At 60.0% G+C, this 57,461-nt stretch carries 52 protein-coding genes and 2 pseudogenes (1 of these 54 cut by a window edge); 34 read left to right on the top strand and 20 right to left on the bottom strand.

Going from position 1 to position 57,461, the window contains the following annotated elements; translation table 11 throughout:
• A protein-coding gene (locus HMPREF3142_RS09255) for a DUF3461 family protein (protein ID WP_002889292.1) crosses the window boundary here: on the top strand, positions 1-317 show its 3' portion. Its footprint begins 70 nt before the window's first position; the window shows 317 of its 387 coding nt (coding positions 71-387); its start codon lies beyond the left edge, outside the window; the stop codon is at positions 315-317.
• Between the two features lie 116 nt (positions 318-433).
• On the opposite strand, the gene cdaR is transcribed toward HMPREF3142_RS09255, so the two are convergent.
• The 3 genes from cdaR to dgt form a co-directional block, all read right to left on the bottom strand.
• On the bottom strand, positions 434-1,591 hold the full coding sequence (gene cdaR, locus HMPREF3142_RS09250) for a DNA-binding transcriptional regulator CdaR (RefSeq protein WP_002889289.1): 1,158 nt from the start codon (positions 1,589-1,591) through the stop codon (positions 434-436).
• A gap of 168 nt (positions 1,592-1,759) precedes the next feature.
• Positions 1,760-3,193, bottom strand: a complete 1,434-nt coding sequence (gene degP / locus HMPREF3142_RS09245; RefSeq protein ID WP_008807359.1) for a serine endoprotease DegP — start codon at positions 3,191-3,193, stop codon at positions 1,760-1,762.
• Between the two features lie 134 nt (positions 3,194-3,327).
• On the bottom strand, positions 3,328-4,842 hold the full coding sequence (gene dgt, locus HMPREF3142_RS09240) for a dGTPase (RefSeq protein ID WP_008807360.1): 1,515 nt from the start codon (positions 4,840-4,842) through the stop codon (positions 3,328-3,330).
• 83 nt (positions 4,843-4,925) lie between these two features.
• Here dgt and mtnN point away from each other — a divergent pair, with 83 nt between their 5' ends.
• Genes mtnN through HMPREF3142_RS09225 form a run of 3 tightly spaced genes read left to right on the top strand, consistent with a single transcriptional unit; the run spans position 4,926 to position 7,077 of the window.
• The gene (gene mtnN / locus HMPREF3142_RS09235; RefSeq protein WP_008807361.1) at positions 4,926-5,624 is read left to right on the top strand and encodes a 5'-methylthioadenosine/S-adenosylhomocysteine nucleosidase; all 699 of its coding nucleotides are present in this window, start codon (positions 4,926-4,928) and stop codon (positions 5,622-5,624) included.
• A complete protein-coding gene (gene btuF, locus HMPREF3142_RS09230; RefSeq protein WP_012542811.1) occupies positions 5,617-6,417 on the top strand; it encodes a vitamin B12 ABC transporter substrate-binding protein BtuF in 801 nt (266 codons plus the stop codon). The genes mtnN and btuF overlap by 8 nt, the downstream gene beginning before the upstream one ends.
• A gap of 36 nt (positions 6,418-6,453) precedes the next feature.
• Positions 6,454-7,077, top strand: a complete 624-nt coding sequence (locus tag HMPREF3142_RS09225; RefSeq protein WP_002889277.1) for a TRIC cation channel family protein — start codon at positions 6,454-6,456, stop codon at positions 7,075-7,077.
• 85 nt (positions 7,078-7,162) lie between these two features.
• Here the strand turns inward: HMPREF3142_RS09225 and erpA are convergent, their stop codons facing one another.
• Positions 7,163-7,507, bottom strand: a complete 345-nt coding sequence (erpA, locus tag HMPREF3142_RS09220) for an iron-sulfur cluster insertion protein ErpA (protein WP_008807363.1) — start codon at positions 7,505-7,507, stop codon at positions 7,163-7,165.
• A gap of 81 nt (positions 7,508-7,588) precedes the next feature.
• Positions 7,589-9,007, bottom strand: coding sequence for a H(+)/Cl(-) exchange transporter ClcA (clcA, locus tag HMPREF3142_RS09215; protein ID WP_008807364.1), 1,419 nt, complete (start codon positions 9,005-9,007; stop codon positions 7,589-7,591).
• A 180-nt stretch (positions 9,008-9,187) separates the two neighbouring features.
• Here clcA and hemL point away from each other — a divergent pair, with 180 nt between their 5' ends.
• Complete coding sequence (gene hemL / locus HMPREF3142_RS09210) at positions 9,188-10,468, top strand: glutamate-1-semialdehyde 2,1-aminomutase (RefSeq protein ID WP_012542813.1); 1,281 nt, start codon at positions 9,188-9,190, stop codon at positions 10,466-10,468.
• Positions 10,469-10,691: 223 nt separating this feature from the next.
• On the opposite strand, the gene fhuB is transcribed toward hemL, so the two are convergent.
• The 5 genes from fhuB to mrcB all read right to left on the bottom strand — a co-directional run bounded on the left by fhuB (position 10,692) and on the right by mrcB (position 19,407).
• A complete protein-coding gene (gene fhuB, locus HMPREF3142_RS09205; RefSeq protein ID WP_032756236.1) occupies positions 10,692-12,674 on the bottom strand; it encodes a Fe(3+)-hydroxamate ABC transporter permease FhuB in 1,983 nt (660 codons plus the stop codon).
• The gene (fhuD, locus tag HMPREF3142_RS09200; RefSeq protein WP_070612013.1) at positions 12,671-13,564 is read right to left on the bottom strand and encodes a Fe(3+)-hydroxamate ABC transporter substrate-binding protein FhuD; all 894 of its coding nucleotides are present in this window, start codon (positions 13,562-13,564) and stop codon (positions 12,671-12,673) included. The genes fhuB and fhuD overlap by 4 nt, the downstream gene beginning before the upstream one ends.
• Positions 13,564-14,361, bottom strand: coding sequence for a Fe3+-hydroxamate ABC transporter ATP-binding protein FhuC (gene fhuC / locus HMPREF3142_RS09195; RefSeq protein ID WP_012542815.1), 798 nt, complete (start codon positions 14,359-14,361; stop codon positions 13,564-13,566). The genes fhuD and fhuC overlap by 1 nt, the downstream gene beginning before the upstream one ends.
• Positions 14,362-14,406: 45 nt before the next feature.
• Positions 14,407-16,614, bottom strand: a complete 2,208-nt coding sequence (gene fhuA / locus HMPREF3142_RS09190) for a ferrichrome porin FhuA (protein ID WP_022065534.1) — start codon at positions 16,612-16,614, stop codon at positions 14,407-14,409.
• A gap of 234 nt (positions 16,615-16,848) precedes the next feature.
• Positions 16,849-19,407, bottom strand: coding sequence for a bifunctional glycosyl transferase/transpeptidase (gene mrcB, locus HMPREF3142_RS09185; RefSeq protein ID WP_016160318.1), 2,559 nt, complete (start codon positions 19,405-19,407; stop codon positions 16,849-16,851).
• Between the two features lie 587 nt (positions 19,408-19,994).
• On the opposite strand from mrcB, the gene gspS reads away from it, so the two are divergent.
• Positions 19,995-20,369: a type II secretion system pilot lipoprotein GspS gene (gene gspS / locus HMPREF3142_RS09180; protein ID WP_012968915.1), complete on the top strand. Its 375-nt coding sequence runs from the start codon at positions 19,995-19,997 to the stop codon at positions 20,367-20,369.
• Between the two features lie 39 nt (positions 20,370-20,408).
• On the opposite strand, the gene gspB is transcribed toward gspS, so the two are convergent.
• Positions 20,409-20,966 (bottom strand): type II secretion system assembly factor GspB, encoded by a 558-nt coding sequence (gene gspB, locus HMPREF3142_RS09175; protein WP_012968916.1) that lies wholly within the window; start codon positions 20,964-20,966, stop codon positions 20,409-20,411.
• Between the two features lie 256 nt (positions 20,967-21,222).
• Entirely contained in the window at positions 21,223-24,531 is a 3,309-nt protein-coding gene (gene pulA, locus HMPREF3142_RS09170) for a pullulanase-type alpha-1,6-glucosidase (protein WP_016160315.1), read from the bottom strand.
• A gap of 184 nt (positions 24,532-24,715) precedes the next feature.
• Between pulA and HMPREF3142_RS29370 the strand changes: the two genes are divergently transcribed.
• The 14 genes from HMPREF3142_RS29370 to HMPREF3142_RS09105 are packed head-to-tail and all read left to right on the top strand — an operon-like array spanning position 24,716 to position 36,459.
• Positions 24,716-24,853, top strand: a complete 138-nt coding sequence (locus tag HMPREF3142_RS29370) for a hypothetical protein (RefSeq protein WP_162542770.1) — start codon at positions 24,716-24,718, stop codon at positions 24,851-24,853.
• On the top strand, positions 24,838-25,680 hold the full coding sequence (gspC, locus tag HMPREF3142_RS09165; protein WP_070612011.1) for a type II secretion system protein GspC: 843 nt from the start codon (positions 24,838-24,840) through the stop codon (positions 25,678-25,680). The genes HMPREF3142_RS29370 and gspC overlap by 16 nt, the downstream gene beginning before the upstream one ends.
• Positions 25,681-25,689: 9 nt before the next feature.
• The gene (gene pulD / locus HMPREF3142_RS09160; RefSeq protein ID WP_162493344.1) at positions 25,690-27,663 is read left to right on the top strand and encodes a GspD family T2SS secretin variant PulD; all 1,974 of its coding nucleotides are present in this window, start codon (positions 25,690-25,692) and stop codon (positions 27,661-27,663) included.
• Entirely contained in the window at positions 27,660-29,153 is a 1,494-nt protein-coding gene (gene gspE, locus HMPREF3142_RS09155; RefSeq protein WP_070612009.1) for a type II secretion system ATPase GspE, read from the top strand. Before pulD ends, gspE begins: the two co-directional genes overlap by 4 nt.
• A 1-nt stretch (position 29,154) precedes the next feature.
• A complete protein-coding gene (gene gspF, locus HMPREF3142_RS09150; RefSeq protein WP_012968919.1) occupies positions 29,155-30,369 on the top strand; it encodes a type II secretion system inner membrane protein GspF in 1,215 nt (404 codons plus the stop codon).
• A gap of 20 nt (positions 30,370-30,389) precedes the next feature.
• Complete coding sequence (gspG, locus tag HMPREF3142_RS09145) at positions 30,390-30,812, top strand: type II secretion system major pseudopilin GspG (RefSeq protein ID WP_002889054.1); 423 nt, start codon at positions 30,390-30,392, stop codon at positions 30,810-30,812.
• Entirely contained in the window at positions 30,812-31,327 is a 516-nt protein-coding gene (gene gspH, locus HMPREF3142_RS09140) for a type II secretion system minor pseudopilin GspH (RefSeq protein ID WP_008807378.1), read from the top strand. The genes gspG and gspH overlap by 1 nt, the downstream gene beginning before the upstream one ends.
• Complete coding sequence (gspI, locus tag HMPREF3142_RS09135; RefSeq protein ID WP_004894160.1) at positions 31,324-31,689, top strand: type II secretion system minor pseudopilin GspI; 366 nt, start codon at positions 31,324-31,326, stop codon at positions 31,687-31,689. Before gspH ends, gspI begins: the two co-directional genes overlap by 4 nt.
• A complete protein-coding gene (gspJ, locus tag HMPREF3142_RS09130; RefSeq protein WP_032731630.1) occupies positions 31,686-32,282 on the top strand; it encodes a type II secretion system minor pseudopilin GspJ in 597 nt (198 codons plus the stop codon). Before gspI ends, gspJ begins: the two co-directional genes overlap by 4 nt.
• Positions 32,279-33,259 (top strand): type II secretion system minor pseudopilin GspK, encoded by a 981-nt coding sequence (gspK, locus tag HMPREF3142_RS09125; RefSeq protein WP_077264701.1) that lies wholly within the window; start codon positions 32,279-32,281, stop codon positions 33,257-33,259. The genes gspJ and gspK overlap by 4 nt, the downstream gene beginning before the upstream one ends.
• The gene (gspL, locus tag HMPREF3142_RS09120; protein ID WP_039102856.1) at positions 33,252-34,448 is read left to right on the top strand and encodes a type II secretion system protein GspL; all 1,197 of its coding nucleotides are present in this window, start codon (positions 33,252-33,254) and stop codon (positions 34,446-34,448) included. The genes gspK and gspL overlap by 8 nt, the downstream gene beginning before the upstream one ends.
• On the top strand, positions 34,441-34,926 hold the full coding sequence (locus HMPREF3142_RS09115) for a type II secretion system protein M (protein ID WP_012968921.1): 486 nt from the start codon (positions 34,441-34,443) through the stop codon (positions 34,924-34,926). Before gspL ends, HMPREF3142_RS09115 begins: the two co-directional genes overlap by 8 nt.
• Positions 34,916-35,662 (top strand): type II secretion system protein N, encoded by a 747-nt coding sequence (locus tag HMPREF3142_RS09110; protein WP_070612007.1) that lies wholly within the window; start codon positions 34,916-34,918, stop codon positions 35,660-35,662. Before HMPREF3142_RS09115 ends, HMPREF3142_RS09110 begins: the two co-directional genes overlap by 11 nt.
• Positions 35,659-36,459: a prepilin peptidase gene (locus HMPREF3142_RS09105; protein WP_023322076.1), complete on the top strand. Its 801-nt coding sequence runs from the start codon at positions 35,659-35,661 to the stop codon at positions 36,457-36,459. The genes HMPREF3142_RS09110 and HMPREF3142_RS09105 overlap by 4 nt, the downstream gene beginning before the upstream one ends.
• A 46-nt stretch (positions 36,460-36,505) precedes the next feature.
• Here HMPREF3142_RS09105 and hrpB read toward each other — a convergent pair whose 3' ends face one another.
• Positions 36,506-38,935, bottom strand: coding sequence for an ATP-dependent helicase HrpB (hrpB, locus tag HMPREF3142_RS09100; RefSeq protein ID WP_032732528.1), 2,430 nt, complete (start codon positions 38,933-38,935; stop codon positions 36,506-36,508).
• 72 nt (positions 38,936-39,007) lie between these two features.
• Here hrpB and thpR point away from each other — a divergent pair.
• From thpR to panD, 9 genes and pseudogenes are all read left to right on the top strand, one after another.
• A pseudogene (gene thpR / locus HMPREF3142_RS09095) lies at positions 39,008-39,512 on the top strand (RNA 2',3'-cyclic phosphodiesterase).
• A complete protein-coding gene (gene sfsA / locus HMPREF3142_RS09090; RefSeq protein ID WP_008807388.1) occupies positions 39,512-40,228 on the top strand; it encodes a DNA/RNA nuclease SfsA in 717 nt (238 codons plus the stop codon). The pseudogene thpR and the gene sfsA overlap by 1 nt, the downstream one beginning before the upstream one ends.
• Before the next feature lie 162 nt (positions 40,229-40,390).
• Positions 40,391-40,846, top strand: coding sequence for an RNA polymerase-binding protein DksA (dksA, locus tag HMPREF3142_RS09085; protein WP_007749299.1), 456 nt, complete (start codon positions 40,391-40,393; stop codon positions 40,844-40,846).
• Positions 40,847-40,905: 59 nt separating this feature from the next.
• Positions 40,906-41,787 (top strand): tRNA glutamyl-Q(34) synthetase GluQRS, encoded by an 882-nt coding sequence (gene gluQRS / locus HMPREF3142_RS09080; protein ID WP_023322074.1) that lies wholly within the window; start codon positions 40,906-40,908, stop codon positions 41,785-41,787.
• Positions 41,788-41,849: 62 nt separating this feature from the next.
• Complete coding sequence (gene pcnB / locus HMPREF3142_RS09075; RefSeq protein ID WP_071582539.1) at positions 41,850-43,244, top strand: polynucleotide adenylyltransferase PcnB; 1,395 nt, start codon at positions 41,850-41,852, stop codon at positions 43,242-43,244.
• Positions 43,241-43,720: a 2-amino-4-hydroxy-6-hydroxymethyldihydropteridine diphosphokinase gene (folK, locus tag HMPREF3142_RS09070; protein ID WP_012542831.1), complete on the top strand. Its 480-nt coding sequence runs from the start codon at positions 43,241-43,243 to the stop codon at positions 43,718-43,720. Before pcnB ends, folK begins: the two co-directional genes overlap by 4 nt.
• A gap of 119 nt (positions 43,721-43,839) precedes the next feature.
• The gene (panB, locus tag HMPREF3142_RS09065; RefSeq protein WP_012542832.1) at positions 43,840-44,631 is read left to right on the top strand and encodes a 3-methyl-2-oxobutanoate hydroxymethyltransferase; all 792 of its coding nucleotides are present in this window, start codon (positions 43,840-43,842) and stop codon (positions 44,629-44,631) included.
• 11 nt (positions 44,632-44,642) lie between these two features.
• Positions 44,643-45,497: a pantoate--beta-alanine ligase gene (gene panC, locus HMPREF3142_RS09060; RefSeq protein ID WP_008807394.1), complete on the top strand. Its 855-nt coding sequence runs from the start codon at positions 44,643-44,645 to the stop codon at positions 45,495-45,497.
• A 93-nt stretch (positions 45,498-45,590) separates the two neighbouring features.
• The gene (gene panD, locus HMPREF3142_RS09055; RefSeq protein WP_008807395.1) at positions 45,591-45,971 is read left to right on the top strand and encodes an aspartate 1-decarboxylase; all 381 of its coding nucleotides are present in this window, start codon (positions 45,591-45,593) and stop codon (positions 45,969-45,971) included.
• 35 nt (positions 45,972-46,006) lie between these two features.
• On the opposite strand, the gene HMPREF3142_RS09050 is transcribed toward panD, so the two are convergent.
• The 4 genes from HMPREF3142_RS09050 to HMPREF3142_RS09035 form a co-directional block, all read right to left on the bottom strand.
• Positions 46,007-47,260 carry a polysaccharide deacetylase family protein gene (locus HMPREF3142_RS09050; protein ID WP_008807396.1) on the bottom strand — a complete coding sequence of 418 codons (1,254 nt, stop codon included), beginning with the start codon at positions 47,258-47,260 and terminating at the stop codon, positions 46,007-46,009.
• Between the two features lie 58 nt (positions 47,261-47,318).
• The gene (locus HMPREF3142_RS09045) at positions 47,319-47,759 is read right to left on the bottom strand and encodes a PTS sugar transporter subunit IIA (RefSeq protein ID WP_008807397.1); all 441 of its coding nucleotides are present in this window, start codon (positions 47,757-47,759) and stop codon (positions 47,319-47,321) included.
• A 122-nt stretch (positions 47,760-47,881) separates the two neighbouring features.
• Positions 47,882-48,652 (bottom strand): ABC transporter permease, encoded by a 771-nt coding sequence (locus HMPREF3142_RS09040; RefSeq protein WP_008807398.1) that lies wholly within the window; start codon positions 48,650-48,652, stop codon positions 47,882-47,884.
• Positions 48,649-49,575, bottom strand: a complete 927-nt coding sequence (locus HMPREF3142_RS09035; protein WP_008807399.1) for an ABC transporter ATP-binding protein — start codon at positions 49,573-49,575, stop codon at positions 48,649-48,651. The genes HMPREF3142_RS09040 and HMPREF3142_RS09035 overlap by 4 nt, the downstream gene beginning before the upstream one ends.
• Before the next feature lie 184 nt (positions 49,576-49,759).
• Here HMPREF3142_RS09035 and can point away from each other — a divergent pair, with 184 nt between their 5' ends.
• Entirely contained in the window at positions 49,760-50,422 is a 663-nt protein-coding gene (can, locus tag HMPREF3142_RS09030) for a carbonate dehydratase (protein ID WP_004204385.1), read from the top strand.
• Positions 50,423-50,480: 58 nt separating this feature from the next.
• Here can and hpt read toward each other — a convergent pair whose 3' ends face one another.
• The gene (hpt, locus tag HMPREF3142_RS09025) at positions 50,481-51,017 is read right to left on the bottom strand and encodes a hypoxanthine phosphoribosyltransferase (protein ID WP_004204384.1); all 537 of its coding nucleotides are present in this window, start codon (positions 51,015-51,017) and stop codon (positions 50,481-50,483) included.
• Between the two features lie 4 nt (positions 51,018-51,021).
• A complete protein-coding gene (locus tag HMPREF3142_RS29365) occupies positions 51,022-51,141 on the bottom strand; it encodes a hypothetical protein (RefSeq protein ID WP_012542835.1) in 120 nt (39 codons plus the stop codon).
• Between the two features lie 79 nt (positions 51,142-51,220).
• Here HMPREF3142_RS29365 and HMPREF3142_RS09020 point away from each other — a divergent pair, with 79 nt between their 5' ends.
• Positions 51,221-53,611: a glucose/quinate/shikimate family membrane-bound PQQ-dependent dehydrogenase gene (locus tag HMPREF3142_RS09020; protein WP_032732524.1), complete on the top strand. Its 2,391-nt coding sequence runs from the start codon at positions 51,221-51,223 to the stop codon at positions 53,609-53,611.
• Between the two features lie 82 nt (positions 53,612-53,693).
• Here the strand turns inward: HMPREF3142_RS09020 and cueO are convergent, their stop codons facing one another.
• Positions 53,694-55,295: a multicopper oxidase CueO gene (cueO, locus tag HMPREF3142_RS09015; RefSeq protein WP_070612005.1), complete on the bottom strand. Its 1,602-nt coding sequence runs from the start codon at positions 55,293-55,295 to the stop codon at positions 53,694-53,696.
• A gap of 146 nt (positions 55,296-55,441) precedes the next feature.
• Here cueO and HMPREF3142_RS09010 point away from each other — a divergent pair, with 146 nt between their 5' ends.
• From HMPREF3142_RS09010 to HMPREF3142_RS29850, 3 genes and pseudogenes are all read left to right on the top strand, one after another.
• On the top strand, positions 55,442-55,789 hold the full coding sequence (locus HMPREF3142_RS09010; RefSeq protein ID WP_002888808.1) for a YacC family pilotin-like protein: 348 nt from the start codon (positions 55,442-55,444) through the stop codon (positions 55,787-55,789).
• A 253-nt stretch (positions 55,790-56,042) separates the two neighbouring features.
• A complete protein-coding gene (locus tag HMPREF3142_RS09005; RefSeq protein WP_008807403.1) occupies positions 56,043-56,453 on the top strand; it encodes a hypothetical protein in 411 nt (136 codons plus the stop codon).
• Between the two features lie 422 nt (positions 56,454-56,875).
• Positions 56,876-57,461, top strand: a pseudogene (locus tag HMPREF3142_RS29850) (peptidylprolyl isomerase); the annotation flags it as partial.

Below are 57,461 nucleotides of genomic sequence, written 5' to 3'. Positions count from 1 at the left end.
AAGCTAACAATGACATCCTGAAAATCTATTTTCAGAAAGACAAAGGCGAATTCTTCGCCAAGAGCGTGAAGTTTAAATACCCGCGTCAGCGCAAAACCGTTGTCGCCGACGGCGTCGGCCAGGGCTACAAAGAAGTCCAGGAGATCAGCCCCAATCTGCGCTACGTCATCGACGAACTGGATCAGATCTGCCAGCGCGATCGCACTGAAATCGATCTCAAGCGTAAAATCCTCGACGATTTACGCCATCTGGAAAGCGTGGTTACCAATAAGATCAGCGAAATCGAAGCCGATCTGGAAAAACTTACCCGTAAGTGACAGCGTTCCCGGCGGCGCACCGCCTGACCGGGCAACCAATATAATCTGCCGCTTACGCCATGCATCCTCCAGGCCGGGTAAGGCGAACCGCCTCCCGGCATTTTTATCTCGACGCCCTATCGTTGCTCATCCAGCTGCAGGGCTATATAGAGCAGCAGCCGATCGTCAAAGCTGCCGAGATCCAGACCGGTCAGCTCCGAGATACGGTTCAACCGATACTCCAGGGTATTGCGATGAATAAACAGCGCCTTTGATGTCGCCAGCGGCTGCACGTTATGGCGAAACCACGCCTGCAGCGTACGCCGCAGCAAACCGTTGTTATCCATAGCCTTCAGACGCGCCAGCGGACGGGCCAGTTCATTGGCCTGCCAGCCGCCGCGCAGGCTGTCTAGCAGCACCGGCAGCATCAGATCCTGATAGAAATAGCTGCGGCTCTCCGGCATTCGTTGCTTACCCACCATCATGGTCGTCCGTGCGGTACGGTAAGAGCGGGCGATACTCCCGGGGCCGGTGAAGAAGTTGCCCAGCGCCACGCGAAAGCGGAGCTGACCATTCTCTTTCATCCTGGCGATAAGCTGCTCGACGCGGCGGACGTGATCGTCGGCGTCCCAGCGGCCAAAGCTGTTCAGCGCTGGTTTCAGCACCACCATTTCCGTGAGTGACACAATGGCCACCAGATTATTGCGATCAGGGGTGGTCAGCGCGTTCTGCAACTGCTGCAGTTCCGCCATCGCGCTATCCACGCCGAGCTGGCCGCTGTCCACCTCAATCATCGCCACCACCCGCGGCTGATTGAGATCGATACCTAACCGCTGAGCCCATTCGTTCAGCGCCGGGGTATGCTCTTCCGCCTGAATCAGGTTCATCACCAGCTCTTCGCGCAGGCGGCTGTCCTGCGCAAGGAGATGCATCAGCCGCGACTGCTCCAGCATCATCTCTGCCGTCATGCACACCAGCTCGCCATATTTCCGCAGCGACTCCGGCTCGCCGGTCAGGCCGATCACCCCGACGATTTCACCTTCGAGGCGTAGCGGCAGGTTGATCCCCTGACGCACTCCGTGCAGATGGCGAGCGACCGCATCGTCGATATCCACCACCCGCCCCTGAGAAAGCACCAGCAGCGCGCCTTCGTGCAATTCACCAATTCTTTCCCGATCGCCGCTGCCGATAATCCGCCCGCGGGCATCCATCACGTTGATGTTGGTATCGATGATGCGCATCGTGCGCGCCACAATATCCTGCGCCATTTTGGTATCAAGATGCCAGCCAGCCATGTAATCCTCCCCTATGCAGGGCACCAGCATAAAAGAGTCTCCGTCCTGCTGCATTGTGCATATGCCCGAAGGCGGGGCGAGATATGTGGAGTTGTGGAAGTGGTCACAGAACGAAAAAAAAGCCCCTGCCCTCGGCGAGGGAAGGGGCTGTGGCGCTTGCGCTGACGATTACTGCAACAGCAGGTAGATAGAGGCGTCGCCGCGCTGAATGTTCAGCGCCAGCACGGACGGTTTGGCGTCGAAGATTTTCCGCAGATCGGCGATGTTTTTCACCGGCTGCTGATTCGCCCCGACAATGATATCGCCTTTCTTGAGGCCAATCTGCGCCGCCGGGGTGCCGGCTTTCACATTGTTGACCACCACGCCCTTATCCTGACCCTTGTTACTCATTTCCGCCCCTTCAATCCCGTTGAAGATGGTGCTGGAATCCACCTGGGTCTGGTTGCTCTGCTGCAGTTCGACGGTAACGGTGACCGGTTTGCCGTCGCGGAGCAGGCCAAGCTCAACTTTGCTGCCGATAGGCATGGTGCCGACCTGAGCACGTAGCGCGGCGAAGCTGCTGATCGCCTTGCCATTGAGGGTGGTGATCACGTCGCCGGCTTTAATGCCCGCTTTGGCGGCTGCCGAACCTGGCATCACCTGGCTGACGAAGGCGCCGCGCTGGGCGTCGACTTTCATCGCTTTCGCCAGTTCAGAGTTCAGTTCGGTGCCCATGATGCCCAGCTCACCGCGTTTCACCTGGCCATATTTCACCATCTGCTCGGTCAGGTTTTTCACCATGTTGCTCGGGATAGCAAAACCGATACCGATGTTGCCGCCGTCCGGCGCCAGGATGGCGGTGTTAATGCCGATCAGCTCACCGTTGAGGTTCACCAGCGCGCCGCCGGAGTTCCCGCGGTTAATCGCCGCATCGGTCTGGATAAAGTTTTCGTAGTTTTCCACGTTCAGGCCGCTACGGCCCAGCGCGGAGACAATCCCGGAGGTCACGGTTTCGCCCAGACCAAACGGGTTACCGATAGCCACGGTGTAGTCGCCGACGCGCAGCGCATCAGAATCAGCCAGCTTAATCGCCGTCAGGTTTTTCGGATCCTGAATCTGAATCAGCGCGATATCGGAGCGCGGATCTTTGCCCACGACTTTGGCATCAAACTTACGGCCATCGCTCAGTTGAACCTTAATCGTGGTGGCGTTGTCCACAACGTGGTTGTTGGTCACCACATACCCTTTGGCCGCATCAATGATGACGCCGGAGCCCAGCGCCATGAATTTCTGCTGCTGGCCGCCGTCAGGCTGACCGCCCTGTCCACCGCCCTGGCAAAACGGTGAACTCTGGAAAGGAGAACCATCCTGGCAGAACGGCGAATTATCGCCAAAGAACTGCTGGAAGTTACGCGGCATCCGTGGGGTATTAACAGTGGTGCTACCTTCAACGTTAATGCTCACCACCGATGGCATCACCTTCTCCAGCATCGGGGCCAGGCTTGGCATCTGCTGTGCATTAGTGGCCGAAGATGCCGTTTCTGCCGCGCTCGCAGAGAGCGGGGACAACGCCAGACCTAAACTCAGAGCCAGTGCACTCATTGCTAACGTGGTTTTTTTCATCAGTTTCAATCTCAATATCAGATAACGAAAGTTGCTGTGTACGTGACTATCAGAGTCATTTTATAGCGCTAAGTTCCGGAATTAAGTTTCTGGAAAAAGTAAAAATTTATTGTCCATCTTTACAAAACTCCAGCCTATTCCACCGCCATCAGTCGCCGATATTCATCCCACGCATACAAATCCGTCATTCCGCTGATATAATCCTGGATCAGACGGCAGCGATAATAGTATTCCATCAGCGCAAATTCGGGCGCCGTGCGCACCAGCTTATTTACTGCTTCAACATAGGCCAACCGGTGACGGGTTGAAAGTTTCTGATACAGCCGGGAGGCAATGGGTAACCGCCGTACCCGCTCCTGCGCCACTAATTCGCTGAAATCCTCCAGAGATAATTTCAGCAGCGGCTGATAGATATCCAGCAGGCCGCTAATCACCCGGTAGCCCTGCAATTCCAGCTGCTCGACATCCGGATGGCTAAAGACCTGTTTCATCGCTACATTTTTATAGAGTTCCAGCAGCTGACTGCAATCGCTATCGTCCTCAAGCAGCGCATGATTAAAGTCGCCAGTGAAGATGGCCGGCAGGTTATCAATAAATCGGCGCGCCGCGTAGGGCACCAGCTTATTCAGCGTGTTTACCCGCAAATACATAAAAAACTGATCTTCCGCGCTCTGTCGCAGGTAATTAGCTCGCGATTTTTCCCAGGCATTTTCCACTACCTGAGAGAATAACGATCCTTTTTCATGGTTGCCCCAGGCGTCGTAAAGATGCTGATAAAGCTGCTCGGCGCTGAAAATACGTTTTTCAACCGCGTCCTCGAGATCCGCGACGCAATATGAGATGTCATCCGCGGCCTCCATAATCCAGGTTAATGGGAATCGATTGTAAGGTGCCAGATCCAGTTCTTTACGCAGGCGCGCGACATACTCTTCTTCGGCTAAATAATAGCCAGGCTTCTTCATTAAATAACTGTGACTGGCTGGCGTCGCCTCGAACCACCACGCCGGTCGGGTATATTTCAGGATGCAGCCCACCTGCGCCCAGGTCAGATTCATCCGCATCAGCGTGTGGACCAGACGAATCCCCTGCGCGTTGCCCTCAAAGCTGCAGAGATCCTGGCGCACTTTACGCCGCAGCGCATTCAGCGCCGTTTCCCCTTCGTGCAGGCGTAACGCCTGCACCTCGCAGCGATCGTCGGTCAACGGCTGGCCGAGCGCATCGCCGGGGGCCAGGCGCTGGCGAAACCAGTCGTTAATCGCCGCCTCGCCAAAGTGGCCAAACGGCGGGTTGCCAATGTCGTGCATCAGGCAGGCCATCTCAACCACGCTCTCGAATGGCCCGGTCAGCTCTTCCAGGCCATACTCTTCCAGCAGCTTCTGCTCTTTCAGCCGGCTCAGCACTTCTTTGGCGATATAGCGCCCCACCTGCTGCACCTCCAGCGAGTGGGTCAGGCGAGTACGGACCGCCGCGTTGCGCTCCAGCGGGAAGACCTGGGTTTTTTGCTGTAGGCGGCGGATGGCCGGCGAGTTGACGATCCGCCCCCGATCGCTTTCGAAGATCCGCAGGATGTCGCGCTCCGTCTCCACCCGCGGCGGCGAACGGAAGCGTCGACGCCAGTTTATCTTGTTGCGAAAATCAATCTTTGCCATAGCCTCTCCCGCGCGAGCAATACGCTTCCCCTTAAGCGCATGATAGACTATGCAACTAAACCTGACACATCGCGAGTAAATCTATGAAAATTGGCATTATTGGCGCTATGGAAGAGGAAGTTACCCTCCTGCGCGACAAAATCGAAAACCGCCAGACTATCACTATTGGCGGGAGCGAAATCTATACCGGCCAACTTCACGGCGTTGACGTCGCTCTGCTGAAGTCTGGTATCGGGAAAGTGGCGGCGGCGACGGGCGCGACCCTGCTGCTGGAGCGCTGCCAGCCTGACGTGATCATTAATACCGGTTCTGCCGGCGGCCTCGCGCCGACGCTGAAGGTCGGCGATATCGTCGTCTCCGATGAAGCGCGCTACCACGATGCCGACGTCACCGCCTTCGGTTATGAGTATGGCCAGCTGCCTGGCTGCCCGGCGGGCTTTAAAGCGGACGATAAGCTGGTGGCCGCCGCCGAAGACTGCATTAAAGCGTTAGATCTCAATGCCGTTCGCGGCCTGATCGTCAGCGGCGATGCCTTCATTAACGGCTCCGTCGCGCTGGCGAAGATCCGCCATAATTTCCCGCAGGCAATCGCCGTGGAAATGGAAGCGACCGCCATCGCTCACGTCTGCCATAACTTCAAGGTTCCCTTCGTGGTGGTTCGCGCCATCTCCGACGTGGCCGATCAGCAGTCCCACCTCAGTTTTGAGGAGTTCCTTGCGGTCGCCGCCAGACAGTCCACCCTGATGGTGGAGAATCTGGTACAGAACCTGGCACGTGGCTAAGTCGCTATCCTTCGCGCTTGCCGCGCTGCTGTTACTCGCCCCGGCGTGGCTACTGGCCGCGCCGCGGGTGGTCACCCTCTCCCCCGCCAATACCGAACTGGCCTTTGCCGCCGGGATCACGCCGGTCGGCGTCAGCAGCTATTCCGATTATCCTCCGCAGGCCAAAACCATAGAACAGGTTGCCAGCTGGCAGGGGATGAACCTGGAACGCATCGTGGCGCTAAAGCCAGACGTGGTGCTGGCCTGGCGTGGGGGCAATGCCGAACGCCAGGTTAACCAGCTGCAGTCGCTGGGTATTCACGTTCTCTGGGTGCAGACCTCGACGATAGAAGAGATCATCGCTACCTTGCGTCAGCTGGCGCAGTGGAGCCCGCAGCCGGAAAAAGCGCAGCAGGCGGCGCAGGCGATGCAGCAGGAATACGATACGCTGAAAGCGCGCTATGCCAATGCGCCGAAGAAACGCGTCTTCCTGCAGTTCGGATCCGCGCCGCTATTCACCAGTGGTCCCGGTTCGATTCAGGATCAGGTGCTGGGGCTGTGCGGCGGCGAGAATATCTTTGCCACCAGCCGTGTTCCCTGGCCGCAGGTGAGCCGCGAACAGGTGCTGGCCCGCCAGCCGCAGGCGATCGTGGTGACCGGCGACGCCAGCCGCATTGCCGAAGCGCAGCGCTTTTGGCAACATCAGCTCACCATTTCGTTGATTGCGTTACACAGCGACTGGTTTGAACGCGCAAGCCCACGTATTATCCTCGCCGCCAAACAACTTTGTGCGGCGCTTGACCAGGTAAAATAATCATCCGGCACACCGGATGTTCAGTGGGAATCAACGATGCTTGTCTATTGGCTGGATATTATTGGCACGGCTGTCTTCGCGATCTCCGGCGTTCTGCTGGCGGGAAAATTACGCATGGACCCATTCGGCGTGCTGGTGTTAGGCGTGGTGACGGCGGTGGGCGGCGGAACCATCCGCGACATGGCGCTGGCGAATGGCCCGGTATTCTGGGTCAAAGATCCCACCGATCTGGTGGTGGCGATGGTCACCAGCATGCTGACCATCCTGCTGGTCCGCCAGCCGCGTCGGCTGCCGAAATGGATACTGCCCGTTCTTGATGCCGTCGGTCTGGCGGTGTTTGTCGGCATCGGCGTCAATAAAGCCTTTCTCGCCGGCAGTGGTCCGCTGGTGGCGGTCTGCATGGGGGTGGTCACCGGCGTCGGCGGCGGGATTATCCGTGACGTGCTGGCGCGCGAAATTCCCATGATTCTGCGCACCGAGATCTACGCCACCGCCTGTATTGTCGGCGGCATTGTCCACGCTACAGCGCACGATACCTTTCATCTCCCGCTGGAGAATTCGGCGATGATGGGCATGGTGGTGACACTGGTGATCCGTCTGGCGGCGATCCGCTGGCACCTGAAGCTGCCGACGTTTGCCCTGGACGATAACGGGCGGTAGTAAAAGCAAAACGGTAACCTTAAGGTTACCGTTTTTCGCGTTGGCTCCCGCTCGCTGGAGGAGAAGGCGCCCGGTCGCACTCGCTTTAAACGCTGAATGAGGAACCGCAGCCGCAGGTGCTTTTCGCGTTCGGGTTGGTCACGATGAAACGCGAACCTTCCAGACCCTCGGTATAGTCGACGGCGCCGCCGACCAGATACTGCAGGCTCATTGGGTCAACCACCAGGCCGACGCCCTGTTTCTCGATGGTCATATCGCCTTCGTTCACCTGATCGTCAAAGGTGAAGCCATACTGGAAACCGCTGCAACCGCCGCCGGTGATATACACGCGCAGTTTCAGGTTCGGATTATCTTCATCCGCAATCAGGTGTTTTACTTTGTTGGCTGCGGCTTCGGTAAACTCCAGCGGCAACGCTACGTCATCACTCATTTTTTGCTCCCATTAATACTTCCGGCCGGTTAAAGAATAACCGGACCTTTTGAGCCATTATCTAATACCCTGGTAAATCGTTCAAGTATTCTCCCGCGGTGCCTGCTGCGCTTTTGCCGCCTGCTCGGCCTCCTGCTTCGCCAGAGTACGTTGCAGAATGGTCGAATACAAAGGCTTACCGCCGAGGAATTGCGCCAGTAGTGTTGCGCCAAGGCAGGTAATAATCATTGGCAAAATGAGCTGATAGTTATCCGTCATCTCCAGCACCAGCACAATCCCGGTGAGCGGCGCGCGCACCGAGGCGGCCAGCAGCGCCCCCATCCCGGCGATGGCGAAGGTGCCGGCATCGAGATGGTAGGCCGGAAACAGCGGAATAGCCGCCATGCCGAACGCCGTGCCCAGCAAGGTGCCCAACGCCAGCATCGGCGCGAAGATCCCCCCCGGCGCGCCGGAAGAGAAGCAGATCAGCGTGGTCACCACGCGGGCAATAAAGATAAACAGCAGCAAACCGACGGAGAAATTACCGGCGGCGGCGATGGGGATCAGGTTAAAGCCACCGCCCACCGCGGAGGGCTGCATCAGCCCCAGCAGGCCGCAGATCCCGCCGATGACCCCGCCCATCAATACCCATTTTTTGATATTGCCACCGTGGATGCGCTGGAAGATATCCTGGGTGCGCAGCACCAGGAAGTTAAACAGCGGACCAAAGCAACCAAAGAGCATGCCCAGCACCAGATACAGCCACAGGGTATTCACCGGGGCGTTGCTCAGCTTGCCTACCTCAATGATAGCCGCTTCGCCATTGAAAATACGAAACACAATGCTCGACATGATCACGCCGGTAAATACCGCTTTAATGGAGATCAGGTTGTAGCGAAACTGCGGGCGCATCTCTTCGATGATAAACAGAATACCGGCCAGCGGCGCATTAAAGGCCGCCGAGAGCCCCGACGCCGCACCGGTCGCCAGCAGCGTGTGCCGCGCCTCCGGACTGCGCATGCGGAAGATATCCAGCACCATGCGTCCAATGTTGCCGCCAAGCTGCACCATCGGCCCTTCGCGTCCCAGCACCATTCCGGCGCCCAGGGTCCCCATGCCGCCGATAAATTTCACCGGCAGCACGCGCCACCAGCGCACCGGCCGCAGCTCCTCCAGCGCCCCTTCGATTTCCGGGATCCCGGAGCCGCCCGCCTCCGGCGCAAAGCGGCGCACGAGAAAATAACCGACCATTGCCAGCAGCGCCGACAAGATAAACGCCAGCGGCCAGACCAGATACCAGTGATCGGCCACCTGCGCCAGCGCGCCGATCCGCTGGTTCTGCACCCAGTTCACGCTCTTTTCAAACGCCACGCCTACCAGACCGGCCAGCGTGCCAACCACCGCCGCCATCAACAGGACCGCCAGCGGCGTTTTATCGCGTTGAATCAAACGGCGCACCGCATCGCCGCGACGCACCCGCACGAACTGATGTGCTTCAAAAGAGGGAGTTTCTGCTTTCATGCCATTATCAATTATTGGTAATACAAATGAAGAGAGAGGCATTTTAGCCGTCCCGGCGCGCTGCGTCGTCAAAAAAATGCCCTTGCGGCACATTGTTTCAATTGGGCAAAACTTTCATAACCATCCTGGAATAACTTAGAATAGCCGATAAAACATTTTTCACGAACCAGGACCCTGGCCATGAGCAAATCTGAAAATCTATACCATGCTGCGCGCGAACTGATCCCCGGCGGCGTTAACTCGCCGGTGCGCGCCTTCACCGGCGTCGGCGGCACGCCGCTGTTTATCGAACGCGCGGATGGCGCCTATCTTTATGACGTGGACGGGAAGGCCTATATCGATTATGTCGGCTCCTGGGGTCCGATGGTGCTGGGCCACAACCACCCGGCTATCCGCAATGCGGTGATCGAAGCGGCGTCCCGCGGCCTGAGCTTTGGCGCGCCGACCGAAATGGAAGTGAAAATGGCGGAGCTGGTGACCGAGCTGGTCCCGACCATGGATATGGTGCGGATGGTGAACTCCGGCACCGAAGCGACCATGAGCGCGATTCGCCTGGCCCGCGGCTTCACCGGCCGCGATAAGATCATTAAGTTCGAAGGCTGCTATCACGGCCATGCCGACTGTCTGCTGGTGAAAGCCGGTTCCGGCGCGCTGACCCTCGGCCAGCCAAATTCGCCGGGCGTGCCAGCCGATTTCGCGAAACATACCCTGACCTGCACCTATAACGACCTCGCCTCGGTACGCGCGGCGTTCGAGCAATATCCACAGGATATCGCCTGCATCATCGTCGAGCCGGTCGCCGGGAATATGAACTGCATTCCGCCGCAGCCGGAGTTCCTGCCGGGCCTGCGCGCGTTGTGCGACGAATTTGGCGCCCTGCTGATCATCGACGAAGTGATGACCGGCTTCCGCGTGGCGCTGGCGGGCGCCCAGGCTTATTACGGCGTGGAGCCGGATCTGACCTGTCTCGGGAAAATCATCGGCGGCGGGATGCCGGTGGGCGCCTTCGGCGGCCGCCGCGAAGTGATGGACGCGCTGGCGCCGACCGGCCCGGTGTACCAGGCTGGTACGCTCTCCGGTAACCCGATCGCCATGGCCGCTGGCTTCGCCTGCTTAAGCGAAGTGGCGCAGCCGGGCGTGCATGAAACCCTGACCGAGCTGACCAACCAGCTGGCGGATGGCCTGCTGAACGCGGCGCGCGAAACCGGGATCCCGCTGGTGGTCAATAACGTCGGCGGCATGTTCGGCATCTTCTTTACCGATGCCGAAACCGTCACCTGCTATCAGGACGTGGTGAAGTGCGATGTCGAACGCTTCAAGCGCTTCTTCCACCTGATGCTGGAGGAAGGTGTGTACCTGGCGCCGTCGGCGTTTGAAGCCGGCTTTATGTCCATCGCCCACAGCGAAGAGGACATTAACAACACCATCGACGCCGCCCGTCGGGTGTTTGCCAAACTGTAAGGTACTTGAAGGCCTGGTGGCGCAGGGATTTTCCCGGAGGCGGCGCATTGCGCCTTGTCCGGGCTACCAAATCGCACAGCGCTGTAGCCCCGGTAAGCGCTAGCGCCACCGGGGAGTTTCCCGGAGGCGGCGCGCTGCGCCTTGTCCGGGCTACCAAATTGCACAGCGCTGTAGCCCCGGTAAGCGCTAGCGCCACCGGGGATATTGAGGCCATCCAGGATCGTTAGCGGCTCTGCTTTCTCAGCAAATAGATAAAGTACGGCGCGCCGATAAAGGTCGACAACAGCCCCGCCGGGATCTGGTAGGGGAACATCATCATTCGCCCGCACCAGTCGGCGAACACCAGCAGCATCCCGCCCGTCAGCCCGGAAATCACCATATGCGGCATCGTCCGGCGGAATCCCAGCATCCTCGCAATATGCGGCGCCATCAGGCCAACGAAACTTAACGGCCCAATGGTGAGCGTCGCCGTCGCCGTCAGGCTCGCCGCCAGCAGCAGCAACCCGATACGCGATGGCGTCAGCGCCATCCCCACCGCCCGCGCCGCCTCGCCGCCCAGCGGCAAAATGGTCAGCCAGCGGCGGCAGAGCGGCGCCAGCGCCAGCAGCGCCAGCATCACCACGCCACTACGCAGCACCATCTCCGGCGTCGCGCTATAGGTCGAACCGGACATCCACGTCAGGATCTGCGCCATGCGCGGATCGCCGCTGGCCTGCAGCATCATCAACAGCATGGTGAAGGCGGTACTCAGCGCCATCCCCGCCAGCAGCATCCGGTGCGGCGAGAAACCGCCGCGCCCGGCGGCGATCAGAATAACCAGCAGCGTTGCCGCCGCGCCAAGGCTGCCGGCAGGCAGCAGCCAGACAAAGGCGTTGCCCGGCACGAAGAACAGCATCAATACCACACCGAACGCCGCGCCAGAGCTGATGCCCAGTACTTCCGGGCTGGCCATCGGGTTGCCGGTCAGGCGTTGAATGATGCAGCCCGCAACCGCCAGCATCACCCCGGCGAACAGCGCCGAGAGCACACGTGGCCAGCGCCAGGGCATCAGTTGCGCCAGCAGATCGCCGCTGGCCCACTGCCAGCCATGGGCATCGCGACCAAAGGTCAGCGCGGCGGTTATCGCCAACAGCAGCAGCGCTAAGCCGCCCAGCGCGAACCACGGCACGTGGCGGCGCTCGATCAACGCTTTATCGCCGCCGTTCATCACCGGGGCGCTGATGCTGCGCAGCCGCGGCAGCAGCCACAGCAATAAAGGCGCGCCAATCAGCGCAGTGACTGACCCGGTCGAGACTTCCCGCCAGACCCGGCTGAGCCAGAGAATAATTTGATCGGAAAGCCACAGGATCAACGCGCCAATTAGCGCCGCCAGCAGCAATCGCGGCAGCAGGCGGCGGGCGCCGAGCATTTTCGCCAGCAGCGGCGCGAACAGACCGATAAAGCCGATAATGCCGACCGCGTTAACCAGCAGCGCGCTGATGGCAATCGCCAGCGTCAGCACGCCAAGCCGCGCCAGAGACAGCGCCAGCCCAAGGTTGCGCGCCACGCCATCATCGAGTCCCATCAGGGTTAACGGGCGTAGCAATAACAGCGTCAACATCGCGCCGCCGAGCAGCTGCGGCCACAGGCGTTGCACCACGCTCCAGTCGGTCTGCGTCAGGGTGCCGGTACTCCACAGGAACATGCTTTGCAGCTGATCGTGATGGAAAATCACCATCAGCTGATTGACCGCGCCGCAATAGAGACTCACTACCAGGCCGGCCAGGATCAGCGTCACCGGCGACAGACGTTTGCCCCACGAGACGCCAAACACCAGCGCCCCCACCAGACAAGCCCCAGCCAGCGCCGCAAACTGCGAGGCCAGCACGCCAGGGATGGCCCATAGCGTCGTCACCGTCATTCCCAGCTGTGCGCCGGTGGCGACGCCGAGCGTGGTTGGCTCCGCCAGCGGGTTACGCAGCACCTGCTGGAACAGCACGCCGACCAGCCCCAGCCCGGCGCCGACCAGCAGCGATATCGCCAGCCTCGGCAGCAGGCTGTAATGGAACAGCATCTGGGCGATATTATCGATATCCGGCTGCCACAGCGCCTGACGCCATTGCGCGTAAGGTAAAGCGACATTGAGGTTGACGATGCTCAGCGCAAAAGCGGCAACCAGCAGCCCGGTCAGCAGGAGAATGGCTAACGGCGAGAGACGCGCGTTCATACCGCCGCCCTCCCCTGCGCATCGGCCAGCACGCGGGCGAAATGCATCGCCGACAGCGTCGCGCCATAGAACCACACCGCCGGAACCCGCTGGAAACGCCCCGCGCGCACGAACGGCATCGCCTGCCACAGCGGGGTCGCCAACAGCCGGGCCATCTCCCGATCGTTGCCATGATCGAAACAGATCACATCGGCCTCGTTAAATGCCGCCAGCCGATCAATACCGACGGTGACGCTGCCCCAGAATGCCGCTTCGCCGCGCCAGGCGTTTTGAATGCCAAAGCGGTCAAGCACCTCCTGGAACAGGCAGTTCTCACCGAATACCAGCACGTGGCGGGCATCAAGCAGCGAAATCATCAGCAGTGGGCGATCGCCACGCCGGGCAAATCGCGGACGCAGGTTCTCCATCAGCGCGTCGAACTCCGCCAGATGGCGCTTCGCCTGCTGTTGTTTACCCAGCAGGTCGGCCATTTCCAGTAGCGAACGCTGGGCCATCGCCAGCGGCCGTTTGCCGTCGCTGAAGGTGAAACCACGGCCAGGCGCGATACGCGCCAGCTTTTCTGGCGACGGGCCATAGCCTGCCGACCAGACGATAAACGACGGTTTCATCTGCGTCAGCAGCTCAAGATTGGGTTCGGTGCGCAGGCCGACATCGATTACCGACGCGGGCAGCGCGGGTTCGTTCACCCACAGGCGATAGTTGGGAATGTCGGCCACGCCGTAGGGCGTGACGCCAAGCGCCAGCAGCAGTTCGGCCGGCAGCCACTCCAGCGCGACGACGCGCTGCGGGTCAATGTTCGCCGCCTGCGCGCCGCGCATCTGCCACAGCAGCGGCGAGAGCGCCATCGCGGTCAGCAGGCGGCGTCGGGTTATCAGAGTTGGGTTCATCATCAATAGACAAAACTTACCGGCGCCGCGCCCGCCGGGTGCGGCAGGATCCCCATCGGGATGCCGTAGATTTGTTCCAGCGTGTCGCTGCGCATCAGTTCTGCTGGCGTTCCCTGGGCGATCATTTCCCCACCGCGCAGCGCGACCAGATAATCGCAGTAGCGGGCAGCCATATTGATATCATGCAGGACCGCGATCACCGTCAGGCCACGCTGCTGGCTGAGACGATGCACCAGCGCCAGGACATCGACCTGATGGGCGATATCCAGCGCCGAGGTCGGTTCATCAAGCAGCAGACAGCGGCTATCCTGCGCCACCAGCATGGCGATCCACGCCCGCTGACGCTCGCCGCCGGAGAGACTGTCCACCAGCCGCTGCGCCAAAGGCTTCAGCCCCACCAGCGCGATCGCCTCTTCCACCTTTTCCCGATCCGCCGCGCCGAAGCGCCCCAGCGCGCCGTGCCACGGGTAGCGACCTATCGCCACCAGCTCGCGAACTGTCATCCCTTCCGCCGCCGGCAGCTGCTGCGGCAGATAGGCCACTTTGCGGGCAAACGCCTTGCTACTCCAGCTCTCCAGCGGCTGGCCGTCCAGCAGCACCTCGCCCGCGGAAGGCGGCTGATGGCGGCCGAGCATTTTCAGTAATGTGGATTTGCCGGAACCGTTATGGCCTATCAGGCCAGTCACTTTTCCTGCCGGGAAGGTTAACGAAAGGGGGTGAAGCAGCGTGCGACCCGGTACGCGAAAGGTCACGCCATTTAACGCAAAGGTGGTCTCAGAGTGCGGAGTCTGTTCCTGCATAGCAACAACCTGATGTTGGGCGCGGCGAACCGCGCCCGTGAGTAGTTAGAAGCGGAAGGTTGCGGTCGCGACAACCTGACGTCCCGCACCCCAGTAGCAGGCGTATTCGCTATAGCAGCTGGAGACATATTCGCGGTCAAACAGGTTGTTGACGTTGACGCCGACCGAAGAGCCCGGCAGGCCAAAGCGCGCCAGATCGTATTTGACCGTCGCATCCATCAGCGCATAACCGGCCACATTGAAGGCATCATTTTTGTTACCGGTGCTGGTGTCAGTTTTGTAATAGCTGACCGTAGAACCGATATAGCGCGCCCCGGCGCCGACCGTCAGACCGCTGAGCGCGGTTTCGTGGAAGGTGTAATCCGCCCACAGCGACGCCATGTTACGCGGCACTTCCGCCGGACGCTTGCCGTTGAACACCGTATCGTGAGTGTATTCCGCATCGGTATAGCTGTAGGCCGCGGTGACGTTGATATTGGCGTTCACCGCCGCTTTCGCCTCCAGCTCAAGGCCGCGGGAGCGGATCTCGCCGGTCTGGATGCTGAACGCCTGGTTAGCCGGATCCGCCGTCAGGTTCTTATCTTTGGTCAGCTGATAGACCGCGGCGGTGACCACCACTGGCATATCTTTCGGCACATATTTCACGCCAGCTTCATACTGCTTGCCACGCGACGGATCGAACGGCTGGCCGTTAAGCCCGGAGCCCGATACCGGCTCGAAGGATTCGCTGTAGCTGAAGTACGGAGAGATGCCGTTATCAAACAGGTAATTGATACCGCCGCGCCAGGTAAACTGCTGGTCGTGATTCTCCGCCAGGCTGTTGCTGGAGCGAGTTAACGTTGAGGTGGTGGCGTAATCGTAACGGCCGCCCAGGGTCATGACCCACTTATCCCACTCCATCTGATCCTGCGCGTACAGGCCCGTCTGCTCCATTCGGTTGAGGACCGCGTACGGGAAAGTGACCTGAATATTCGGGTTGCCGTATTGCGGGTTGCTCATGCTGATAGGATCCGCCGTCCCGTAGTCGGCATCCACATCGTTGCGCATCCGCGAGTAATCCACGCCGGTCAGCAGCGTATGGCTGACCGCGCCGGTGGCGAAAGCAGACTGCAGCTGGGTATCGACGGTAAAGGTGTTCAGGTGCTCATCAGAACGCACATAGGCGCGATTCATGTAGCCCGGGGCGACATAGCCATTCCCGTACACCGAGCGATACAAGGTATCAACCTCGGCATAGCGCAGGTTCTGCCGCACAGTAAAGGTGTCATCAAACTGATGGGAGAAGCTATAACCCACCATCTTCTGGCGGCGCGAGATCTTATTATCCGCCTCGCCTTCGTTGAAATCAGTCGGCAGCTTGTGCGCCTTCCCGTTGGCGTCGTAATACGGCACCACGGTGCCTTCGCGCGGCAGCCAGCCGTAGTAACCCGCATCCGGGTCATTCTGGAAGTTGCTCAGGAAGGTGAAGTCGGTTTTATCGTCCGGGCGCCAGCTAAAGGACGGCGCCACCGCATAGCGGGTAGACTTCGCCATCTGCTGCTGGGTATCCTGGCTGCGGCCCAGGCCGGTCAGGCGATAGGACCAGACGCCGGCATCATCAATGGCGTCGCTGAAGTCAAACCCGGTCTGCCACAGGTTGTCGGTGCCCATCTTGAACTGCACTTCTTTCAGCGGCTCAGTGGTCGGGCGTTTGCTGACCATGCTGACGATACCGCCAGGGTTGCTGTTGCCGTACAGCACCGAGGTTGGCCCGCGCATCACTTCCACGCGCTCGAGGAAATACGGGTCCATGGAGACTTCAGAGTAGTTATTTCCCTGCAGCTTCATGCCGTCCAGATACTGGTTGGTATTGACGGTCGTCGAGGTAGTGAAACCGCGGATGGTGACCACATCATAGGTGGTCGAGCTACCGCGGGTGGAGAAGACGCTCGGCGTATAGGAGAGCGCCTCTTTTACCGTGGTCGGCTGGCGCATCTCCATCTCCTGGCGCGTGACCACCGAGACAGACTGCGGCGTTTTTTCGATCGGGGTATCGGTTTTCGTCGCCGTGGCAGAGCGTTTTGCCGCGATGGTCGGCGCCGGTCCCCAGGCGCTTTCCTGGGCGGCCGGTGCCGCAACGACGGTGATAGTCTCTTCTTGTTTCGGTTGTTCCGCAGCCTGTGCATAGACAGACATGCCGCTAACCGCCGTGGCTACTACGACTGCGATTTTACGCAGCGAGTGATTTGGCTGAGCAGTTTTTGGACGCGCCATGGGTATATCTCTGATGAAAGTGAATGATAACGTAAACGATAATTATTATTATGACGGGCGATATAATAGGCGAAACGCCGAAGGCAAGGCAAGCGATATGCCAGCCTGTCGAGACCGGAGGCCGAATTAATAACCAGATAGTTATTATGGAGTTAAAGAGGCGTTAACTTTTTTACAGGTATAAAAAAACCCCTTAATACTTTCGTATTAAGGGGTCGGGTTGTGCGGCCAAAATCAGTTACTGCCGAACATATCCTTGATCCAGCCCGCGACGCCGTCGCTCTTCTCCTGCTGCTTCGGCTGTTGCTGCTGTTGCTGCTGCTGTTGCTGCTGCGGCTGCTGTTGCCCGGACTGATTAAACGGGTTGTTCGCTTCCTGCTGCTGCAACTGCTGCTGCTGCATCATCTCGCCCTGGCGGCACAGCGCATCCGGCTGCGTCGTCCAGACCGGCAGCGAACGGACGCCACCGCTGCAGACGAGGTTGCCGTTGCTGTCCACGCCCATGTCGACCACGTCTTCCGGCGCCGTCAACGCCAGCGGCGTCGGCGTCTGGTTCGCCAGATAGCGCTGGTAAATCGACATCGCGCCGCTGGCGCCGTACAGTTTGGTCGGCTGGTTGTTGTCGCGGCCCACCCAGGTGATGGTCACCTGGCTACCGTCGATGCCGGCGAACCAGGTATCGACGTTATTGTTGGTGGTCCCGGTTTTTCCCGCCAGATGCAGGCCCGGATACTTCGCGCCCAGCTGACGCCCCGTGCCGCGCTGCACCACCTGCTGCATGGTCCACAGCGTCATGTAGGCCGCCTGGGCAGGCACGGCGCGTTCCGCCTGCGGGTAGCTCTGGTAGAGCACCGTGCCATCTTCCGCAATCACTGACCGCAGGGCGGACAGCGGCGCACGGTTGCCGCCGCTGGCAATCGTCTGGAAGGCCTGCGCCACTTCAATCGGCGTCAGGTTCAGCGCACCCAGCAGCATCGCCGGCACCGCGTTGAGCTGATTCTTCGGCGCCCCCAGTTTAGTCCAGGTATCGACGACCGCCGGCAAGCCCAGCGCCATCCCGAGGTTAACCGTCGGGACGTTCATCGAGCGGGTCAAGGCATCCACCAGCATCACCTGGCCGCTGAAGCGACGATCGTCGTTCTGCGGGGACCACGTCTGGCCGTTGGACAGGCGAATGGTCACCGGCGCATCGGCGATCCAGGTGTTCAGGCGATACTGATTGGGCTGGCTCAGCGCGGTCAGATAGGTCGCCGGCTTGGCCAGAGAACCAATCGACCGGCGGGCCTGCATCGCGCGGTTGTAGCCGGCGAACTGCGGCTCCGCGCCGCCGACCATCGCCCGCACTTCACCGGTAAAGCGGTCCACCACCACCATGGCGGTTTCCAGATCTGCCAGCTTGCGCTGTTTCTTCAGTACCGGGATCCCTTCAGTAGCCGCTTTTTCCGCCGCATCCTGCGCCACCGAGTCGAAGGTGGTGAAGATCTTCACGCCGGAGAGATCTTTCACTTTATCGCCCAGCTTCGCCTGCAGCTCCTGACGAACCATCTGCATAAAGGCCGGCTGAGGTGAAATCACCCCGCCGCGCGGCTGCACGCCCAGCGGACGCGCGCTCAGCATATCGTACAGCTCCTGGTCGATAACCTGCTGCTGCTGCAGCAGACGCAGCACCAGATTGCGTCGCTCAAGGGCCAGTTTCGGGTTGCGCCACGGGTTATACACCGACGCCCCTTTCACCATCCCCACCAGCAGCGCCTGCTGATCGAGGCTCAGCTCTTCCACCGGACGGCCAAAGTAGTACAGGCTGGCCAGCGGGAAGCCGCGAATTTCATTATCGCCGCTCTGGCCGAGGTACACCTCGTTCATATACAGCTCAAGGATGCGATCCTTGCTGTAGCGGGCATCGACGATCAGCGCCATATACGCTTCGTTGGCTTTACGCCAGTAGGAGCGCTCGCTGGAGAGGAACAGGTTTTTCACCAGCTGCTGGGTCAGGGTACTCGCCCCCTGCACCGTACGACCTGCCGTCAGGTTCGCCAGCACCGCGCGGCCGATGGAATACAGGCTGATACCATCGTGCTCGTAGAAGTGGCGGTCTTCGGTCGCCAGCAGCGTATCCACCAGCAGATCCGGGAAGCCACTGCGCTTCACGAACAGGCGCTGCTCACCGTTCGGCGACTGCAGCATGGTAATAAGACGCGGATCGAGACGGAAGAAACCGAACTGGCGGTTATTATCCATATTCTCGATGGTCTCCAGATGGTCGCCATCGAAGGTCAGACGCGCGCGCACCTGCCCTTCTTTACTGTCCGGGAAATCGAACGGACGACGGATCATCTCGATGCTGTTGGCCTGCACGGTGTATTCGCCCGGGCGCGTCATCGCGCTGACCTGACGATACTGGGTGGCGTTCAGCAGACGCACCATCTCGTTTTTGCTGATCTGCATATCCGGCTCAAGATTCACCATCCGGCCATAAACCGCGGCCGGCAGCTCCCAGACTTTACCGTCAATGCGGCTGCGGATTTTCTGATCGAGGTAGACGCCATAGGCGGCAATCAGCACCGCGAAGACAATCCCCAGCTTGACCAGCAGCCACAGCCAGCGGCGCTTACGACGAGGTTTGCCACCGTTGCCTTTTCCTTTTCTCGGCACCGGTTTCTCATCCTCATAATCATCGTCATCATACTCGTCGTCGTAGTCCTCTTCCCGGACCCGGCGACGGGTAACTTTTTGTTTTGTCGGACGTGAGGGTCTCCCCTTACGTCCGATAGGCTCGCGGTCATCTCCCGCCATGCTTTTTCTCCGCAACGTTCAGGCGCAAGGGCCTGATTCTCAATACTTCCCCTGCACAGAGGAAGAAGAAATCTCTCAAATTAACGTCCAGGCTGCTTATCCTTCGGACGACAACCTGCTGGCAGGCAGGACATGCCGCCAGCCTTTCATGAGGTTGGTTTGCTTCGTTTTACATGATATTAACAATAAAAATTCACCATAAAATCATTATGTTAAACGCATCATCAGCAGAAATGGTCAGAACATAGCACGTAATGTTCAGGGCATACAGGATAGCACTAAAATGCGACATTCTTAACCAGCATTTTACCGCCTGCGCACGTAACAAGATGGGAAAGAGTATGTTTTTTAATAACATAAAAAATGACGCTCGCCCTGATGCCAAATGCGGCGGCATCGCCTCACACCGAAAATATATTTCCCGGACGACAACATTTATTATTGAGAGAAGTAAAGGGAATTAATCGAGTTTCTGCCAATAAAAATGAGAGCCTGTTAACATTTATGCAGAATAATATTTTATGATGACACCAGGAAAATCTTTGTTAAACTAGCGGCCAGTGATTCATTATTTTGATTACTTTACTATGCGCATTCCGCTTATATTTTCGCTTTGCGTGGTCGCCGTGCTCTCTGGCTGCCAACAGAAACCCGCCTCAACGCTCAGCCCGGCCATCAGCAGCCAGGCGCAGCTGGAGCAGCTCTCGTCGGTAGCAGCCGGGACGCGCTATCTCAAGAATAAATGTAATCGTAGCGATCTGCCCGCCGATGAAACGATATATCGGGCAGCGGTGAATGTCGGCAAAGCGCGCGGGTGGGGAAATATTGACGTGGCGACGTTAAGCCAAAATAGCGACCGGCTTTATCAACAACTTTTGCAGGACAGCACTCCGGAAGCCACACAGTGTAGTCAATTTAATCGCCAGCTCGCTCCCTTTATTGCCAGCTTGCGCAGCGACTAAACAAAATATTCTCAACGCGCATTTTATTGCGCGTAGCCCTTATTCCCCTTTCGGCTCTTCGTCAATTTTCCCGCCGGGCCAGTCATCCAGCGCCGCCAGGGTAAATGTTGTGCCGTTGAAGCTAAAGATCGTCACATCCTGCTGGATCTGCTCCACCACCAGATTGGGCAGCGGGGAATCACCCTCCGACCACGCTTTGCCGTTTAACACAATGCTGCGCTTTTCCGGTAGCGAGGCGTAGACATGGGCGCTGTAGCGCAGGGGCGGCAGCGTATCGCTGTCCACTACCGGCGCCGCTGGCGCGCTGGGTTTTACCGCCGACGGCGGGTTTTTTGGCGCGGTCTCCCCGGCGGCGGTTAACGGCAAAAGCGCCGCATGAGCCACCGGCAGAGGCAGCGTTTGCGGCGGTGACGGATGGCGCCACTGCTCGCCGCCAAACCAGCCGAGCGCGATAAATAATCCGGCGTACAGCGGGATAATCCAGCCGGGGATCTGCACCATCCGACCGCGGCTCACCGGCGCGTCTGCCTGCGCGGACGGCGGCTGATGCGCCACCAGAGGCGGGATGCCTCTTTCACTATCATCACGAACAATCACAACCGTCTCCTGTTCCCTCACGGTGCAGAGAAGGCGCCCTTACGGGCGCCCCAGACTGCTGACAAAGTGCATTCTTCAGAGATTGCCCGGCGGCGCTACGCTAGTGCGGGCCGACAGATAACTGCATAACTGTTTGATATTGCAGTCTTTCGTAGGCCGGGTAAGGCGAAAGCCGCCACCCGGCAGAAAGGCGAGCACAATAACGAAACAGGTTTGTCATCAGCCAGAGGCGCCCTTACGGGCGCCCCACGTTATGTTATTTACTGCTCACCGGCAGGCCAGCGCCCTGCGATTCCCCCTGTGGCAGCTCGAGGACCGCTACCGACCAGGCCGGCAGCGTGACCGAGCCGTCAGCGGCAACCTGCACGCCGCTCGCCAGCGAACGGTCGCCTGCCGCCTGCTGGATGGCGCTCAGCTGCAGCGATGTGCCGGCGAAGTCCTGCAGCGTCCGGCTTTCCGGTGCGGCGTTGATCGCCACCACGATGCCGTCGACACGGCTGTCCAGACTGGCGCCAGCCTGCATCCCATCATCGATGGTCATCACCAGCAGACCCGTCTGCTGATCGGCGCCGGTGTTGCGGAAGTCCACGCGCTTCATCACCGTCGCGCCGTCACCGAGGGTAAACAGCGGAGAGGATTTACGCAGCGCGGTCAGCTCCTGATAAAACGCGGTCATCTGCTTGAGCTCCGTTTCACCCGGAGTAGCCACCGCGTCTTTCACCCGGGCGATAATGTCATAGTTGCTGCCATCATCGCTGCTGCGCGGCATACCCACGTTGTAGTTGTTGTCCTGCAGGGAGTAATCCACGCGGTTAAACCAGTCACCGGAATCATACGAATCGCGGGTAAAAGATTTAGAGCGCAGCAGCTCTGAGCCCTGCTGGTCAAAGGCGATCCCCTGGCCGAGCATCACCGTCGCCAGCGACACCGCCTGCATCCGGACGCGGGTATCGAGATCCGCCTCCTGAGCAGCTTTATAGCTGATCATGTCCCACAGCGTTTGGTTGTCGTGTTTTGACACATAATTCACGACTTCCGTCGGGTCAGCCGCATAGCCGCCAGGCGCGCCGTTATAGTCAATCTCGCTGCCTTTCTTCACCGCGCCGTCTTTGTCGATCAGCACGAAGTCCGCGAGGTTACCGGCCATGCCCAGACGGGTCAGATCGGCGAGGTGGCGCGCCTGATCGTCGGTCATGCTGGTCAGCTCATTTGGCTGAACGCCGGCGCCGCTGCCCACCCCCTGATTCTGGCGCAATGCATCGCCGGAATCGAACGGCCCGCCACCGCGCACGGCGTCGCGCAGACGATCGGAGAACGTGCCGATCCCGGTGCCTTTCAGATTGATTTGCGAGGCAATTTCAAAGCGATCGCTCTGGTTGGAATCCCAACCTTCACCAAAGAAATAAATGTCCGGGTTCAGCGCTTTAATGCGCTCCCAGGCCGAGAGGATCTGCGCTTTCGGATGATAGCCCATCAGGTCGAAGCGGAAGCCATCGATCTTATAATCGGTGGTCCATACCGCCAGTGAATCGGCGATAAGCTTGGCGAACATCCGGTGCTCTGGCGCCGAGTCGGAGCAACAGGTGGCCGATTCCACGCTGCCGGTGGTTTCATTCAGGCGCTGATAGTACCAGGGGACGATCTTATCCAGCACCGAGGTGCGGTCGGTCGGGCCGGCGGCGTTGGTGTGGTTGTACACCACGTCCATAATGACGTTCATTCCCAGATCCTGCTTGATCGCCTGAATCATGGTGCGGAACTCTTTAATGCGCGCCGTGCCTTCCGGATCGGTGGCGTAGGATCCTTCCGGCACCGTGTAGTGGAACGGATCGTAGCCCCAGTTATAGGAGTCGGTCTGCGCCACCAGCGTATTCAACGCCTGCACCTGCGGGTTATCCTTGCTGTCGTTCTGCTTCAGCTGGGTCAGCACCTCTTCGACCGTCGAACCGCTGTCGCAATAGCCCGCGAACTCGCTGCTCTTCACCGCGCTGTTGATCTCGCACAGGCGACTGAACGGCTGCTGAATATCGGCGACTTTGTCGCTGAACTCATTGACCGTCGCCAGATCGAAGACCGGCAGCAGCTCAATATGGGTCACTCCCGAGGCCGACAGCTGTTTCAGATGCTGGACCATATTGCTCTCCTGGGCGGTGAGCGCCAGATACTTACCGCGCAGTTCGGCGGGAACGGTTTGATCCCAGGCAGAGAGATCGCGAATATGCGACTCGTGGATCGTCATTTTCGCCAGGTCGGCTTTGGTTTTCTGCGCGTGCGGCATCGTCAGCCCGTCCCAGCCTTCCGGCTTCAGCGCGCTGTCGTTAAGATCGACCACCTGGCTGTACTCCGAGTTGGTCGACAAACTATGGGCGTAGGGATCGGTCACTTCGTACTGCTCGACTTTACGCGACTGCGGGTGGTAGACGGTCATCGCGTAGCGGTAGAACGCGCCCTTCAGGTCGCTCCCGCCCTGCCAGGACCAGGCGCCGGAGGCGCTGTCGCGGGTCATCGGATGGCTGGCCACCACCTTCTTGTCGGCGCTGTAGACCACCAGCTCAACCTGCTGCGCCGTGGGCGCCCAGACGCGGAAGGTCACGCCGCTATCAGTTAGCTGGGCGCCATAGCTCAGCGCCTCGGCGGCAGCGGCATAGGTATCGTCCAGCACGCCGGCGGTCTGCACCTGGGTGGCGGAGCTAAGGATCCCGTCGCTTTCGGCGGATATCGCCACCGTCTCGCCCTGCAGCAATTCATCGACGTTGACATCATCCGGCAGCTTAAAGGCAGGATAGCTGGCGAGATGCGGGAAGCGCATGCTCACCTGCTGGCTGACAGTAGTGGGGGTCAGCTTGACATATTTATCGGTAAATTCGCCGTTACTGTCGGCGGCCACCTTACTGCTGTGGCTGTAATAGAGGCGCACAATGGGTTTATTTTCGCCGCCCGGCCACAGCAGGGTGGTTTTATCGACCCAGTGCGCATCGGCCAGCGCCACGCCAAAGGCGGCGCGGAAGGCGTCGGCGCGGGAGTCATAGACCGCGCTGTTGCCAGCGATGACCGATACCGTGCGATCGGTGAAATCGCCAAAAGAGACGCGCAGGTCGCTGTCGATAAGCTTATTGGTGCCATCGCGGACGATAACGTTGATACATCCGCTCTCTTTAGTCAGCGGGATCACCCAGTAAGGGCCATATTTGTCGCTGCCGGTCGGCGTAGTGCTGACATCATTCCAGTCCGCCACCGGCGCGCTCAGCGCATCACAGGTTTCGTTATTCCATAGATAGAGGTTTTTAGTCGCATAGTCGGCCGGCGTGCTGCTGGTGATGCCGGCGATATCGACAAGGTGAATGACAGCCTGGTTGGCGGAAGCCTGCGCCGCTTCGCCAGGGACGGCAACGTCCGGTAAGCGGACGACCACATCCTGCGGGTCGGGCGTACCGGGCGTGCCTGGGTTGCCAGGATTGCCTGGTGAACCCGGTGAGCCAGAGGGTGAAGAGGAAGAGCTGTTATCACAGCCACTCAATAATACTAACGATCCAAGAAATAGGGCATGACAGGTATATCTGAGCATTCGATAGTCCCTAATATGCTTATTAAATTATAAAAGGTAAGAAAGGATGAATATCTTTACAGCGCGCTAATTAGATATTTTTGCTTTCCGGGGCGCAATCATCCCCCACAAATGAGAGGGGGGCGTAGGAAGCCGGGGGAGTAAATCAATAAAGGGAATGACGACCCGAAACCGCAAACTGATTATGATTCGCCAAGCTTATCGCCACTCTCCGGCAATAAATAATTCAAAAGCCAATAATCACCTACCTGTTTCGGTAGGGTATTACGCCAACGTGCAGAAAAATAAATTAGTAAAGGAATTAAAATGCCAGTTTCTGTGATGGGGTTAACAAATATAAATAAAGGGATAATTAAATTATTACCACAAATTGTGACGCTCATCATATTAATAACCGCTATCCCCCAGCTGGCGAAATTAACCTGGCGCGTGGTATTCCCTGTGAGTCCTGATGATATTTCCGCCCTGCCATTAACCGCTTCTCCAATGGCGGAGTCGGAATTAAAAACCGAACGGCCTGTATTTACCCTGTTTGGTCTGGCGGCAAAAAACAACCCCGCGCCAACGGATGCAACCCACCTCAATCAGGTGCCGGTTTCCAGCCTGAAACTACGCCTTACGGGTCTGCTCGCCAGCAGTAACCCGGCACGATCCATCGCCATTATAGAAAAAGGAAATCAGCAGGTTAGCCTTAGCGCCGGCGATACTATCCCGGGGTATGATGCGCGGATCGTCGCCATTCTTCCCGACCGGATCATCGTTAACTATCAGGGACGCAAAGAGGCTATTTTGTTATTTAACGATACCCGCGCGCCGTCGTCATCGCCCGCTACAGCGGCCACTCCGCCTCTTGTGAAGCAACTCCGCGAACAGCCGCAAAATATCCTCACTTATTTATCTATTTCGCCGGTGCTCAGTGGCGACAAACTGCAGGGCTATCGCCTTAATCCAGGCAAAGACGCCTCGCTATTTCGTCAGTCCGGCCTGCAGGAAAATGATTTAGCCATTGCCCTAAATGGCATTGATTTACGCGATCAGGCGCAAGCACAGCAGGCGCTGCAACATCTGAATGAACAGACCGAAATAACGCTGACCGTTGAGCGAGAAGGTCAACGACACGATATCGCTTTCGCGCTGGGGGATGAATAATTGCCAACCATAAAACGACTGCGGAAAATGCTGACTGTGCTGCTGATATTAACGCCGCTGCTATTTCGTCCGGCCATCGCAGAAGAATTTTCCGCCAGCTTTAAAGGCACCGATATCCAGGAATTTATCAATACCGTCAGCAAAAACCTGAATAAAACGGTGATTATCGATCCCAGCGTGCGCGGCACCATTACCGTACGCAGTTACGATATGCTCAATGAAGAGCAATATTATCAATTCTTCCTTAGCGTGCTGGATGTGTATGGCTTCGCCGTGATCAATATGAATAACGGCGTACTGAAGGTGGTGCGTGCTAAAGATGCGAAAACCTCGGCCGTCCCGGTCGCCAGCGAGGCAGCACCGGGCGAAGGCGATGAAGTGGTCACCCGGGTGGTGCCCCTGACCAACGTCGCCGCCCGCGATCTCGCCCCGCTGCTTCGCCAGCTGAACGATAACGCCGGCGCCGGCAGCGTGGTCCATTATGAGCCCTCCAACGTATTGCTGATGACCGGCCGCGCAGCGGTCATCAAACGCCTGCTGACCATTGTCGAGCGCGTCGACAACGCCGGGGATCGCAGCGTGGTGACCGTTCCCCTCTCCTGGGCCTCCGCCGCGGAGGTGGTCAAACTGGTTACCGAGCTCAATAAAGACAGCAGCAAGTCGGCACTGCCGGGCTCGATGGTGGCGAACGTGGTGGCCGATGAGCGCACCAACGCGGTACTGGTCAGCGGCGAGCCGAACTCGCGCCAGCGCATTATCGCCATGATCAAACAGCTCGACCGCCAGCAGGCGGTGCAGGGCAACACCAAAGTGATCTACCTGAAGTACGCCAAAGCCGCCGATCTGGTGGAGGTCCTCACCGGGATCAGCAGCTCACTGCAGAACGATAAGCAAAGCGCCAAACCGGTGGCCGCGATCGACAAAAATATCATTATCAAAGCCCACGGCCAGACCAACGCCCTGATCGTCACCGCGGCGCCGGACGTGATGAACGATCTTGAGCGAGTGATCGCCCAGCTCGATATCCGCCGCCCGCAGGTGCTGGTGGAGGCGATTATCGCCGAAGTGCAGGATGCCGACGGCCTCAACCTCGGTATCCAGTGGGCCAATAAAAATGCCGGCATGACCCAGTTCACCAACAGCGGGCTGCCGATCTCCACGGTTATCGCTGGCGCCAACCAATACAACAAAGACGGTACCGTCAGCAGCTCGCTGGCCAGCGCTCTGGGCTCGTTTAACGGTATCGCCGCCGGCTTCTATCAGGGGAACTGGGCGATGCTGCTCACCGCCCTCTCCAGCAGTACCAAGAACGATATTCTGGCCACCCCCAGCATCGTCACCCTCGACAACATGCAAGCCACCTTTAACGTCGGCCAGGAAGTTCCGGTATTAACCGGCTCGCAAACCACCTCCGGCGACAACATCTTTAATACCGTCGAGCGCAAAACCGTCGGCATTAAGCTGAAGGTGAAACCGCAGATTAACGAAGGCGATGCCGTGCTGCTGGAGATTGAGCAGGAGGTATCGAGCGTCGCCGACTCGGCCTCCAGCACCAGTAGCGATCTCGGCGCGACCTTCAATACCCGGACGGTGAATAACGCCGTGCTGGTCGGCAGCGGTGAAACGGTGGTGGTTGGCGGGCTGCTGGATAAAAGCGTCACCGATACCGCCGACAAAGTGCCGCTGCTCGGCGACATCCCGGTGATCGGCGCCCTGTTCCGCTCCGAGAGCAAGAAAGTGTCGAAACGCAACCTGATGCTGTTTATCCGTCCGACCATCATTCGCGATCGTGATGAGTACCGTCAGGCCTCTTCCGGCCAGTACACCGCATTCGACAATGCGCAAACCAAACAGCGGGGCAAAGACAGCAGCGAAGCGACGCTCAGCAACGACCTGCTGCACATCTATCCAAAGCAGGAGACCCAGGCCTTCCGCCAGGTCAGCGCCGCCATTGACGCCTTTAACCTCGGAGGCCGCCCATGACGCCAGTCGCCGAACGCCGTCCGCTGTTGCCCTTTGCCTGGGCCCGCGCGCATCATCTTGTGCTGCTCAGCGACGGCGAACGCTGCGAAGCGCTGTGCCGCCCCGATACCGCCGCCCGGGCGCTGCTGGAAGCGCGTCGCCTGGCGGACGGCCCGATGAGCGTCAGCCGTCTGGCGCCGGACGCGTTCGAGAAAGTGCTGGTGCTCAGCTATCAGCGCGACTCGGCGGAAGCGCACCGCATGATGGCCGATATCGGCAATGAGCTCGACCTCTATACCCTCGCCGAAGAGCTACCGGACAGCGACGATCTGCTCGACAGCGAGGACGACGCGCCGATCATCCGCCTGATCAACGCCATGCTCACCGAGGCCATCAAAGAGAAAGCCTCGGATATTCATATCGAAACCTATGAGCGCCATCTGCAGATCCGCTTTCGCGTCGACGGCGTGCTGCGCGAAATTCTGCGCCCGCAGCGGCGGCTGGCCGCGCTGTTAATTTCGCGTATCAAGGTGATGGCCAGCCTGGATATTGCTGAAAAACGGATCCCTCAGGATGGGCGGATGGCGCTGCGCATCGGCGGGCGGGCGATCGACGTGCGCGTCTCCACCCTGCCCTCCAGCCACGGCGAACGCGTCGTCCTGCGCCTGCTGGACAAAAACAGCGTCAACCTGGATCTGCTGACGCTGGGCATGCCCCCCGCTCTGCTCGATCGGGTCGACGCGCTGATCGCCCGGCCACACGGCATTATTCTGGTCACCGGGCCGACCGGGTCGGGGAAAAGCACTACCCTGTATGCCGCCCTCAGCCGCCTCGACGCCCACGAACGCAATATCATGACCATTGAAGATCCGGTGGAGTATGAGCTGGAGGGCATCGGCCAGACTCAGGTCAACGCCAAAGTCGATATGACTTTCGCCCGCGGCCTGCGCGCCATACTGCGCCAGGATCCGGATGTGGTACTGGTGGGGGAAATCCGCGATGGCGAAACCGCCCAGATCGCCGTCCAGGCCTCGCTGACCGGACACCTGGTGCTGTCGACCCTGCACACCAACAGCGCGCTGGGCGCCATTTCCCGTCTGCAGGATATGGGCGTGGAGCCTTTTTTACTCTCCACGTCGCTGCTGGCGGTGATGTCGCAGCGGCTGGTGCGCCAACTTTGCCCGCACTGCCGTCAGCCCACGCAGGCGGATGCCGACACCGCCCGGCAGATGGCGGTCCCGGTCGGCGCGCGGCTGTGGCAGCCCAAAGGCTGTCCGGAGTGTAATTTCATCGGCTATCGCGGACGCACCGGTATTCATGAACTGCTGCTGGTTGACGACCGCATCCGCGCCGCCATCCACCGCGGCGAGAATGAGATCACCCTGATCCAGCAGCTGGGGCCAGCCTGGCAAACCCTGCGCCATGCCGGACGCGACAAAGCGCTGGCGGGGATCACCAGCTGGGAAGAGGTGATGCGAGTCACCGAACAGCAAACGACGGAAAGCGTCTGAGATGGCCCTGTTTCGCTATCAGGCACTGGACCCGCAGGGCAAAACCCGCCGCGGCGTTCAGCAGGCCGACTCCGCCCGCCACGCCCGCCAGCTGCTGCGGGACAACGGCTGGCTGGCGCTGGAAGTGACCGCCGCCGACCCGGCGCGCCGGCTGTGGCGCGGCGGATCCCTCACCCGGCGCACCAGCGCCGGTGATTTAGCCCTGCTCACCCGCCAGCTGGCCACCCTGGTTGCCGCCGGGATCCCGCTGGAAAAAGCGCTCGATGCCGTCGCCCAGCAGTGCGAAAAGGCGCCGCTAAGAACGTTAATGGCCGGGGTGCGCAGCAAAGTACTCGAAGGCCATTCGCTGGCGGAGGCGATGCGCGGCTATCCCGCCTGCTTCGACGGGCTGTTCTGCGCCATGGTGGCGGCCGGCGAAACCTCCGGCCATCTCGACGGCGTGCTGAACCGGCTGGCGGACTATACCGAGCAGCGCCAGCAGCTTCGCGCCCGCCTGCTGCAGGCGATGATCTATCCCATCGTGCTGACGCTGGTCGCCATCAGCGTGATCGCCATTCTGCTCTCCACTGTGGTCCCAAAAGTCGTTGAGCAGTTTGTTCATCTGAAACAGGCCCTGCCGTTCTCCACCCGGCTGCTGATGAGCCTGAGCGATATCGTGCGCAGCGCGGGGCCCTGGCTGGTGCTGCTGTCGCTACTGGCGCTGCTGACGCTGCGTTATCTGTTGCGCCAGCCCGCCCGGCGGCTCGCCTGGGACCGGATGCTGCTGCGCCTGCCGGTCATCGGCCGCGTGGCCCGCAGCGTGAACAGCGCACGCTACGCCCGCACCTTAAGCATTCTCAATGCCAGCGCGGTGCCGCTGCTGCTGTCGATGCGCATCAGCGCCGGCGTCCTCAGCAACGCCTGGGCGCGCAGCCAGCTGGCGGCGGCCAGCGAATCGGTACGCGAAGGCGTCAGTCTGCATCGGGCGCTGGAATCCACCGCCCTGTTCCCGCCGATGATGCGCTACATGATCGCCAGCGGCGAGCAGAGCGGCGAGTTGACCGCGATGCTGGAGCGCGCGGCGGAGAACCAGGACCGGGAGCTGAGCGCGCAGATCCAGATGGCCCTCAGTCTGTTTGAACCCCTGCTGGTGGTCACCATGGCCGGCATGGTGCTGTTTATCGTGCTGGCCATCCTGCAGCCGATCCTGCAACTGAACACCCTTATGAGTATGTAACTGTATTAATGGAGAAAACTATGCAACGGCAACGCGGTTTCACGTTACTGGAAATTATGGTGGTGATCGTCATTCTCGGCATTCTCGCCAGCCTGGTGGTGCCCAACCTGATGGGCAACAAGGAGAAAGCGGACCGCCAGAAAGTCGTCAGCGATCTGGTGGCGCTCGAGGGGGCGCTGGATATGTATAAACTGGACAACAGCCGCTACCCCAACACCGAGCAGGGACTGCAGGCGCTGGTGACCGCCCCGGCCGCCGAGCCGCACGCCCGCAACTACCCGGAAGGCGGCTATATCCGCCGCCTGCCGCAGGACCCGTGGGGAAATGAGTATCAGCTGTTAAGCCCGGGTCAGCATGGCGCCATCGACGTCTTCAGCGTCGGCCCGGACGGGATGCCCGACACCAATGACGACATCGGCAACTGGACCCTCGGGAAGAAATAGTGTCTCAGCGCGGTTTCACGCTCCTTGAGATGATGCTGGTCCTGCTGCTGATTGGCGTCAGCGCCAGCATGGTGCTGCTGGCGTTTCCCTCCGCCCGCACCCAGGAGGCTACGCAGATCCTGGCGCGCTTTCAGGCGCAGCTGGATTTTGTCCGCGAGCGCGGGCAGCAAACCGGTCAGCTCTTCGGGATCGTCATCCACCCTGACCGCTGGCAGTTTATGCGCCTGCAGCCTGCCGACGAAGACGCTCCGGCGGCGGCTGATGACCGCTGGGGCAACGCGCAGTGGCTGCCGCTGCAGGCCGGACGCGTCACCACGGCGGAAACCCTCCCCCGGACCAGGCTGACGCTGCGCTTTCCCGACGGCCAGGCGTGGACGCCAGGCGAGCAGCCCGACGTGCTGATCTTCCCAGGCGGCGAAGTCACACCGTTTCAGCTGCGGATTGACGCCGCGACGGGCATCACCATCGACGCCCAGGGTGACAGCCAGCCGCTGGCGGCGCGGGAGCAGCCATGAAACGCCAGGCCGGGATGACGCTTATCGAAGTGATGGTCGCGCTGGTGATTTTCGCCCTCGCCGGTCTGGCGGTGATGCAGTCCACCCTGCAGCAGACGCGCCAGCTTGGGCGTATGGAAGAGAAAATCCTCGCCAGCTGGCTGGCGGATAATCAGCTGGTGCAGCTGCGGCTGGAGAAACGCTGGCCCGCCCTCAGCTGGTCCGAAACCACCGTGGAAGCCGCCGGAACGCGCTGGTTTGTCCGCTGGCAAGGGGTGGAAACCGCGCTTCCGCAGCTGCGGGCGCTGGACGTGGAGGTCCGGCGGCAAAAAAGCGATCCCGCGCCGCTGGCGACCCTGCGCACCTGGGTGACGCCGCCATGATAACGAAAATGCGCGGTTTCACCCTGATTGAAACGTTGCTGGCGCTGGCTATCCTCGCCGTCCTTAGCGCCGCCGCCGTGATGGTGCTGCAGAACGTCATCCGCGCCGATGGCCTGACCCGCGAGAAGAGCCAGCAGATCGCCGCCCTCCAGCGCGCCTTTCGCCAGATCGCCGACGATGTCACGCACATCATTCCCCGTCGCGCCAGAAACAGCGACACGCTTTTCTTCGCCGGACGTTTCCAGTTGCAGAGCGACGACTGGGGGCTGGCCTTCAGCCGCAGCGGCTGGCCGAACCCGCTGGGGATCCTCCCGCGTTCGGAGATCCAGAACGTCAGCTACCGTCTGCGCCAGCAACAGCTTGAGCGACTGAGCTTCGATCTGCAGGATCCGCTGACCGGCAGCCAGCCGACGGTTCGGGTGGTATTGCGCGAGGTGACGGCGTTTCGCCTGCGGTTCTACGCCGACGGACGCTGGCAGGAGACCTGGGATCGCTCGCAGACGCTGCCGCAGGGGCTGGAGATCACCCTGACGCTGGCGAACAGCGGGGAGATCACCCGCCTGTTTTTACTCACCCCGGGAGGCAGCCAGTGAAAAATCGGCAACGCGGCGTCGCGCTCCTGATGGTGCTGTTCATCCTCGCCCTGATGATGATCCTCGCCAGCGCCATGACCGAACGCACCGCGGTCATGTATCAGCATACCGCCGTGACCCTCGATAATCTGCAGGCCAGATGGTACGCCCTGGCGGCGGAAAACATGGCCGCCGCGCTCCTGCAACGCGACGCGCTGGACTCACCCAGTCAAACGAACCTGGCGCAAAGCTGGGCGCAGGAGGGGCGCCGCTTTACCCTCGACGATGGCGAAATCCTCGCCACGATCCGCGACGGGCACGCCTGCTTTAACCTCAATGCCATCAACCATCGCGCGGATGAAACCAGCGGCGGAACGCCCTACCCGACCGACGTCTTCGTCCGGCTGTTGGCGCTGCTCGGCGAATCGCCGCTGCGCGCCAGCCAGATCGCCGCCGCCCTTGGCGACTGGACGGACAGCGACGGCCAGCCGCGGCTGAACGGAGCAGAGGATGAGGTCTATATGGCGCAAACCCTGGGCTATCTCGCCGCCAACCAGCCGATGCAGGATGTCAGCGAGCTGCGCCTGCTGGCGGGTATGGACGCCGCCCTCTATCAGCGCCTGCTCCCCTTCGTCTGCGCCCAGCCGGATGACGCGCTGCAGGTCAATGTCAACACCCTGCGGCCCTCCCAGGCCCCCCTGCTGGTGGCCCTATTTCCCGGCGAGCTGACGCTGCAGGAGGCGCAACAACTGCTGCACAACCGCCCGCGAACCGGGTGGAGCAGCGTCGCTGCGTTTCTCGCGCAGCCGACGCTGCAGAAAACCGATACCACGCTTGCCCGCCCCTGGCTGACGGTGCACAGCACGCGCTTTATCGCCGCCTTTACCGTGGCGACCGGCAATCTTCGCTTTCAGCTGCACAGCGTCCTGCAACAGGAGGGGCGCACGTTTACCGTCGTCCAGCGGCGATATGGACTTTCTATGGTGGTCGATGAATAAGTTTAACGCTTCTCCCCAGGCCATGCTGATCGTGCGCTTCGCCCCCGGGCTGGCGCCGCTGCACTGGCAACTCTTCGCCCCCGGCGAGCCGCACCACGAGGCCAGCGGCCGGTGGCCGGCTGACGACGCCAGCCCTTTCCCGGCGCTGGCGGCGCACTACCCCGCCTGGGTGCTGATCCCGGCCAGCGACTGCGCGTTTCACTCGCTCACCCTGCCGGCGGGCTTGCGTAAACCGCCGCTGCAGGTCGCCCCATTCCTGCTGGAAGAGCAGCTGGCCGACGATGTCGAAGCCACCCATTTTGCCCTGCTCCACCGCCAGCAGGCGCAGTGCGAGATCGTCGCCGTACAGCGGCAGAAAATGCGCGACTGGCTGGCCCGCTGCGAGTCGCTCTCCCTTCGGCCCCTGGCGTTGACGCCCGACGTGCTGGCCCTGCCCTGGCATCCGCCAGCGTGGAGCGCGGTGCAGGTGGACGAGCAGTGGCTGATCCGCCACCAGCCGTGGGGCGGCATGGCGGCGGAAAACGTCTGGCTGACGGAGCTGCTGCAGAGCGAGGCGGAAGAACCAGTCATCGACAGCTATTCACCGCCGCCCGCGGCGCCGGGCGTCTGGCGGGCGCAACCTGCGCAGACATTGCTGACCCTTGCCGCACGCTATCCGGCAACGCAGCAGCTCAGTCTGCTGCAGGGGGAGTTTGCCGTCCGTCGGCGGCGGCCTGCACAGGCGACCTGGCGTTCGGCGCAATATGCCGCACTGGCTCTGGCGTTACTGGTGGGGACAAACAGCGTGCTGGACCATCTCGATCTGGCGCGTCAGGCCGAGGCGGCGCAGCAGGCCAGCCGGGCTTTCTATCACCGCTGGTTTCCGACGGAGAAAAAGGTGATTAATCCGCGACTGCAGATGCAGCAACACCTGCAAACCCTCGCCCGTCAGGCGCAGCATGCCCCCCTCGTCGATCGCCTCAGCGCGCTGCAAAACATCCTCAGCGACACGCCGGGGATCCGCCTGCGGACGCTGAGCTGGGATGCCGCGGGCAACCGTCTGCAGCTGGATATCGCCGCGGTCTCTTCCCGGGCGCTGGAGCAGTTCACCCAGCGGGCGCAGCCGCGGTTTCGCGTCCGGCCAGGCGACATGACCACGAAACCGGATGGCATTGAGGGACAACTGACGCTGGAGGAAAACAATGGCTAATCTGCTTATCTGGTGGCGGCAGCGCACGCCGTCCGAGCAACGCCTGCTGCTCGGACTCGCGGGGCTGCTGGTGGTATGCGCCCTCTGGTACGGATTGTGGCAGCCCTGGCGAGCCCGTGAGGCGCAGTGGCGACAAACCCTGATGAAAGAGCAGGCCAGCCTGCGCTGGATGACGCAGCAGAGCCCGCGCCTGCAGCAGCTCAGCCAGCAGCCCACGCCGACGGCAAAAGAGGCGCTCACCGCCCTGGTGATGCGCGAGGCGGCGAGCCACGGGCTGGCCGTCGCCCGCCTGCAGCCGCAGGGAAAACGTCTGCAGGTCACCCTCCAGCCCTGCACCTTCCAGGCACTGATGGCGTGGCTCGACGCCCCGGCGATGCGTGGCGTCAACGCGGTCTCCCTGTCCGTGACCGGGCAGCCGTCGCGGCCCGGCTGGGTTATGGTCAACCATCTGCTGCTGGAGCGCGACGATGAAAGCTAAAGGGATCGCGGTGGCGCTGCTGCTGGCGCTCTATCTGCTGTGGCTCACCGCTACCGCCCCGGCGCGCCTGCTGGTCCCGATGCTGCCGCCCGGCGTACAGGTGGGCAGCCTCAGCGGCAGCGTCTGGCGCGGCGCGGCGCAACCGGTCTACTGGCATGGCGAACGGCTTGAACGACTGGCGTGGTCGCTGACCCTGGCTGGCTGGCAGGTCTCTCTCAGCGATCCCCGCGGTGTGGAGGGTCAGGCCCGGCTGTGGGGCCTGCGCGATCTGCGCCTGCAGGAGGGGCGGCTCACCGCCCCCGCCAGCCTGCTCAGCCGCTGGCTGATGTCGACCATGCCCGTCAGCGCCGAGGGAGAGGTCACTTTCAGCCTGGCCGAAGCGCACTTCAGCGAGGGGCGCTGCCGACAAATCACCGCCGGAGGCGCGCAGTGGCGTCAGGCCCGACTGCACTCCCCGGTCGGCAGCCTGGAGCTGGCCCAGGTTAATGGCACCTTCCGCTGTACGGCGGACGGAGCCGTGGCGCTGACCCTCCGCCAGGATTCTCATCAGCTGAGCCTCAGCGGCCAGGGGACCCTGTCGCCCGATGGCCGCTATCTGTTTCGCGGTACGCTACAGCCCCGGCAGGGAATGCCGCCGCTGTTGGCGCTGCTGGTGACGCGCCCCGCCTCTAAAAACGAGCCGGGTCGCACACCGTGGCAGATTCAGGGAAAATGGTTACCCCAGGAGCAAAAATGACGATATTAACGGCATTATCGCTGCACTTTCCCCTTGTCTGGTATGGCTTCCTGCTGCTGTTCGGCCTGGCGCTGGGCAGCTTTTACAACGTGGTGATCTATCGTCTGCCGCGCATGTTGACCCAGACCGCGGACGACGAGCGGATAACCCTCAGCACCCCGGGCTCCTCCTGCCCGCAGTGCCGCCAGCCGATCGCCTGGCGGGACAATATCCCGCTGCTCAGTTTCCTCTGGCTGGGCCGTCGCGCCCGCTGCTGTCAGGCGCCCATCGCGTGGAGCTATCCGCTGACCGAGCTGGCCACCGGCCTGCTGTTTATCCTCGCCGGGGCGCTGCTCGCGCCGGGCCTGCCGCTGGCGGGCGGCCTGCTGCTGCTCTCGTTCCTGCTGATGCTGGCGCGGATTGACGCCCGGACCCAGCTGTTGCCCGACCGTCTGACGCTGCCCCTGCTGTGGGCCGGGCTGCTGTTCAATCTTAACGAGGTGTACATTGCCCTGCCGGACGCGGTCGCCGGGGCGATGGCCGGTTATCTGGCGCTGTGGTCGGTCTACTGGCTGTTCCGCCTGCTGACCGGGAAAGAGGCGCTGGGCTATGGCGATTTTAAGCTGCTGGCGGCGCTGGGCGCCTGGTGCGGCTGGCAGGTTCTGCCGCAGGTGCTGTTGCTCGCCTCGGCCTGCGGGCTGGTGTGGACCCTGCTGCAGCGCCTGTGGACCCGGCAGTCGCTGCAGCAGCCGCTGGCCTTCGGCCCCTGGCTGGCGCTGGCCGGAGGGGGCATTTTTCTCTGGCAGCAGATGGTCTAGCGGTTACTGCCCGCCTGGCCGGGCAGGATACCGCCCGGCCAGACGACTACGAATATTTTTTGCTGCGCCGGGTCGGGGCGGTGTTGGCCGGATCGTCCGGCCAGACGTGTTTCGGGTAGCGTCCCTTCATCTCTTTTTGCACCTCGCGGTAGCTTCCCTGCCAGAAGGCGCTCAGATCGCGGGTGATCTGCAGCGGACGCTGGGCGGGCGACAGCAGCTCCAGCACCAGCGGCACCCGCCCCTCGGCGATAACCGGCGTCGTGGCCTCGCCGAACATCTCCTGCATACGTACCGCCAGCGCTGGCGGGTTCTCCGCATGGTAACGGATCGCCAGACGGCTGCCGGTCGGCACGGTATAGTGCGTCGGCAGCTCGCGATCCAGCTTCTGGCGCAGCGGCCACGGCAGCCAGTCCTGTAGCGCCTGACGCAGATCCAGTGCCTTCAGCGCCCGCAGCGAGTGAACGCCGTTCATCTGCGGCAGCAGCCATGCCTCCAGCGAGGCCAACAGCGAAGCGTCATCCACCGCGGGCCACGCCTCTTCCGGCAACCACTGCGCCGCACACTGCAGCCGCAGTCGCAGCTGCTCAGCCTCTGGCGTCCAGTTGAGCACACCGAGGCCTTTCTCACGAATACCGTTGAGCATCGCCTGATGCAGCTCCGCCTCAGAGGGCTTCGCCAGCGGCTGGGTCTTGATCACCAACTGGCCTATCACCGTCCGCCGCCAGGCTTTCAGCGTCCCCTGCGCTTCATCCCACTCCACCGTGTCGGAACGCTGCGCCAGCTCGGGACGGGCGGCGATCAGCTCGCCGATATCCACTGGCAGAGCCAACAGCATGCGGGCATCCGGCGAGGCGCTGCCCTGCAGCAGCAGCGGAGCGATCAGCCACTCATGGCGGCCCAGCGCGTCGTCGGCGTCCAACATCGCGCCCATGCCGTTCGCCAGCTGGTAGCGCCCCTCCTGACCGCGGCGGCGGGCGATGCGATCGGCGAAGGCCGACGCCAGCAACTCCGCCATTCCTTCGGCATCGGGCTGGCCGCCGCGGCGGGCCAGACGCTTCATCAGCTGCTGCGCCCGCTGCTGCCAGTTGGTCTGCTGACGGGAAAAGACGGCGCCCAAATCCACCAGCCCGCCGCGCGGAGGCTCCTCAAGGATCGCCGCCAGCCTGGCCGCCGTCGCCGCCTCGTCATCGGTCTGCGCGGCGGCCAGCATCGCCGCCAGCCGGGGCTCGTTGCCGAGGGTCGCCATTTTGCGGCCAAACGCCGACAGCCGCTCGCCGTCCAGCGCCGAGAGCGCCTCCAGCAGGCGGCGCGCGGCGGCCAGGTTCACCGCGGGCGGCTGATCCAGCCAGGCCAGCGCGGCCGGATCGTGGCAGCCCCACTGCAGCAGCTCCAGCAGTAGCGCCGACAGATCGCTGTGCAGGATCTCCGGTTCGCTCTGCGCCGCCGCCCGTTCCGCCTGTTCTTTGCCGAGCAAATGCAGGCAGATCCCCGGAGAGAGACGACCGGCGCGTCCGGCACGCTGCGTCATCGATGCCTGGCTGACGCGCTGCGTCACCAGCCGGGTCAGGCCGGTGCGCGGGTCAAAGCGGGCGACCCGCTCCTGGGCACTGTCGACCACCAGGCGGATCCCCTCGATGGTCAGACTGGTCTCGGCGATATTGGTGGCCAGCACCACTTTGCGCTTCCCGGCCGGCGCCGGGAGGATCGCTTTGCGCTGCTCGCTTAGGGGCAGCGCGCCGTACAGCGGGCAGAGGATGACATCCTCCGCCACGCGCTCCGTCAGCTGTTCCTGAACGCGCTGGATCTCACCGACGCCAGGCAGAAACAGCAGCATCGATCCCTGTTCATGTCGCAACAGCTCCGCTGCCGCCACCGCCACCGCCTCATCAAAGCGCTGGTGCGTGGGAAGCGGGTTGAAACGGCGCTCCACCGGATAAGCGCGCCCCTCCGAGACCACCACTGGCGCCTCAGGCAGCAGACGCTGCAGGCGATCGTTATCGAGGGTCGCCGACATGATCAGCAGCTTGAGATCGTCACGCAATCCCTGCTGGACGTCGAGCAGCAAGGCCAGCGCCAGATCCGCCTGCAGGCTACGCTCGTGAAACTCATCGAGGATCACCAGCCCCACGCCCGCCAGCTCCGGATCGCGCTGGATCATGCGCGTCAGGATCCCCTCCGTGACCACCTCCAGGCGGGTCTGCGGCCCGACGCAGGTTTCGGCGCGCATGCGGTAACCCACGGTCTCCCCCGGCTTTTCGCCAAGCAGTTCAGCCAGCCGCTGCGCGACATTACGCGCCGCCAGGCGCCTCGGCTCCAGCAGGATAATGCGTCCCGCGATGTTGCCCTCGGCGAGGATCTGCAGCGGCAGCCAGGTCGATTTCCCGGCGCCGGTCGGCGCGTTGAGCAAAACCTGCGGCGCGTGCTGCAGGGCGGATAACAGTTCTGGGAGGACGGCGGCAACCGGCAATGAGGACACAAAAGGCTCCGGGGGTTAACATTCAGGGGCTCGCATTGTAGCATCCCCCTAATTCATTACCGAGTCTCTATCATGTCTGAGCCGAAAAGGCTGTTTTTTGCGCTTGAACTGCCGTCTGCCGTCCAGAAACAGATCGTCCAGTGGCGGGCAAGCCACTTCCCCGAGGATGCCGGCAGGCCCGTCGCGGCGGATAACCTCCATCTGACGCTGGCGTTTCTCGGCGAGGTGAGCGCGGAAAAACAGCGGGCGCTGGCCGCCCTCGCCGGCCGCCTCCGCCAGCCGGGCTTTACCCTGACGCTGGACGATGCCGGACAGTGGCTGCGCTCGCGGGTGGTCTGGCTCGGGACCCGTCAGCCGCCGCGCTCAGGCGGCGCGCAGCGGCTGCTATCAGAGCCCGCAGCCGTTTCATCCGCATATTACCCTGTGGCGCGATGCCCGCCAGGCGGTGCCGATCCCGGCTCCCGGCTTTCACTGGTCGTTTCCGGTGAACGAGTTCGTGCTTTATGAGTCCAGCTTCGGCCGGGGGCGCACGCGCTACACGGCGCTGGAACGTTATCCGTTTCATAAGGAAAGTTGATGCAGTTTGATCCGCCGTTACAGCCCGCTATTTTGCTTAAACGTTACAAACGATTTCTTGCTGACGTGGTTACCCCCGATGGCCGTGAGCTGACGCTTCACTGCCCCAATACCGGCGCAATGACCGGTTGCGCCGCCCCGGGCGACACCGTCTGGTATTCCACTTCTGACAATGCGAAGCGCAAATATGCCCACACCTGGGAATTAACTGAAACGCAACAGGGCGCGGTTATTTGCGTCAATACGCTGCGCGCGAATTCGCTGGCAAAAGAGGCGATTTCCGCCGGAATAATCCCTGAGCTTTCCGGCTATAACCAGCTGAAAAGCGAAGTGAAATATGGCGAAGAGAATAGCCGTATCGATATTATGTTACAGGCAGATGACCGACAAAACTGCTATATTGAAGTGAAATCGGTTACGTTGGCGGAGAAAGAATACGGTTATTTTCCCGATGCGGTAACCACGCGCGGTCAGAAGCACCTGCGGGAGCTGATGGCCGTCGCGGCAAATGGCGACCGTGCGGTGATTTTATTTGCCGTTTTGCATTCGGCAATTGACCGTTTCTCTCCCGCGCATCATATTGATGCCAGATACGCACAGCTGTTAACAGAAGCCCGCGACAAGGGGGTGGAAATTCTCGCCTGGAAGGCGGAACTTTCTACGACGAAGATGACTCTGAATAAGCCGATTGCCGTGGTGTTAAACCCCGGGAAATAAGTGGCTAAATAGTGTTCGGGTCGCAAGCGCGAATACGCTTTTCTTCACAGGGTTGTCAAGTGTAACGTTTAGATAATTGCTATCCGGAAAAGCATCTGCTATTTATAGCGGCCTGATTTTCCCCCACATGGGGATCGATAGTGCGTGTTAAGGAGAAGCAACATGCAAGAAGGGCAAAACCGTAAAACATCGTCCCTGAGTATTCTCGCCATCGCTGGGGTGGAGCCGTACCAAGAGAAACCGGGCGAAGAGTATATGAACGAAGCCCAGCTGGCGCACTTCAAGCGTATTCTTGAAGCATGGCGTAATCAACTCAGGGATGAAGTGGATCGCACCGTAACGCACATGCAGGATGAAGCTGCCAACTTCCCGGATCCGGTAGACCGTGCCGCCCAGGAAGAAGAGTTCAGCCTGGAACTGCGTAACCGCGACCGCGAACGTAAACTGATCAAAAAGATCGAGAAAACGCTGAAAAAAGTTGAAGATGAAGACTTCGGCTACTGCGAATCCTGCGGCGTGGAGATCGGCATTCGCCGTCTGGAAGCGCGTCCGACTGCGGATCTGTGCATTGACTGCAAAACCCTGGCGGAAATTCGCGAAAAACAGATGGCGGGCTAATCCCCTGCTGCCTCACTCTCTGGCGGGAGTCTCTCCCGCCTGGTTCTGTTGTCCGTAACATGACTGACTCACGCTATATTGGGCGCTTTGCTCCCTCCCCCTCCGGTGAACTCCACTTCGGCTCTTTGATTGCCGCGCTCGGCAGCTACCTGCAAGCCCGCGCGAACCAGGGTATCTGGCGCGTTCGTATTGAAGATATCGACCCGCCGCGCGAAGTCCCCGGGGCCGCCGACACCATTCTGCGCCAGCTTGACCACTACGGTCTGCACTGGGACGGCGAGGTGCTCTGGCAGTCGCAACGACATGAAGCTTACCGCGAGGCGCTGGCCTGGCTGGGTGAACAAGGGCTGAGCTATTACTGCACCTGCACCCGCGCGCGGATCCATGCCGTAGGCGGGATCTACGATGGTCACTGCCGCGACCTCGGGCTGGGGGCGGAAAACGCCGCGCTGCGCCTGCGCCAGACCCGTCCGGTGCTGCAGTTCACCGATCGCCTGCGCGGCACGCTGGTCGCCAACGAGCCGCTGGCGCGCGAGGATTTTATTATCCACCGTCGCGACGGCCTGTTTGCCTACAATCTGGCGGTGGTGGTTGATGACCACTTTCAGGGGATCACCGAGATCGTCCGCGGCGCTGACCTGATTGAGCCGACGGTCCGGCAGATTTCACTGTATCAGCATTTTGGCTGGCAGGCGCCGGACTACCTCCATCTGCCGCTGGCCCTCAATGCTGACGGGAATAAACTCTCTAAACAAAACCACGCACCGGCGCTGCCGGAAGGCGATCCGCGCCCCGAAATTGTCCGGGCGCTCCGGTTTCTTAATCAGGACATCGCCCAGGACTGGCAAGCCCTGAGCATGGACGATTTACTCAGTCAGGCCGTCGCCAACTGGCAGCCCGCAAAAATCGAGCATTCTCAAATGGCTCCCGCTGAGCTATGATTAGCCGCTATTTTTATACTGTACAGTTGATCTGAAGTCCGTCTGACACTACGAGGTGCACCATTTTTACCCGAGTCGCTAATTTTTGCCGTAAGGTGCTAAGCCGTGAGGAGCGCGAGGCAGAAGCCGCCGTCGAACCCATGCCTATGACGGTGATCCCGCGTGAGCAGCATGCTATTTCCCGCAAAGATATCAGTGAAAACGCCCTCAAGGTCATGTACCGCCTCAACAAGGCAGGCTACGAATCCTGGCTGGTCGGCGGCGGTGTCCGCGACCTGCTGCTTGGCAAAAAGCCGAAAGATTTTGACGTCACCACCAACGCCACACCGGATCAGGTGCGCAAGCTGTTCCGCAACTGCCGTCTGGTCGGGCGACGTTTCCGCCTGGCGCACGTCATGTTCGGGCCGGAAATCATTGAAGTGGCCACCTTCCGCGGCCACCACGAAGGGCACACCACCGATCGCGTGACCTCCCAGCAGGGCCAGAATGGCATGCTGCTGCGGGATAACATCTTCGGCTCGATCGAAGAGGATGCCCAGCGTCGCGACTTCACCATCAATAGCCTTTATTACAGCGTGGCTGACTTTACCGTTCGCGACTACGTCGGCGGCATGAAGGATCTGCAGGACGGCGTGATCCGCCTGATCGGCAATCCGGAAACCCGCTATCGCGAAGATCCGGTACGCATGCTGCGCGCGGTGCGCTTTGCCGCCAAGCTGGATATGCGTATCAGCCCGGAAACGGCTGAACCACTGCCGCGCCTGGCCACCCTGCTCCACGACGTGCCGCCGGCACGCCTGTTCGAAGAGGTGCTTAAGCTGCTGCAGGCCGGGTATGGCTACCAGACCTACATGCTGCTGCGCGAATACAACCTGTTCCAGCCGCTGTTCCCGACCATCACCCGCTACTTTACCGAGCGCGGCGACAGCCCGATGGAGCGGATCATCAGCCAGGTGCTGAAGAACACCGATAACCGCATTCATAACGACATGCGCGTCAATCCGGCCTTCCTCTTCGCGGTGATGTTCTGGTATCCGCTGCTGGAGACGGCGCAAAAAATCGCCCAGGAGAGCGGCCTGGCGTACTACGACGCCTTCGCTCTGGCGATGAACGATGTCCTGGACGAAGCCTGCCGTACGCTGGCGATCCCTAAACGCATCACTACCCTTATTCGTGATATCTGGCAGCTGCAGCTGCGCATGTCCCGTCGCCAGGGCAAACGCGCCTGGAAACTGATGGAGCATCCGAAATTCCGTGCCGCCTACGATCTGCTGGAGCTGCGCGCCGGGGCGGAAAACAACAGCGAACTGCAGCGTCTGACCAAATGGTGGGGCGAATTCCAGGTCGCCGCGCCGCCGGAACAAAAAGACATGCTCAACGACCTCGGGGACGATCCGGCGCCACGCCGTCGCCACCGTCGTCCGCGCAAACGCGCGCCGCGTCAGGGTAACGCATGACCCTGGTCTATATCGCGCTTGGCAGTAACCTTGCTTCTCCGCTGGAGCAGGTGCAGGCAGCCATCCGCGCGCTGGGCGATATTCCGCACAGCCGCGTGGTGAACGTCTCTTCGTTCTACCGCACGCCGCCGCTGGGCCCGCAGGATCAGCCGGACTATCTCAACGCCGCCGTCGCGCTGGAAACCACCCTGGCGCCCGATGCGCTGCTCGATCACACTCAGCGCATCGAGCTGCAGCAGGGTCGGGTGCGCAAAGCTGAACGCTGGGGACCGCGCACGCTCGACCTCGACATCATGCTGTTTGGCGATGAGGTCATCAATAGCCCGCGCCTGACCGTTCCGCACTATGATATGAAAAACCGCGGCTTTATGCTCTGGCCGCTGTTCGAGATCGCTCCGGATCTCCATTTTCCTGACGGCCCTGCGCTGCGCGCCGTGCTGGATGATCTGGGCGCGGAAAAACCCGCGAGCTGGTAATCCCCTCTCCTTTTTTAGCATTTGCGGCGATCGTCGTAATCGGTTGCCCAAAATCATTGCCCCTCTGAATGCTGCTGTTAGAATGCCGGTTAATATGACTTTCATCATCAGGAAATGTTATGAAACCGACCACCATTGCCCTGCTGCAGAAATGCAAACAGGAAAAGAAGCGCTTTGCCACCATTACCGCCTACGACCATAGCTTCGCGAAGCTGTTCGCCGATGAAGGCATTAATGTGCTGCTGGTGGGCGATTCCCTGGGAATGACGGTACAGGGTCACGACTCCACCCTGCCGGTCACCGTGGAAGATATCGCCTATCACACCCGCGCCGTCCGCCGCGGTGCGCCGAACAGCCTGCTGCTTGCCGACCTGCCGTTCATGGCCTACGCCACCCCCGAACAGACCTTCGAAAATGCGGCCATCGTGATGCGCGCTGGCGCCAATATGGTCAAACTCGAAGGCGGCGCCTGGCTGGCCGATACCGTGAAGATGCTGGCGGAACGCGCGGTGCCGGTTTGCGGCCACCTCGGCCTCACGCCGCAGTCGGTAAACGTATTCGGCGGGTATAAAGTGCAGGGGCGCGGCGATGCAGCGCAGACCCTGTTTGACGACGCATTAGCGCTGGAAGCGGCTGGCGCGCAGCTGCTGGTGCTGGAGTGCGTCCCGGTAGAACTGGCGAAACGCATTACCGACGCCCTGACCATTCCAGTGATCGGCATCGGCGCGGGCAACGTCACCGACGGGCAGATCCTGGTGATGCATGACGCATTCGGGATCACCGGCGGCCACATCCCTAAATTCGCCAAGAATTTCCTTGCCGAAGCGGGCGACATCCGCGCCGCGGTACGGCAGTATATTGCCGAAGTTGAATCCGGGGTCTATCCGGGCGAAGAACACAGTTTCCATTAAGGAGTCTTGTTGTGCTGATTATTGAATCCGTGCTGCTGCTGCGTCAGCATATCCGCCGTCTGCGTCAGGAAGGTAAGCGTATCGCGCTGGTTCCGACGATGGGCAACCTGCATGATGGTCATATGAAGCTGGTTGATGAGGCTAAAGCCAGCGCGGACGTGGTGGTGGTCAGTATTTTCGTCAATCCGATGCAGTTTGACCGCGCCGACGACCTGGCGCGCTATCCGCGTACCCTGCAGGATGATTGCGAAAAGCTGAACAAGCGCCATGTCGACTTTGTCTTCGCGCCGACGCCGGCGGAAGTTTATCCCCAGGGCACCGAAGGCCAGACCTACGTCGACGTCCCCGGCCTGTCCACTATGCTGGAAGGCGCCAGCCGCCCGGGCCACTTCCGCGGCGTGTCGACCATCGTCAGTAAGCTGTTCAATCTGGTTCAGCCGGACGTCGCCTGCTTCGGCGAGAAAGACTTTCAGCAGCTGGCGCTGATCCGCAAGATGGTCGCCGACATGGGCTACGATATCGAGATTATCGGCGTGCCGATCGTCCGCGCGAAAGATGGCCTGGCGCTGAGCTCGCGTAACGGCTACCTGACCGCCGACCAGCGCAAAATCGCTCCCGGCCTCTACAAAGTGCTGAGCGCGGTGGCGGAAAAACTGGCCGCCGGCGATCGCCAGCTCGATGAGATCATCGCTATCGCTGAACAGGAGCTAAATGAAAAAGGCTTCCGCGCCGACGACATTCAGATCCGCGATGCCGACACCCTGCTTGAGCTGACGGATGCCAGCCAGCGCGCGGTGATCCTGATGGCCGCCTGGCTGGGTCAGGCCCGCCTGATCGACAACCAGATCGTCACGCTCGGTCAGTAGACAGCGGGTAAAAATCGGGCAATACTTGCCCGGGCTTTTCTCAGGGCGGACGACCTGTCCGCTCTGCTACATTAAGGTTGAAGGGTAGAAGTTATGATGCGTAATATGCTGCAGGGCAAGCTCCACCGCGTAAAAGTCACGCAGGCTGACCTGCACTATGAAGGTTCATGCGCCATTGACCAGGATTTCCTGGATGCGGCCGGTATTCTGGAGAATGAAACCATTCACCTCTGGAACGTCACCAACGGCAATCGTTTCTCCACCTATGCGATTGCCGCCGAACGGGGTTCCAGAATCATCTCCGTCAACGGCGCCGCCGCGCACTGCGCCAGCGTCGGCGATATCCTGATCATCGCCAGCTTCGTCACCATGTCGGACGAAGAGGCGCGCACCTGGCAGCCCAACATCGCCTACTTCGAAGGCGACAATGAAATGAAGCGCCAGGCGAAAGCCATTCCGGTGCAGGTCGCCTGATGACCGCGGCGCTGCGCTCAGGCGCAGCGCCGGTATTACCCCTGCGGCTGGTTACTGATCAGCCGCGACATCGTCTCCAGCGAATCCGTGCGTAAGATATATAACCGCTTTAACAGAAACGGATTGTCACCCGGCTTCACCTTCCCACGCACCGTTGTCACCGCCATATGAAACCCGGCGTCATTCGCCGCCTGCACCGCCGTGGCGTTATAGCCGCCGAAGGGATAGGAAAGGTAGAGAACATGTGGATTAAACTGGCTGAGCGCCCGGCGCGAGCGGGCGAAATCAAACAGAATATTATGGTAATTGCGGCTGAATAAAATCGGCCGGCGGCCGGCGTCAACCCGATGCAGGAAGTGGGTATGCGACTGAATATCAAAAACATCCTGGATCTGCCGGAGCTCAGAAATACTCATGAACTGCAGCGATTTCGGATCCCATTTCTGCGGATGGCGCTTAATACGCGAGGAGATAATAAACGCGGTGGCATGAAAACCGTACTGCTTTAGTACCGGATAGGCGTAACGGTTTACCGATTTCAGGCCGTCATCGAAGGTGATGACCACTGCCCGCGCCGGAAGGTTGATTTTATTACGCACATAGCCTTCCAGCTGATACAGGGTCAGCGTGGTATAGCCCTGATCGCGCAGCCAGGTCATCTGGTTGTTGAAGGCGCGTACCGAGGTCGTGGTCGAGGTATGGCGGAAACGGGTGTTCTCTTCGTCGCGCAGAATGTGATGATAGGTCAGTACGGGAATACCATTATCTTCCTGTGCATCCAGACTGCTGACCCACGCCAGCCGGTCGCCAATGCGGATCTGAAACCAGGTCTGATTGAGCCGGTCTTTTAGCTTGCTGAGGATCGGATAGCGCAGGTTAGTGGCCAGCGTACCAAACGGCACGCTGCTCACGGCGGGTGTGTTGTAGAGCGGCGTATCTTTCCAGGTGAGCAAATTCTGGTTACTCAACGGTTTATTGAGATCCCCCAGTCGGTCCTCCACTCGCTGCTTACCCTGTACCGGCTCGAGGTGGCCTTTATCAATAAACCCGGTGCCGAAGCCGAAGCGAAATTCATAATAGTCAGCCGCCGTCGGGACGACCGCGAGGATCTGCCCGGCACGCACATTGCCGACGCTGACCACATGATTCCCCACCTGCGCCCAGATGACCGCATCTTCGGTGGTCTGCATATAGTGTACAGGCTTGCCCTGCTGGCTAAGCAGACTGGCGGAAGCGCTGAGCGAGGTCAGTAAAAGAAGCAGCGTAAAAAATCGGGCAAGCATGCGCATCGAACCGGTAAACCATCAACGGCAGTTATTGTAACAAAAGCAGCATCTGTCACGCTGTTTAATTTCCGAAGGTATCATGGCGCAAGCGGAACGGGGGATTCTTCTGCTGCTGATGCCACAGGCTGCTCACCATCGGCCCGCCCGCGCTGACGATGGCCTGGCGAAACGCCTCGCTGCTTAACGTGTTCCGCAGCAGATACATTCGCTCAAGTAATGAATAGCTGACGCCGGAGATCACTTCGCAGTGGGTATGTTTGTGGCTCATCAGCGCCGCGGCCCGATAAGGCGCCGCGCCGGTTCTGTCGGTCAGGAAAATGACCCCGTCCCCGGAGTCGGTGGCATGCAGCGCATCGCACATCATCCGGCTCAACATATTACTGCTGAGATTGCGCCAGTAATTGACCGCCCGGCACTGGGCCAGCGGACCAAATTTTCGTTCAAGACGATCCAGCATCTCCTGCGCCAGCTCATCGTGGCAGGTAATGACCCAACCAAGCATGCTTCCCTCCTTAGCCAGCCAACAATGTAGCAAGGGGAGGATGGCGTATCGGTGATGGCGGTCAAAGATAAGCGGTTAGCGCTTCGCGTATTGGCATCAGGAAGCGCTAACCGTGATGAACATCAGCTGCGCAGGCCGCGGCCGCGCTGGATTAACGACCAGCAAAGCAGATAGAAGGCGACGATGAAGACCACCAGCACCGCAAAGGTGGTCACCAGCGGCACATCGTTGATACCCAGGAAGCCGAAGCGGAAACCGCTGATCATGTAGACGATGGGATTCAGATGCGACAGCCCCTGCCAGAACGGCGGCAGCAGGGTCAGCGAGTAGAACACCCCGCCGAGGTAGGTCAGCGGCGTCAGCACAAAGGTCGGGATCAGGCTAATGTCGTCAAAGGTCTTGGCAAACACCGCGTTCAACAGGCCCGCCAGCGAGAACAGCACCGCGGTGAGGATCAGCGTCAGGGCGACAAACAGCCAGGAGTGAACCTGGAACGGCACAAAGAACAGTGATACCGCCGTCACCAGGATCCCCACGCACAGTCCGCGCGCCACGCCGCCGCCAACGTAGCCAGCGATGATCACATGCGTCGGCACCGGCGCCACCAGCAGCTCTTCAATATTGCGCTGAAACTTGGCGCTGAAGAACGACGAGGCGACATTGGCATAAGCGTTGGTGATCACCGCCATCATGATCAGGCCCGGCACGATAAACTGCATATAGGTAAAGCCGTGCATCTCGCCGATGCGCGACCCGATCAGGTTGCCGAAAATCACGAAGTACAGGGTCATGGTGATCACCGGCGGCACCAGCGTCTGGATCCAGATGCGCATAAAACGGTGGATCTCTTTGGTCCAGATGCTTTTCAGCGCGACCCAATAAAGCTGCATCATGCTGACTCTCCTTTTCGCTCATGCACCAGCGTGACAAACAGCTCTTCCAGACGGTTAGCTTTGTTACGCATACTCAGTACCTGCACCCCCTGGGCGCTCAGTTGGGCAAAGACGCTGTTAATCCCCTGCTCGCGCAGAACCTCGACTTCCAGCGTCGAGGTATCGACCAGTTGATACTGGTAGCCTTCGAGCTTCGGTACCGGGCTTTTTGGCGCGAGGTCAAGAATAAAGGTCTCTGACTTCAGCTTCGAAAGCAGCGCTTTCATCGAGGTGTTTTCCACCAGCGCGCCGTGCTGGATGATGCCGATGTTGCGGCATAGCATTTCGGCCTCTTCGAGATAGTGGGTGGTCAGGATAATGGTGGTTCCGCGATCGTTCAGATCCTTAAGAAAGCCCCACATTGAGCGACGCAGTTCAATATCGACGCCAGCGGTCGGTTCGTCGAGGATCAGCAGCTTCGGCTCATGCATTAGCGCGCGGGCGATCATCAGGCGACGCTTCATCCCGCCGGAGAGCATCCGCGCGCGTTCGTTGCGTTTTTCCCACAGATCGAGCTGTTTTAGGTATTTTTCGCTGCGGGCGACAGCTTCTTTGCGTTCCACGCCGTAGTAGCCCGCCTGGTTAACGACAATCTGCTGCACGGTCTCGAACGGGTTGAAGTTAAATTCCTGCGGCACCAGGCCAAGCTGACGCTTGGCATTGACGACGTCTTTTTCCAGATCGTAGCCAAAGACATTGACCTGACCGGAGGTTTTATTCACCAGCGAACTGATGATGCCGATAGTCGTGGATTTTCCGGCCCCGTTCGGCCCCAGCAGGGCATAGAAATCCCCCGCCTCGACCTGCAGGTCGATTCCCCGCAGCGCCTGAACCCCGCCGGGGTAGGTTTTTTTGAGCTGTTTTAATTCCAGAGCAATGGTCATTAAATATCTCTTCTCGTGTCGTGACACGTCATTAACCCGCCTGACTCACGTTTGCGTTCTACTGGCGCTGGCGCCGCCAACGCATCGGTAGCCTGACGTATCACGGGTTAAGATGGTTTTAAAAAAGGTGAGCTTACCCTATATTAGCGCAACGCACTTACTTGGTTACAGGCCGATAACGTCCATGAATGATATAGATACACTCATCAGCAATAATGCACTATGGTCAAAAATGCTGGTGGAAGAGGACCCCGGCTTTTTTGAGAAACTGTCGCAGACGCAGAAACCGCGCTTCCTTTGGATTGGCTGCTCTGACAGCCGCGTTCCCGCTGAGCGACTTACCGGCCTGGAACCTGGCGAACTGTTTGTCCATCGTAACGTCGCTAACCTGGTGATCCACACCGACCTGAACTGCCTGTCGGTGGTGCAGTATGCCGTCGATGTCCTCGAAGTCGAGCACATTATTATTTGCGGCCACTACGGCTGCGGCGGCGTGCAGGCGGCGGTGGAAAACCCGGAGCTGGGGCTTATCGACAACTGGCTCCTGCATATCCGCGATATCTGGTTCAAGCACAGCTCACTGCTAGGTGAAATGCCGGAGGAGCGCCGTCTGGATACCCTTTGCGAACTCAACGTGATGGAGCAGGTGTACAACCTGGGACATTCGACGATTATGCAATCGGCGTGGAAGCGCGGACAGAAGGTCACCATCCACGGCTGGGCATATGGCATTCACGACGGGCTGCTGCGCGATCTGGATGTCACCGCCGTGAGCCGGGAAACCCTCGAACAGCGCTATCGCCACGGCATCTCCAACCTCAAGATCAAGCACATCAACCACAAATAGCCTTCAGGCTTAGCCCCCCCTGGAGAGCGCAGCGCGCGCTGTCCTGGGGGGATATCTCTTACTCGTCCAGCAGGGTAACTTTGCCAATATACGGCAGATGACGGTAGCGCTGGGCGTAGTCGATACCGTAGCCCACCACGAACTCGTCCGGAATGGCGAAACCGACGAACTCAACCGGGACATTCACTTCACGACGGCTTGGTTTATCCAGCAGCGTACAAATGGCCAGCGATTTCGGCTCGCGCAGGCTGAGGATCTCACGCACTTTAGACAGGGTATTGCCGGAATCGATGATGTCTTCCACGATCAGTACATCTTTACCACGGATGTCTTCATCCAGATCTTTGAGGATTTTCACATCACGGGTGGTGGACATGCCGCTGCCGTAGCTGGAGGCGGTCATAAAATCGACTTCATGCGGCACCTGCACTTCACGGCACAAGTCGGCCATGAACATAAATGAGCCGCGAAGCAGCCCCACCAGCACCATTTCGCTGCCACTGTCCTGATAATGTTCGTTGATTTGACGACCCAGTTCCGCGATGCGCGCTTTGATCTCGGATTCCGGGATCATCACTTCTACAGTATGTTTCATAAGACTAACCATTTGATTCTAAATATAAATCATCAAAGCCGCTGCTTTCGCCCCGACGATGACCGGCAAGCCATCCAGTATACCAGCAAAAAGAAATCTTCGGTGCAGGGATTAATAAAGCCATATTTGTGATTCCGATCACACTTGTTAAAACCTATAATTAATTGCAGTTAAAAAATTAACAAACACATGAGTAACTTTCTATGGCTGAAACAAAGTCTCAACAATCAAGGCTCCTGGTGACGCTGACTGCGCTATTTGCAGCGTTCTGCGGCCTCTATCTTTTAATCGGCGGAGCATGGCTGGTCGTGCTTGGCGGCTCCTGGTACTACCCTATCGCCGGTCTGGTGATGCTGGGCGTGACCGTGATGCTGCTGCGCGGCAAACGCGCTGCGCTGTGGCTGTACGCTGCGCTGCTGCTGGCGACGATGATCTGGGGCGTCTGGGAAGTCGGCTTCGACTTCTGGGCGCTGACGCCGCGTAGCGACATCCTCGTCTTCTTTGGTATCTGGCTGATCCTGCCCTTTGTCTGGCGTCGTCTGTCCGTGCCTTCCGCTGGCGCCGTAGGCGCGCTGGTCGTCGCCCTGCTGATCAGCGGCGGCATGCTGACCTGGGCTGGTTTTAACGACCCGCAGGAAGTCAACGGCACCCTGAGCGCCGACGCCACCCCGGCCGCGCCGATCTCCAACGTTGCCGACGGCGACTGGCCGGCCTATGGCCGCAACCAGGAAGGCCAGCGCTTCTCTCCGCTGAAGCAGATTAACGCCGACAACGTGAAGAACCTGAAGGAAGCCTGGGTATTCCGCACCGGCGACCTGAAGCAACCGAACGACCCGGGTGAAATCACCAACGAAGTGACGCCGATTAAAGTCGGCGACACGCTCTTCCTGTGTACCGCCCACCAGCGTCTGTTCGCGCTGGACGCGGCCACCGGTAAAGAGAAGTGGCATTTTGACCCGCAGCTGAACGCCGATCCGTCGTTCCAGCACGTCACCTGCCGCGGCGTCTCTTATCACGAAGCCAAAGCGGATAACGCGCCTGCCGACGTCGTCGCCGACTGTCCGCGCCGTATTATCCTGCCGGTGAACGATGGCCGCCTGTTCGCGGTGAACGCCGACAACGGTAAGCTGTGCGAAACCTTTGCCAATAAAGGTATTCTCAACCTGCAGACCAACATGCCGGTCACCACGCCGGGTATGTATGAACCCACTTCTCCGCCGATTATCACCGATAAAACCATCGTGATTGCCGGCGCGGTCACCGATAACTTCTCAACCCGCGAGCCGTCTGGCGTCATCCGCGGCTTTGATGTGAATACCGGTAAACTCTTGTGGGCCTTCGATCCAGGTGCGAAAGATCCGAACGCCATCCCGAGCGATGAACATCACTTCACGCTCAACTCACCGAACTCCTGGGCGCCTGCCGCCTACGACGCTAAGCTGGATCTGGTCTATCTGCCGATGGGCGTGACTACCCCGGATATCTGGGGCGGCAACCGCACGCCGGAGCAAGAGCGTTACGCCAGCTCGATTGTGGCGCTGAACGCCACCACCGGTAAGCTGGCCTGGAGCTACCAGACCGTCCACCACGATCTGTGGGATATGGATATGCCCTCCCAGCCGACGCTGGCTGACATTGAGGTTAATGGTAAAACCGTACCGGTCGTCTATGCCCCGGCGAAAACCGGCAACATCTTCGTATTGGATCGCCGTAATGGCGAGCTGGTGGTCCCGGCCCCGGAAAAACCGGTTCCGCAGGGCGCTGCCAAAGGGGATTACGTCGCCAAAACCCAGCCGTTCTCCGATCTGAGCTTCCGTCCGAAGAAAGATCTGACCGGGGCGGACATGTGGGGCGCCACTATGTTCGACCAGCTGGTGTGTCGCGTGATCTTCCACCAGATGCGCTATGAAGGTATCTTCACCCCGCCATCTGAGCAGGGCACTCTCGTCTTCCCGGGTAACCTGGGGATGTTTGAATGGGGCGGTATCTCCGTCGATCCGAACCGTCAGGTGGCTATTGCCAACCCGATGGCGCTGCCGTTCGTCTCTAAACTGATCCCACGCGGCCCGGGCAACCCGATGGAGCCGCCGAAAGATGCGAAAGGCTCTGGCACCGAGTCCGGCGTGCAGCCACAGTACGGTGTCCCGTACGGCGTCACCCTGAATCCGTTCCTGTCGCCGTTCGGTCTGCCGTGCAAACAACCGGCCTGGGGCTATATCTCCGCGCTGGATCTGAAAACCAACGAAGTGGTATGGAAAAAACGTATCGGTACTCCGCAGGACAGCCTGCCGTTCCCGATGCCGGTTAAGCTGCCGTTCACCATGGGGATGCCGATGCTTGGCGGTCCGATCTCCACGGCCGGTAACGTCCTGTTCATCGGCGCGACCGCAGATAACTACCTGCGCGCGTACAATATGAGCAACGGCGAGAAGCTGTGGGAAGCTCGTCTGCCAGCCGGCGGTCAGGCCACCCCAATGACCTACGAAGTGAATGGCAAACAGTATGTTGTCATCTCTGCCGGCGGTCACGGCTCGTTCGGTACCAAAATGGGCGATTACATCGTCGCCTATGCGCTCCCGGATGACGCCAAATAAAACGCAAAACGGCAACGAAAGTTGCCGTTTTTTTTGTGTTTATCCCTTCTCCCCATGGAAGATGGCAGCAGGCCGCCGAGCCCTAAACCGTGAATCCCAACATCATCCCGGTGTCTTCATGCTCCAGCAGGTGGCAGTGGGCCATATAGGCAAACTCCTTCGGCGCCGGATGATCAAACTTCACCAACACTTCACTGACGTCACCTTCCACGCGGACGGTATCTTTCCAGCCGCTGCGGTGCGCGGCTGGCGGCTTGCCGTTCTCGCTGAGGATACGGAACTGGGTGCCGTGGATATGGAACGGATGCAGCATCATGTCGCCCTTACCCGATATCACCCAGCGCTCATACTGGCCTCTGGCCGCGGCAAACATCGGCACATTCATGTCGAAGGCTTTGCCGTTGATGCGGTTGGCGTTATGGAAATCAAACCCCTTGCCTGACGACATGCCATGATCCCGACCAGCCCCGTGGTTCATATTGCTCATATCGCCGTGGTGCATATTGCTCATGTCGCCCATGCCGCCATGTCCCATCATGCCGTGGTCCATTCCCGCCATCGCCTGGTCGCCATACTTCTCCATCAGCGCCTGCATGCCCATCCTGTCGAGCATCGGATCCATCGACAGCTGGAGCTGACGCTGCGTCAGCCCCGTCAGGGACGGTAGCGCCGGCAGCGTGGCCAGCGTATCCAGCAGTTTGCCGGAGGCGGGAATGACCAGCGGCTGAACGCGCAGCACCGGCTGTGGTTTATCAAAAGGCGCAATCGCCATGCCCATCTGGCTCACCGGCAGGGTCACCAGATCGAAAGGTTTACCGTCGCTGGTGTCCACCAGCACCTCAAAGCGTTCCCCCATCAACACCGGCAATTCATCGACCTTCACCGGCTCGGCCAACAGACCGCCGTCACTGGCCACCACGTACAGCGGACGCTTATCGCTGGTGGCAAAATTGAGGGAACGGGCATTACAGCCGTTTAGCAAGCGCAGACGTAGCCAGCCCCGCGGGGCGGCATGTTCGGGATAGAGAGCGCCATTGGTCAGCAGCGTATCGCCAAACCAGCCGACAGCGGCGCTCATCACATCCAGCTGGTAGTCGATCTCGCCGGCGGCGGTGAACTTCTTGTCCTGGACAATCACCGGCACATCATCGATTCCCCATTGCTTAGGCAGCAGCAGGCGTCCGCTCTCTTCATCCTCGATCAGCACCAGGCCGGCCAGCCCCATGGCCACCTGCCGGCCGGTGGTCCCATGTTGATGCGGATGAAACCAGCAGGTGGCCGCCCGCTGCGTCGGCGTGAAGCTCACCGTACGGGTGGCGCCCGGGGCGATAACCCCCTGCGGTCCGCCGTCGACCTCGCCCGGGACCTCCAGGCCATGCCAGTGCAGCGTGGTCTCTTCCGCCAGCTGGTTGGTAATGTCAACCGTAATGGTCTTCCCCTGCGTCAACTGTAGCGCAGGACCCAGCAGTGAACCGTTATAGCCCCAGGTGGTGGCGTGCAGAGCGCCAAACTGTGTTTTGCCCGCCTGGATCGTCAGGGCGATACGGTTGCGCGCATCGGCCGTTAACAGCGTCGGTATCGGCAGAGCCGGGCGACTGGCCGCAAAAACCGCACGGCTCCATAGCGGTAATGCGCTGGCCACGCTAACCGCGGCGGTCAGTTTGAGGAAGTCTCGACGTTGCATATTCACATCCTTTTTATTCTGCGGGCGAATATTTGAGCTTAAACCCTACCGTAACGGGAAGGTCAAGCAGAAGAGTAAGAATAAAGATCGGCGCTGTGTAAAGAAGTATGCTAATTTGAAGCGTCGGTGATCTAATGGTAGAAAAAATGAAGACGCTTTTCAGAACAATGGTACTCGGCAGCCTGCTTGCTCTCTCCGCCAACAGCTACGCGCTCAGCGAATCAGAAGCAGAAGATATGGCTGATTTAACCGCGGTTTTTGTGTTTCTGAAAAACGACTGTGGCTACCAGAACCTGCCCAATACACAGATCCGACGCGCGTTGGTGTTCTTTGCCCAACAGAACCAGTGGGACCTGAGCAACTACGACAGCTACAACATGAAAGCGCTTGGCGAGGATAGCTACCGCGATCTCAGCGGTATTAACATCCCGACGGCGAAAAAATGCAAAGCGCTGGCCCGCGATTCGCTCAGCCTGTTGGCTTACGTCAAATAATGACCGGCGCGGACGGTCACGCTCCGCGCCTTTGCCGTTTCATTTGTCACATTTAAATATTTATATCTATATTTATTATTGTATATAAACAAACATTATTTAATTGCAAACCTATCAATTCGCCAAATAAATTAAACCCCTAATAATGATGAATGACTAAAAAACTAATAAAATATCATTAGTCATATATTGCAAAATAAAAAGCACCCTTCTAGAATCCGGTGAAAATATCCCTACTTCATGGACTGAAATTGTGAATATCTCGCCGACTCTCCGTATTATCCCGCTCGCCGCACTTTTATTAGTGGGCTGTAGCAATACCTCTTCTCGCCAGCAGGTAAAACCGATCACCACGCCGCTCACATCACAGCAGCAGGCTGAGCAGGAGCGAGCGGCCAGCGAACAGGAGCGTATTGAGTCCTGCCGAAAGGCGCTGGATTCACTTAAAGAGGTGAACCCACAGCAGGCAACTAAACTCAGCAATGAGTTCAATGCCCTGGTGCGTTCGGCATCGCAATACAACAATGTGCGCGATAAAGTGGCCGATCCCACCCGACTGGGCATTGACTCCATGTATCAGTTTAAATCCATCAAACTGTGTTCCGATATCCAGAAAACGCTGATCGATACCCTGGTACAGCGTGGTGAAAACAAACTGCCATGAACAAACCCGCCACGCTGACCCCTAAAGCACCACTGCTGATGCTCGTCGCGGCGCTGGCGCTTTCAACCTCATTCTACGCCGGTGCTACGCCGGCTTTTCTCGATTACGCCCAGCAGCAAACTCAGCAAGCTCAAGCGCAAGAAGAGAAAAGCTCTGCGGCCACAGCAAAGCAAGCGTCAGGCGCTCGCCAGAACGCGGACAATAAAAAAACGACGGCCAATAACGCACAGTTGCAAAAAAGAATCGCCAGCCAACAGGCAACGATTGCGCAAAAAGATAAAATTATCCAACAATTAAAAAAACAGCTTACCGCCACACCAGCCACGGATACATCCATTGCGAATGAGCAAGCGGCGTTAAATAATAAAATAAAGCAATTACAGCTCGCCTTAACCGCCGCCACGGCGGAAAATGAGACGTTAATTAAAAAGGAAGTCGTTGCCCGGAATAATACTCTGCAACAGAGCCAGGCTGCCGCACTTAAGCAGATCCAACAATTAACGTCGCAGCTTCAGAGCGTCGAAGCGGAAAATAAACGGCTCAGCACCAGCCTCACCACGCTGAATACAGATAAACAAACGCTGACCTCCCGGCTGGCCGCCGCGGAAAAAGCACAGCAGACCGCACTCGGCCAGCTCACCGCCCTCGACACAGACAAGCAGACACTCACCGCCCGGCTGATGGCTGCGGAAAAAGAGAAACAGGCCGCCCTCGACCAGGCCAAAGCCCTTAACGCCGACAAACAGCCGCTGGCCACCCGACTGGCCGTGGTGGAAAAAGAGAAGCTGGCTGCCCTCGAGCAGGTTAAAGCGCTGACCACCGATAAGCAGTCGCTGACTATCCGGCTCGCCGCTGCGGAGAAGGCGCAGCAGGCCGCCCTCGACCAGGCCAAAACACTGAACGCTGATAAACAGTCGCTGGCCAGCCGACTGGCTGCGGCGGAAAAAGAGAAGCTGTCCGCCCTCGACCAGGTCAAAGCGCTGACCACCGATAAGCAGTCGCTGACTA

The organism is Klebsiella sp. HMSC16C06 (genome assembly GCF_001808325.1).
GTDB lineage: Bacteria > Pseudomonadota > Gammaproteobacteria > Enterobacterales > Enterobacteriaceae > Klebsiella > Klebsiella variicola.
This window is presented reverse-complemented; position numbering and strand designations above follow the sequence as displayed.

Coding starts and splice junctions, on each gene's coding strand:
- gspS (WP_012968915.1), top strand. CDS start 19,995: ATGCGCATTCCGCTTATATTTTCGCTTTGCGTGGTCGCCGTGCTCTCT.
- gspL (WP_039102856.1), top strand. CDS start 33,252: ATGAATAAGTTTAACGCTTCTCCCCAGGCCATGCTGATCGTGCGCTTC.
- panD (WP_008807395.1), top strand. CDS start 45,591: ATGATGCGTAATATGCTGCAGGGCAAGCTCCACCGCGTAAAAGTCACG.
- pulA (WP_016160315.1), bottom strand. CDS start 24,531: ATGCTCAGATATACCTGTCATGCCCTATTTCTTGGATCGTTAGTATTA.
- hemL (WP_012542813.1), top strand. CDS start 9,188: ATGAGCAAATCTGAAAATCTATACCATGCTGCGCGCGAACTGATCCCC.
- gluQRS (WP_023322074.1), top strand. CDS start 40,906: ATGACTGACTCACGCTATATTGGGCGCTTTGCTCCCTCCCCCTCCGGT.
- clcA (WP_008807364.1), bottom strand. CDS start 9,007: ATGAAAGCAGAAACTCCCTCTTTTGAAGCACATCAGTTCGTGCGGGTG.
- mrcB (WP_016160318.1), bottom strand. CDS start 19,407: ATGGCGGGAGATGACCGCGAGCCTATCGGACGTAAGGGGAGACCCTCA.
- fhuD (WP_070612013.1), bottom strand. CDS start 13,564: ATGATGAACCCAACTCTGATAACCCGACGCCGCCTGCTGACCGCGATG.
- HMPREF3142_RS29370 (WP_162542770.1), top strand. CDS start 24,716: ATGATTCGCCAAGCTTATCGCCACTCTCCGGCAATAAATAATTCAAAA.
- HMPREF3142_RS09020 (WP_032732524.1), top strand. CDS start 51,221: ATGGCTGAAACAAAGTCTCAACAATCAAGGCTCCTGGTGACGCTGACT.
- cdaR (WP_002889289.1), bottom strand. CDS start 1,591: ATGGCTGGCTGGCATCTTGATACCAAAATGGCGCAGGATATTGTGGCG.
- gspI (WP_004894160.1), top strand. CDS start 31,324: ATGAAACGCCAGGCCGGGATGACGCTTATCGAAGTGATGGTCGCGCTG.
- HMPREF3142_RS09045 (WP_008807397.1), bottom strand. CDS start 47,759: ATGCTTGGTTGGGTCATTACCTGCCACGATGAGCTGGCGCAGGAGATG.
- erpA (WP_008807363.1), bottom strand. CDS start 7,507: ATGAGTGATGACGTAGCGTTGCCGCTGGAGTTTACCGAAGCCGCAGCC.
- mtnN (WP_008807361.1), top strand. CDS start 4,926: ATGAAAATTGGCATTATTGGCGCTATGGAAGAGGAAGTTACCCTCCTG.
- HMPREF3142_RS09040 (WP_008807398.1), bottom strand. CDS start 48,652: ATGATGCAGCTTTATTGGGTCGCGCTGAAAAGCATCTGGACCAAAGAG.
- HMPREF3142_RS29365 (WP_012542835.1), bottom strand. CDS start 51,141: ATGGCTTTATTAATCCCTGCACCGAAGATTTCTTTTTGCTGGTATACT.
- HMPREF3142_RS09105 (WP_023322076.1), top strand. CDS start 35,659: ATGACGATATTAACGGCATTATCGCTGCACTTTCCCCTTGTCTGGTAT.
- fhuC (WP_012542815.1), bottom strand. CDS start 14,361: ATGCAGGAACAGACTCCGCACTCTGAGACCACCTTTGCGTTAAATGGC.
- HMPREF3142_RS09010 (WP_002888808.1), top strand. CDS start 55,442: ATGAAGACGCTTTTCAGAACAATGGTACTCGGCAGCCTGCTTGCTCTC.
- HMPREF3142_RS09225 (WP_002889277.1), top strand. CDS start 6,454: ATGCTTGTCTATTGGCTGGATATTATTGGCACGGCTGTCTTCGCGATC.
- fhuA (WP_022065534.1), bottom strand. CDS start 16,614: ATGGCGCGTCCAAAAACTGCTCAGCCAAATCACTCGCTGCGTAAAATC.
- gspG (WP_002889054.1), top strand. CDS start 30,390: ATGCAACGGCAACGCGGTTTCACGTTACTGGAAATTATGGTGGTGATC.
- dgt (WP_008807360.1), bottom strand. CDS start 4,842: ATGGCAAAGATTGATTTTCGCAACAAGATAAACTGGCGTCGACGCTTC.
- HMPREF3142_RS09110 (WP_070612007.1), top strand. CDS start 34,916: ATGAAAGCTAAAGGGATCGCGGTGGCGCTGCTGCTGGCGCTCTATCTG.
- gspF (WP_012968919.1), top strand. CDS start 29,155: ATGGCCCTGTTTCGCTATCAGGCACTGGACCCGCAGGGCAAAACCCGC.
- hpt (WP_004204384.1), bottom strand. CDS start 51,017: ATGAAACATACTGTAGAAGTGATGATCCCGGAATCCGAGATCAAAGCG.
- fhuB (WP_032756236.1), bottom strand. CDS start 12,674: ATGAACGCGCGTCTCTCGCCGTTAGCCATTCTCCTGCTGACCGGGCTG.
- panB (WP_012542832.1), top strand. CDS start 43,840: ATGAAACCGACCACCATTGCCCTGCTGCAGAAATGCAAACAGGAAAAG.
- degP (WP_008807359.1), bottom strand. CDS start 3,193: ATGAAAAAAACCACGTTAGCAATGAGTGCACTGGCTCTGAGTTTAGGT.
- gspJ (WP_032731630.1), top strand. CDS start 31,686: ATGATAACGAAAATGCGCGGTTTCACCCTGATTGAAACGTTGCTGGCG.
- can (WP_004204385.1), top strand. CDS start 49,760: ATGAATGATATAGATACACTCATCAGCAATAATGCACTATGGTCAAAA.
- gspC (WP_070612011.1), top strand. CDS start 24,838: ATGCCAGTTTCTGTGATGGGGTTAACAAATATAAATAAAGGGATAATT.
- HMPREF3142_RS09115 (WP_012968921.1), top strand. CDS start 34,441: ATGGCTAATCTGCTTATCTGGTGGCGGCAGCGCACGCCGTCCGAGCAA.
- HMPREF3142_RS09050 (WP_008807396.1), bottom strand. CDS start 47,260: ATGCGCATGCTTGCCCGATTTTTTACGCTGCTTCTTTTACTGACCTCG.
- gspE (WP_070612009.1), top strand. CDS start 27,660: ATGACGCCAGTCGCCGAACGCCGTCCGCTGTTGCCCTTTGCCTGGGCC.
- HMPREF3142_RS09035 (WP_008807399.1), bottom strand. CDS start 49,575: ATGACCATTGCTCTGGAATTAAAACAGCTCAAAAAAACCTACCCCGGC.
- dksA (WP_007749299.1), top strand. CDS start 40,391: ATGCAAGAAGGGCAAAACCGTAAAACATCGTCCCTGAGTATTCTCGCC.
- folK (WP_012542831.1), top strand. CDS start 43,241: ATGACCCTGGTCTATATCGCGCTTGGCAGTAACCTTGCTTCTCCGCTG.
- cueO (WP_070612005.1), bottom strand. CDS start 55,295: ATGCAACGTCGAGACTTCCTCAAACTGACCGCCGCGGTTAGCGTGGCC.
- sfsA (WP_008807388.1), top strand. CDS start 39,512: ATGCAGTTTGATCCGCCGTTACAGCCCGCTATTTTGCTTAAACGTTAC.